This window comes from Enterobacter huaxiensis, from assembly GCF_003594935.2.
In the GTDB taxonomy this organism is placed as follows: Bacteria; Pseudomonadota; Gammaproteobacteria; order Enterobacterales; family Enterobacteriaceae; genus Enterobacter; species Enterobacter huaxiensis.
In genome coordinates, this window is the sequence record NZ_CP043342.1 from 4,528,440 (window position 1) to 4,586,110 (window position 57,671).

45 protein-coding genes, 3 rRNA genes and 1 pseudogene (1 of these 49 only partly in view) are annotated in these 57,671 nt (G+C 56.1%); 14 read left to right on the forward strand and 35 right to left on the reverse strand.

Annotated elements, in window-relative coordinates; all coding sequences use genetic code 11:
- Window positions 1–45 precede the first annotated feature (45 nt).
- The 4 genes from aphA to dnaB form a co-directional block, all read right to left on the reverse strand.
- Entirely contained in the window at window positions 46–759 is a 714-nt protein-coding gene (aphA, locus tag D5067_RS21615) for an acid phosphatase AphA (RefSeq protein WP_119937916.1), read from the reverse strand.
- Between the two features lie 319 nt (window positions 760–1,078).
- Window positions 1,079–2,272 carry an aromatic amino acid transaminase gene (tyrB, locus tag D5067_RS21620; protein ID WP_119937917.1) on the reverse strand — a complete coding sequence of 398 codons (1,194 nt, stop codon included), beginning with the start codon at window positions 2,270–2,272 and terminating at the stop codon, window positions 1,079–1,081.
- Window positions 2,273–2,391: 119 nt separating this feature from the next.
- On the reverse strand, window positions 2,392–3,471 hold the full coding sequence (gene alr, locus D5067_RS21625) for an alanine racemase (protein WP_119937918.1): 1,080 nt from the start codon (window positions 3,469–3,471) through the stop codon (window positions 2,392–2,394).
- 16 nt (window positions 3,472–3,487) lie between these two features.
- Window positions 3,488–4,900: a replicative DNA helicase gene (gene dnaB, locus D5067_RS21630; RefSeq protein ID WP_119937919.1), complete on the reverse strand. Its 1,413-nt coding sequence runs from the start codon at window positions 4,898–4,900 to the stop codon at window positions 3,488–3,490.
- A gap of 66 nt (window positions 4,901–4,966) precedes the next feature.
- On the opposite strand from dnaB, the gene D5067_RS21635 reads away from it, so the two are divergent.
- Window positions 4,967–5,950, forward strand: a complete 984-nt coding sequence (locus tag D5067_RS21635) for a quinone oxidoreductase (RefSeq protein WP_119937920.1) — start codon at window positions 4,967–4,969, stop codon at window positions 5,948–5,950.
- 184 nt (window positions 5,951–6,134) lie between these two features.
- Here D5067_RS21635 and pspG read toward each other — a convergent pair whose 3' ends face one another.
- The 4 genes from pspG to D5067_RS21655 all read right to left on the reverse strand — a co-directional run bounded on the left by pspG (window position 6,135) and on the right by D5067_RS21655 (window position 9,562).
- Window positions 6,135–6,377 carry an envelope stress response protein PspG gene (gene pspG / locus D5067_RS21640; RefSeq protein ID WP_119937956.1) on the reverse strand — a complete coding sequence of 81 codons (243 nt, stop codon included), beginning with the start codon at window positions 6,375–6,377 and terminating at the stop codon, window positions 6,135–6,137.
- 136 nt (window positions 6,378–6,513) lie between these two features.
- Window positions 6,514–7,509: a tRNA dihydrouridine(20/20a) synthase DusA gene (dusA, locus tag D5067_RS21645; RefSeq protein ID WP_119937921.1), complete on the reverse strand. Its 996-nt coding sequence runs from the start codon at window positions 7,507–7,509 to the stop codon at window positions 6,514–6,516.
- Between the two features lie 82 nt (window positions 7,510–7,591).
- The gene (locus D5067_RS21650; protein WP_119937957.1) at window positions 7,592–8,851 is read right to left on the reverse strand and encodes a conjugal transfer protein TraF; all 1,260 of its coding nucleotides are present in this window, start codon (window positions 8,849–8,851) and stop codon (window positions 7,592–7,594) included.
- Between the two features lie 222 nt (window positions 8,852–9,073).
- Entirely contained in the window at window positions 9,074–9,562 is a 489-nt protein-coding gene (locus D5067_RS21655) for a cupin domain-containing protein (RefSeq protein WP_119937922.1), read from the reverse strand.
- Between the two features lie 118 nt (window positions 9,563–9,680).
- Here D5067_RS21655 and zur point away from each other — a divergent pair, with 118 nt between their 5' ends.
- On the forward strand, window positions 9,681–10,193 hold the full coding sequence (gene zur, locus D5067_RS21660; protein WP_119937923.1) for a zinc uptake transcriptional repressor Zur: 513 nt from the start codon (window positions 9,681–9,683) through the stop codon (window positions 10,191–10,193).
- Between the two features lie 57 nt (window positions 10,194–10,250).
- Here zur and D5067_RS21665 read toward each other — a convergent pair whose 3' ends face one another.
- From D5067_RS21665 to D5067_RS21680, 5 genes and pseudogenes are all read right to left on the reverse strand, one after another.
- Window positions 10,251–10,460 carry a CsbD family protein gene (locus tag D5067_RS21665; protein ID WP_112012120.1) on the reverse strand — a complete coding sequence of 70 codons (210 nt, stop codon included), beginning with the start codon at window positions 10,458–10,460 and terminating at the stop codon, window positions 10,251–10,253.
- A 49-nt stretch (window positions 10,461–10,509) separates the two neighbouring features.
- A pseudogene (locus D5067_RS24110) lies at window positions 10,510–10,584 on the reverse strand (hypothetical protein); the annotation flags it as partial.
- On the reverse strand, window positions 10,581–11,918 hold the full coding sequence (dinF, locus tag D5067_RS21670; protein WP_119937924.1) for an MATE family efflux transporter DinF: 1,338 nt from the start codon (window positions 11,916–11,918) through the stop codon (window positions 10,581–10,583). The gene dinF and the pseudogene D5067_RS24110, both read right to left, overlap by 4 nt.
- 62 nt (window positions 11,919–11,980) lie before the next feature.
- Window positions 11,981–12,589, reverse strand: a complete 609-nt coding sequence (gene lexA, locus D5067_RS21675) for a transcriptional repressor LexA (protein WP_119937925.1) — start codon at window positions 12,587–12,589, stop codon at window positions 11,981–11,983.
- Window positions 12,590–12,697: 108 nt separating this feature from the next.
- Complete coding sequence (locus D5067_RS21680) at window positions 12,698–13,066, reverse strand: diacylglycerol kinase (RefSeq protein ID WP_119937926.1); 369 nt, start codon at window positions 13,064–13,066, stop codon at window positions 12,698–12,700.
- 153 nt (window positions 13,067–13,219) lie between these two features.
- On the opposite strand from D5067_RS21680, the gene plsB reads away from it, so the two are divergent.
- Complete coding sequence (gene plsB, locus D5067_RS21685; RefSeq protein WP_119937927.1) at window positions 13,220–15,640, forward strand: glycerol-3-phosphate 1-O-acyltransferase PlsB; 2,421 nt, start codon at window positions 13,220–13,222, stop codon at window positions 15,638–15,640.
- A 76-nt stretch (window positions 15,641–15,716) separates the two neighbouring features.
- Here plsB and ubiA read toward each other — a convergent pair whose 3' ends face one another.
- From ubiA to malK, 5 genes are all read right to left on the reverse strand, one after another.
- On the reverse strand, window positions 15,717–16,586 hold the full coding sequence (ubiA, locus tag D5067_RS21690; RefSeq protein ID WP_119937928.1) for a 4-hydroxybenzoate octaprenyltransferase: 870 nt from the start codon (window positions 16,584–16,586) through the stop codon (window positions 15,717–15,719).
- Between the two features lie 12 nt (window positions 16,587–16,598).
- Window positions 16,599–17,096 (reverse strand): chorismate lyase, encoded by a 498-nt coding sequence (ubiC, locus tag D5067_RS21695; RefSeq protein ID WP_119937929.1) that lies wholly within the window; start codon window positions 17,094–17,096, stop codon window positions 16,599–16,601.
- A gap of 177 nt (window positions 17,097–17,273) precedes the next feature.
- Window positions 17,274–18,227 (reverse strand): maltose operon protein MalM, encoded by a 954-nt coding sequence (gene malM, locus D5067_RS21700; protein ID WP_119937930.1) that lies wholly within the window; start codon window positions 18,225–18,227, stop codon window positions 17,274–17,276.
- Between the two features lie 114 nt (window positions 18,228–18,341).
- Window positions 18,342–19,652, reverse strand: coding sequence for a maltoporin (locus D5067_RS21705; protein WP_119937958.1), 1,311 nt, complete (start codon window positions 19,650–19,652; stop codon window positions 18,342–18,344).
- A gap of 71 nt (window positions 19,653–19,723) precedes the next feature.
- Complete coding sequence (malK, locus tag D5067_RS21710; protein ID WP_119937931.1) at window positions 19,724–20,833, reverse strand: maltose/maltodextrin ABC transporter ATP-binding protein MalK; 1,110 nt, start codon at window positions 20,831–20,833, stop codon at window positions 19,724–19,726.
- Window positions 20,834–21,203: 370 nt separating this feature from the next.
- Between malK and malE the strand changes: the two genes are divergently transcribed.
- From malE to malG, 3 genes are all read left to right on the forward strand, one after another.
- Window positions 21,204–22,394, forward strand: a complete 1,191-nt coding sequence (malE, locus tag D5067_RS21715; RefSeq protein ID WP_089598604.1) for a maltose/maltodextrin ABC transporter substrate-binding protein MalE — start codon at window positions 21,204–21,206, stop codon at window positions 22,392–22,394.
- 125 nt (window positions 22,395–22,519) lie between these two features.
- Window positions 22,520–24,064: a maltose ABC transporter permease MalF gene (gene malF / locus D5067_RS21720; protein WP_119937932.1), complete on the forward strand. Its 1,545-nt coding sequence runs from the start codon at window positions 22,520–22,522 to the stop codon at window positions 24,062–24,064.
- Between the two features lie 14 nt (window positions 24,065–24,078).
- Entirely contained in the window at window positions 24,079–24,969 is an 891-nt protein-coding gene (malG, locus tag D5067_RS21725; RefSeq protein WP_119937933.1) for a maltose ABC transporter permease MalG, read from the forward strand.
- Between the two features lie 96 nt (window positions 24,970–25,065).
- On the opposite strand, the gene psiE is transcribed toward malG, so the two are convergent.
- From psiE to pgi, 6 genes are all read right to left on the reverse strand, one after another.
- On the reverse strand, window positions 25,066–25,476 hold the full coding sequence (psiE, locus tag D5067_RS21730) for a phosphate-starvation-inducible protein PsiE (RefSeq protein ID WP_000202963.1): 411 nt from the start codon (window positions 25,474–25,476) through the stop codon (window positions 25,066–25,068).
- A gap of 193 nt (window positions 25,477–25,669) precedes the next feature.
- The gene (locus D5067_RS21735; RefSeq protein ID WP_119937934.1) at window positions 25,670–27,766 is read right to left on the reverse strand and encodes a YjbH domain-containing protein; all 2,097 of its coding nucleotides are present in this window, start codon (window positions 27,764–27,766) and stop codon (window positions 25,670–25,672) included.
- Window positions 27,766–28,503 (reverse strand): capsule biosynthesis GfcC family protein, encoded by a 738-nt coding sequence (locus tag D5067_RS21740; RefSeq protein WP_119937935.1) that lies wholly within the window; start codon window positions 28,501–28,503, stop codon window positions 27,766–27,768. Before D5067_RS21740 ends, D5067_RS21735 begins: the two co-directional genes overlap by 1 nt.
- Window positions 28,500–29,138 carry a YjbF family lipoprotein gene (locus D5067_RS21745; protein WP_119937936.1) on the reverse strand — a complete coding sequence of 213 codons (639 nt, stop codon included), beginning with the start codon at window positions 29,136–29,138 and terminating at the stop codon, window positions 28,500–28,502. The genes D5067_RS21740 and D5067_RS21745 overlap by 4 nt, the downstream gene beginning before the upstream one ends.
- Before the next feature lie 63 nt (window positions 29,139–29,201).
- The gene (yjbE, locus tag D5067_RS21750; protein WP_119937937.1) at window positions 29,202–29,444 is read right to left on the reverse strand and encodes an exopolysaccharide production protein YjbE; all 243 of its coding nucleotides are present in this window, start codon (window positions 29,442–29,444) and stop codon (window positions 29,202–29,204) included.
- Between the two features lie 366 nt (window positions 29,445–29,810).
- On the reverse strand, window positions 29,811–31,460 hold the full coding sequence (gene pgi, locus D5067_RS21755) for a glucose-6-phosphate isomerase (protein ID WP_119937938.1): 1,650 nt from the start codon (window positions 31,458–31,460) through the stop codon (window positions 29,811–29,813).
- Window positions 31,461–31,834: 374 nt separating this feature from the next.
- Here pgi and lysC point away from each other — a divergent pair, with 374 nt between their 5' ends.
- The 3 genes from lysC to D5067_RS21770 all read left to right on the forward strand — a co-directional run bounded on the left by lysC (window position 31,835) and on the right by D5067_RS21770 (window position 34,544).
- Window positions 31,835–33,184 (forward strand): lysine-sensitive aspartokinase 3, encoded by a 1,350-nt coding sequence (gene lysC / locus D5067_RS21760; protein WP_119937939.1) that lies wholly within the window; start codon window positions 31,835–31,837, stop codon window positions 33,182–33,184.
- A gap of 92 nt (window positions 33,185–33,276) precedes the next feature.
- Entirely contained in the window at window positions 33,277–34,221 is a 945-nt protein-coding gene (panS, locus tag D5067_RS21765) for a ketopantoate/pantoate/pantothenate transporter PanS (protein ID WP_119937940.1), read from the forward strand.
- 50 nt (window positions 34,222–34,271) lie between these two features.
- Window positions 34,272–34,544, forward strand: coding sequence for a YjbD family protein (locus tag D5067_RS21770; protein WP_119937941.1), 273 nt, complete (start codon window positions 34,272–34,274; stop codon window positions 34,542–34,544).
- Here D5067_RS21770 and rluF read toward each other — a convergent pair whose 3' ends face one another.
- On the reverse strand, window positions 34,545–35,417 hold the full coding sequence (gene rluF / locus D5067_RS21775) for a 23S rRNA pseudouridine(2604) synthase RluF (protein ID WP_119937942.1): 873 nt from the start codon (window positions 35,415–35,417) through the stop codon (window positions 34,545–34,547). It lies immediately after the preceding gene.
- 197 nt (window positions 35,418–35,614) lie between these two features.
- Here rluF and D5067_RS21780 point away from each other — a divergent pair, with 197 nt between their 5' ends.
- Together D5067_RS21780 and D5067_RS21785 are read left to right on the forward strand one after the other, a co-directional pair.
- Window positions 35,615–35,917, forward strand: a complete 303-nt coding sequence (locus tag D5067_RS21780) for a type II toxin-antitoxin system RelE/ParE family toxin (RefSeq protein WP_119937943.1) — start codon at window positions 35,615–35,617, stop codon at window positions 35,915–35,917.
- Window positions 35,918–35,923: 6 nt separating this feature from the next.
- A complete protein-coding gene (locus D5067_RS21785) occupies window positions 35,924–36,211 on the forward strand; it encodes an addiction module antidote protein (RefSeq protein ID WP_119937959.1) in 288 nt (95 codons plus the stop codon).
- On the opposite strand, the gene D5067_RS21790 is transcribed toward D5067_RS21785, so the two are convergent.
- Together D5067_RS21790 and metH are read right to left on the reverse strand one after the other, a co-directional pair.
- On the reverse strand, window positions 36,208–37,839 hold the full coding sequence (locus tag D5067_RS21790) for a Na/Pi cotransporter family protein (RefSeq protein ID WP_119937944.1): 1,632 nt from the start codon (window positions 37,837–37,839) through the stop codon (window positions 36,208–36,210). The two genes, D5067_RS21785 and D5067_RS21790, sit on opposite strands and share 4 nt — an antisense overlap.
- A 217-nt stretch (window positions 37,840–38,056) precedes the next feature.
- Window positions 38,057–41,740, reverse strand: a complete 3,684-nt coding sequence (gene metH / locus D5067_RS21795; RefSeq protein ID WP_119937945.1) for a methionine synthase — start codon at window positions 41,738–41,740, stop codon at window positions 38,057–38,059.
- A gap of 193 nt (window positions 41,741–41,933) precedes the next feature.
- Between metH and iclR the strand changes: the two genes are divergently transcribed.
- Window positions 41,934–42,761 carry a glyoxylate bypass operon transcriptional repressor IclR gene (gene iclR / locus D5067_RS21800; protein WP_125915538.1) on the forward strand — a complete coding sequence of 276 codons (828 nt, stop codon included), beginning with the start codon at window positions 41,934–41,936 and terminating at the stop codon, window positions 42,759–42,761.
- 22 nt (window positions 42,762–42,783) lie between these two features.
- Here iclR and aceK read toward each other — a convergent pair whose 3' ends face one another.
- The 7 genes from aceK to D5067_RS21835 all read right to left on the reverse strand — a co-directional run bounded on the left by aceK (window position 42,784) and on the right by D5067_RS21835 (window position 53,740).
- Entirely contained in the window at window positions 42,784–44,535 is a 1,752-nt protein-coding gene (gene aceK / locus D5067_RS21805) for a bifunctional isocitrate dehydrogenase kinase/phosphatase (RefSeq protein WP_119937947.1), read from the reverse strand.
- 49 nt (window positions 44,536–44,584) lie between these two features.
- On the reverse strand, window positions 44,585–45,889 hold the full coding sequence (gene aceA / locus D5067_RS21810; protein ID WP_119937948.1) for an isocitrate lyase: 1,305 nt from the start codon (window positions 45,887–45,889) through the stop codon (window positions 44,585–44,587).
- Window positions 45,890–45,920: 31 nt separating this feature from the next.
- Entirely contained in the window at window positions 45,921–47,522 is a 1,602-nt protein-coding gene (aceB, locus tag D5067_RS21815; protein ID WP_119937949.1) for a malate synthase A, read from the reverse strand.
- A 270-nt stretch (window positions 47,523–47,792) separates the two neighbouring features.
- Window positions 47,793–48,722: a homoserine O-acetyltransferase MetA gene (gene metA, locus D5067_RS21820; protein WP_119937950.1), complete on the reverse strand. Its 930-nt coding sequence runs from the start codon at window positions 48,720–48,722 to the stop codon at window positions 47,793–47,795.
- Between the two features lie 175 nt (window positions 48,723–48,897).
- A 5S ribosomal RNA gene (gene rrf, locus D5067_RS21825) occupies window positions 48,898–49,013 on the reverse strand.
- Window positions 49,014–49,085: 72 nt separating this feature from the next.
- Window positions 49,086–51,991, reverse strand: a 23S ribosomal RNA gene (locus D5067_RS21830).
- A 209-nt stretch (window positions 51,992–52,200) separates the two neighbouring features.
- Window positions 52,201–53,740 (reverse strand): 16S ribosomal RNA (locus D5067_RS21835).
- The 16S, 23S and 5S rRNA genes sit together here, the layout of an rRNA operon.
- Window positions 53,741–54,300: 560 nt before the next feature.
- Here D5067_RS21835 and purH point away from each other — a divergent pair.
- Window positions 54,301–55,890, forward strand: a complete 1,590-nt coding sequence (gene purH, locus D5067_RS21840) for a bifunctional phosphoribosylaminoimidazolecarboxamide formyltransferase/IMP cyclohydrolase (RefSeq protein ID WP_119938496.1) — start codon at window positions 54,301–54,303, stop codon at window positions 55,888–55,890.
- Between the two features lie 15 nt (window positions 55,891–55,905).
- Complete coding sequence (purD, locus tag D5067_RS21845) at window positions 55,906–57,198, forward strand: phosphoribosylamine--glycine ligase (RefSeq protein WP_119938497.1); 1,293 nt, start codon at window positions 55,906–55,908, stop codon at window positions 57,196–57,198.
- A gap of 93 nt (window positions 57,199–57,291) precedes the next feature.
- Here purD and D5067_RS21850 read toward each other — a convergent pair whose 3' ends face one another.
- A protein-coding gene (locus tag D5067_RS21850; protein ID WP_119938498.1) for a DUF1481 domain-containing protein crosses the window boundary here: on the reverse strand, window positions 57,292–57,671 show its 3' portion. It continues 313 nt past the right edge of the window; only the last 380 of its 693 coding nucleotides appear in the window; the start codon falls outside the window, past its right edge — the gene reads right to left on this strand; the stop codon is at window positions 57,292–57,294.

A 57,671-nucleotide genomic window follows, 5' to 3' on the forward strand; every position in this document is an offset into this window, starting at 1 on the left:
AGCGGCGGTTTTGATTAAAAAATAATCACAGCCGCCGCTGAAGAATTAATATTCAGAGTTTACGATAACCTCTTCACCAAATTTACCGGCCATCGGCAGCGGACGATAGGTCGAGTTAGAGGCGCGTAATACCCTGATACCCCGTGCGCCCACGTCATGCGCGGCGGTGATATCGTTATCTGAATCGCCATAGAACACTTTGATATTTTTTTGTTCCAGCCACTGGGTTTTGGTGTTTTGTCCTTCATGGTCACCGGCAAAAATAACCGGATTCATGCTGGCGGCCGGGATCAGGAAATCATCCTGCAGCGTCTTTGATACGGTTTCGGTTTGGGTCTGGCTGCGGCCGGTGACGAAATAAATGCTGTCACCGCGCTTCACGTGCATAGCGATCAGCGCGCGAGCAACCTCTTTCGGGATGCTGAACTCGTCCCAGCCGTTGTTCATCTTTTCCCAGAATGCCGGGTTCTTCAGATAGTCTTCGCTGTCCGGTGAGTACGTTTTTTTGCCACGCCAGAAGCCCGGGCTTGAGAAGAGCACGGTATCGTCAATGTCGAAACCGACGGCCATTGGCGGTCGACCCACCAGGCTGTTTTCGATTTGTGCCACAGAGACCCAGTGAATAGGCGCCTGCTCGGCAAGAATGGCGGCGGTGGTACCGGTGTAAATCGGCGTCGGTGCGGAAGCTCGCGCGACGACTGCACTATTAAGCGAGAACAATAAGCAGGCGGCGCTGAGCGCCAGTGTGATCTTGCGCATATTTTCCCCTGAATATTCAGTTTGTTATCGTTTTATTTTGAGCGGATGGTCAAAAAACTATCCGACCATAACCCCAGCGGGAGGTGAAGGGAAGGAGTTTTTGCTTATGAATCTGAATAAAAAGAAGACGATCACAAAGCGAGACATCGACCTGAGCAGCCTGATGCCCTCACCCCAACCCTCTCCCACAGGGAGAGGGAGAACACCCAGCCCGTAGGCCCGGTCAGGCACAGCCGCCACCGGGCAAGATTTTCTGCGGCCTGATGCCATCACCCCAACCCTCTCCCGCAGGGAGAGGGAGAAAATGGATAGTGAGTACTTACATTACAGCAGCAAACGCCTGCGCGACGCGCTGGACGTTGTGGGCGTTCAGGCCTGCCACGCACATACGGCCGCTGGCAATCAGGTAGACGCCGAACTCTTCGCGCAGACGGTCGACCTGTGCAGCGCTCAAACCGGTATAGCTGAACATTCCGCGCTGCTTGAGCAGGTAATCGAAGTTATGCCCCGGCACGGCCTCTTTCAGCACGTTTACCAGTTCCTGGCGCATCGACAGGATACGCTTACGCATCGCTTCCACTTCCGCAAGCCAGTTGGCTTTCAGCTGTTCATCGCCGAGCACGGTTGCGACAACCTGCGCGCCAAAGGCTGGCGGGCTGGAGTAGATACGGCGTACCGTCGCTTTCAGCTGGCCCAGCACGCGTGCCGCTGCGTCGGCGTCTTCACACACCACGGACAGGCCGCCCACGCGCTCGCCGTACAGGGAGAAGATTTTTGAGAAGGAGTTGCTGACCAGCGCAGGCAGCCCGGCGCTGGCAATCGCGCGAATGGCGTAGGCATCTTCTTCCATACCCGCGCCAAAGCCCTGATAGGCGATGTCGAGGAACGGGATCAGATTGCGGGCCTTCAGAACCTCAATCACCGCATCCCACTGGGAATTGGTAAGGTCAGCGCCGGTCGGGTTATGGCAGCACGGGTGCAGCAGAACGATGCTGCGCTCAGGCAGGGTGTTCAGTTTTTCCAGCAGCGCGTCCACGCGCACACCGTTGGTTTCGCTGTCGAACCACGGATAGGTCGCGACCTTAAAGCCCGCGCCTTCGAAGATCGCAACGTGGTTTTCCCACGTCGGGTCGCTGACCCACACGCCGGAATCCGGGAAATATTTTTTCAGGAAGTCTGCACCCACTTTCAGCGCACCTGAACCGCCCAGCGTCTGGATGGTCGCCACGCGTTTTTGCGCGAGCACCGCGTGATCGGCACCGAACAGAAGCGGCGCGATGGTGTTGCGATAGGTGTTGAGTCCTTCCATCGGCAGATAGAGAGAAGCACCGTGCGGAGCAGCATTAAGTCGCGCTTCAGCATCGGCAATGGCCTTTAATTGAGGAATGATGCCATCCTCGTTGTAATACAGGCCAATGCTGAGGTTCACTTTATCGCTGCGAGGATCTTCTTTGAAACGCTCCATTAAGGAGAGAATGGGGTCGCCGGCGTAGGCGTCAACTTTCTGAAACACGCGATGGTTCTCCGGAATACGATGAGGCAGGGATTTCAACAATAAACCGGAAGTGGGAGAAGGTCGAGAGGATGTTAACAAAGTTGGAGTGAGGACAACGCCCTCACTCCATTGGTGAGTCAATCAATGTACTTCATCGCTACCCGCGAGGTCAGGCGCGTAATAAGTTCGTAAGCACTTACTTTCGTGATTTCAGCGATGCGCTCAACGGGCAGGCCGTCGCCCCACATCACCACATCGTCGCCCGCTTTGTCCTGTGCGTCTGGCCCGAGGTCAACACAAATCATGTCCATCGCTACGCGGCCTACAATTTTCACTTCGCGGCCATTCACCAGCACCGGCGTACCGGAAGGCGCAGCGCGCGGGTAGCCGTCGCCATAGCCCATCGCCACCACGCCCAGACGCGTATCGCGATCGCTGGTCCAGGTCCCGCCGTAGCCTACCGGCTCGCCCGCTTTGTGCTCTCGCACGGCGATCAGGTTAGAGACCAGCGACATCACCGGCTGGAAGCCAAAGTCAGGTCCCCAGGGCTTGCTCTCCAGCGGCGAGACGCCGTAAAGAATTATGCCGGGGCGCGCCCAGTCCAGGTGCGACTGCGGCCACAGCAGAATGCCGCCGGATGCCGCAAGCGAGCGCATCCCCGGTTTGCCTTCGCAGAAGGTGTTGAAGATATCGAGCTGCCGCTCGGTCGCGCCACACTCCGGCTCATCCGCACGGGCGAAGTGGCTGACGATATTCACCGGCTGGCGAACATTTTTGCACCGGCACAGCCGCTGATAAAACGCGTCGGCGTTTTCCGGGCGCACGCCCAGACGGTGCATGCCCGTGTCGAGCTTCATCCACACGGTCACCGGCCCGCTCAGCTCGGCGGTCTCTAGCGCAGCCAGCTGCTCTTCGTTGTGCACCGCCGTATGCAGCTGCTGGTCGGCAATGGTCGTTAAATCCGCTGCTTCAAAAAAGCCTTCGAGGAGCAAAATCGGTTGAGTGATGCCACCCGCGCGCAGGCGGAGAGCTTCTTCAAGACGGGCGACGCCAAAGGCGTCGGCATCGGGGAGCGTTCGCGCGGTCTCGAGAAGACCGTGTCCGTAAGCGTTCGCTTTCACGACTGCAACGAGCCTGCTGGCAGGTGCCAGTTCACGCAGACGTTGCAGGTTGTGTCGCAGAGCGCGGCGGTTAATAACAACAGTTGCCGCTTGCATTTGTATTCCTTAGAAATTACTCATCATCATATTGAGGACCGGCATAGTTGTCGAAACGCGACCACTGTCCGTTAAAGGTCAGACGCACAGTACCGATGGGGCCGTTACGTTGCTTACCAATAATAATTTCGGCGATCCCTTTCAGGTCGCTGTTCTCGTGATAAACCTCATCACGGTAGATGAACATGATTAAGTCGGCATCCTGCTCGATGGATCCGGACTCACGCAGGTCTGAGTTGACCGGGCGCTTGTCGGCACGTTGTTCCAGAGAGCGGTTAAGCTGCGACAGCGCGACCACCGGTACCTGCAGCTCTTTGGCTAACGCCTTGAGCGAGCGGGAAATTTCTGCAATTTCCAGCGTACGGTTGTCGGAGAGCGACGGCACGCGCATCAGCTGAAGGTAGTCGATCATGATAAGGCCGATGCCGCCGTGTTCGCGGGCGATACGGCGCGCGCGGGAGCGCACTTCCGTTGGCGTCAGGCCGGAGGAGTCATCAATATAGATGTTACGTTTTTCCAGCAGAATGCCCATGGTGCCGGAGATACGCGCCCAGTCCTCATCATCAAGCTGGCCGGTACGAATACGGGTCTGATCCACGCGTGAAAGCGAGGCCAGAGAACGCATCATGATCTGCTCTGAGGGCATCTCAAGACTGAAGATAAGGACCGGTTTATCCTGCAACATCGCCGCGTTTTCGACGAGGTTCATTGCAAAGGTGGTCTTACCCATCGATGGACGCGCGGCGACGATAATCAAATCCGAAGGCTGCAGGCCGGCGGTTTTTTTGTTCAGATCGTCATAGCCGGTGTTCACACCGGTAACGCCGTCATGCGGCTGCTGGAAGAGTTGTTCGATACGCGCGACGGTGGTATCGAGCACATCGGCGATGTTTTTCGGACCTTCGTCTTTGTTCGCGCGGCTTTCGGCGATTTTAAACACGCGGGATTCGGCCAGATCGAGCAGATCTTCGCTGGTGCGGCCCTGCGGGTCAAAACCGGCCTCGGCAATTTCGTTTGCCACCGAAATCATATCGCGCACAACGGCACGTTCGCGCACGATGTCGGCATAAGCACCGATGTTTGCCGCGCTTGGCGTATTTTTAGAGAGTTCTGCCAGGTAGGCGAACCCACCACAGCTGTCGAGCTGCCCAAGCCGCTCCAGCGATTCCGCGAGCGTGATCAGGTCAATCGGGCTGCCAGCCTCCTGCAGACGCGCCATTTCGGTAAAAATATGGCGGTGCGGGCGGGTGTAGAAATCTTCCGCCACGACGCGCTCGGCGACGTCGTCCCAGCGTTCGTTATCCAGCATTAAACCGCCCAACACCGACTGTTCCGCTTCAATCGAGTGCGGCGGGACTTTTAACCCGGCGACCTGGTAATCACGTTCGCGGGGTTCAGTCTGTTTGTTGAAGGGTTTGTTTCCTGCCATAGTGAATGGAGTTACCGAGATAAAGAGTGGGTCGAAAGATTACCATATTTTTCTTACGGAGGGAGCATGGCAACGCGCATTGAATTCCAGAAACACGGTGGGCCAGAGGTGCTGAAAGCGGTGGAGTTTACTCCCGCAGCACCGGGTGAAAATGAAATCCAGGTTGAAAACAAAGCGATTGGCATTAACTACATCGATACCTACATCCGCGGCGGACTCTATCCACCGCCGTCACTGCCGAGCGGGCTAGGCACCGAGGCGGCCGGCGTGGTCATCAAAGTGGGCAGCGCCGTTAAGCATATAAAGGAGGGCGACCGCGTGGTGTATGCGCAGTCTGCCCTGGGCGCCTACAGCTCCGTTCATAAAGTCCCGGCGGACAAAGCCGCCCTTCTGCCTAATGCCATCTCTTTTGAACAGGCGGCGGCCTCATTCCTGAAAGGACTGACGGTGTTTTACCTGCTGCGTAAAACCTATGAGATCAAACCTGACGAGCAGTTCCTCTTTCATGCCGCCGCGGGTGGCGTAGGGCTGATCGCCTGCCAGTGGGCGAAAGCGCTGGGCGCGAAGCTTATCGGCACCGTGGGCAGCGCGCAGAAAGCGCAGCGCGCGCTGGATGCGGGCGCATGGCAGGTTATTAACTACCGGGAAGAGAGCATCGTTGAACGTCTGAAAGAGATCACGCACGGTCAAAAGGTGCGCGTGGTGTATGACTCGGTGGGGAAAGATACCTGGGAAGCGTCGCTGGACTGCCTGCAGCGCCGTGGGCTGATGGTGAGCTTCGGCAACGCGTCGGGGGCGGTAACCGGCGTTAATCTGGGCATCCTGAATCAAAAAGGCTCGCTGTATGCTACGCGCCCTTCCCTTCAGGGCTACATCACAAACCGCGAAGAGCTGGTGGAGGCCAGCAACGAGCTGTTCTCGCTGATCGCCAGCGGCGTGATTAAAGTCGATGTGGCAGATGCGCAGAAATACGCCCTGTCGGATGCGCAGCGCGCGCATGAGGTGCTGGAAAGCCGGGCGACGCAGGGGTCGAGTCTGCTTATTCCCTGATCCCTAAAAAGAAATTGGGCTTCCCGTGGGAAGCCCTTTCTTTTTTTAGTTCGGCTGTATGTAGGGTACAGCTCGATGAATTCTTTTACGGCAGCCATAGTGACAGATTCGATAAGTAAATCCTATTCCGTTCTAAGCCACGCTGCCGGAAAAGTTGCAGGTATGTGACGAACCCCTCAATACCTTAGTAACGAAAGCGGTTATTGCGCTGATAACTGGGCACTTTTGGCGATTTAATCGCCCGAATAACCCACACAACCGCAATGGCCAACAGGAGCCACGGCAGCAGTTTGATCGTGAGGGCAAAGAGCCCGCCGATAAACATCACCGCCGTCGCCACGACAATCGCGGCAAGAATGCCCAGCAGCGAAACGCCCGTCACCATCAGCATGACAAAAAAGCCAATCACAAAAAGAAGTTCCAGCATGGTGCTCTCCCACGAGTTCCCGAATGATGCAGCAATCATTACAAGAATCATGCCAAAAATAACTCATTGTTATAAAAGCAAAACGCCCCGCAATGTTTTGCGAGGCGTGGCGAATTTGACGATCTTTTAGCGAAATTTATCGCTTATCTGCAACCAGGCGCAGCGCATGCTCGAGCACTTCAATATCGGCTCCGGCTTTGTGCGCGTTCTCGCTCAGGTAACGACGCCACTGACGCGCGCCCGGAATCCCCTGGAACAGACCCAGCATGTGGCGGGTGATATGGCCGAGATAGGTGCCGTTGCTCAGCTCGCGCTCAATGTAAGGATACATGGCACGCACGACGGCAACAGGATCGGTGTCTGCGCCTTCGATACCGAAAATTTCGCGGTCGACCGTCGCCAGAATGCCCGGGTTCTGATACGCCTCGCGCCCGACCATCACGCCATCCATATGTTCCAGATGCGCTTTGGCCTCTTCCAGAGACTTAATGCCGCCGTTTATCGACATCGTCAGGTGCGGGAAATCGCGTTTCAGCTGATAAACGCGCGGATAGTCCAGCGGCGGGATTTCGCGGTTCTCTTTCGGGCTCAGGCCGGAAAGCCAGGCTTTACGCGCGTGGATGATAAACATCTCGCATTCGCCCTTTCCGGACACCGTATTAATGAAGTCACACAGGAATTCATAGCTGTCCTGGTCATCAATGCCGATACGGGTTTTGACCGTAACCGGGATGGATACGACGTCGCGCATGGCTTTGATGCAGTCCGCTACCAGCTGCGCGTTCCCCATCAGGCAGGCGCCAAACATGCCGTTCTGCACGCGATCGGACGGGCAGCCGACGTTCAGGTTAATCTCGTCATAGCCGCGTTCTTCTGCCAGCTTGGCGCAATGCGCCAGCGCGGCCGGATCGCTGCCGCCCAGCTGCAGGGCGACCGGATGCTCTTCTTCGCTATAGGCCAGATAGTCGCCCTTGCCGTGAATAATCGCCCCGGTGGTCACCATTTCGGTGTACAGCAGCGTATGGCGGGAGAGCTGGCGCAGGAAATAGCGGCAGTGTCTGTCCGTCCAGTCGAGCATCGGCGCAATGGAGAAACGGTGTGCAGGGAAAGCAGGCTGTAATTCTGACGACATGGCGAAGTTTTAAGCATCTGGTGGAAAAGGGGCGCTACTATAGCACAAAGAAAAGCCGGAGGCGCAGCGCCTCCGGTGCACTTTAGAACGTCATGCTCAGCTGCGCCCCTGCGCCCCAGGTTTCGTCTTCACCGTACAGGCCCATCAGGTCAACATGTACGGTGTTAAACGGCGCAAAGCCGACACCGCCGGTAAAGACATTGCTGTCATTGCCCTTCACGTCCGCACGATAGCCGGCGCGCACCGCCAGCCAGCTCAGCGGCGTCACTTCGGCACCGACGCCAACATACTGTGACGTGTCTTCGCTCTTGAAGCCCTTGGTCTCAGTCAGATCGCCATCGGCCGTCAGGGTCACCAGATCGTTATGCCAGGCAGCACCCGCGGTCACCAGCGGACGGATCTGGTAGGTGTCTTTATAGCTCACCACTTCTCCCGTGCGCCCGTTGCGGATACGGACATCTTTGGTATCAATATCACGCGACATGAGGTTTTGCCCGCTCAGGCCGAGCGTCCAGTGTTCACCAAAGTCGGCAGCGATACCGGCATCGACGTTAAAACCGGTGTCGTCAGTACGGTAGCGGCTGTCGTTCCACTTATTGCTGTCGTAATCGTAGATAGAGGTGGTGTAGTTATAAACCCAGGTTTTTTGCAGCTTTGGCGTGACGCCAACGGAAACCGGAACGCCGCCAAGATCGAACTGACGGGCAACCGCGATGCCATAGTCGGAGACAATCGCCGCGCGGCCAGACGCCGTAGAATTAAGGTTTTTGGTGATCTGATCGGTGCCGTTCAGGGCCGCGTCCAGCGCCACGCCCGCGGCGACCGCATCGCTTCTCTGGATGCCGCGCAGATAATCAATATCCTGCTGATCGATAGAAGAACTGACGCGTCCGTGAGCATAGCCCTTCGCCATGAAGGCCACGGAAAGCGTATCGTTAGGAATACTGACGGCAATCCCCGCCCCTGCCGTAGCGCGCGCGGTTTTACCTTTGAGGTAGTCCAGTTCATCTGCCAGATCTTTGGCTGCGCCCTGGAACTGGTTGATGGAGCCTAACGGATTGGTGATGATCTCGGCAGGCGTCAGATTATCAATCACATCCTGATAGCGATTGATTTTGTCATTAATATTGTCGATTTCGTCCTGAAGATTGTCTTTGTCCGTAATCTGCGCGCCGACGGAGGGCAAAATTACCGTGACGTCATCGTCAGGTTTTGCCTTTGCCAGCAGCGCGGGGTTGATTAACGCCCCGCTGCCATAGCTGCCGGATGCTACGCCGGTGCCACCCATTGCGTCGCTACGTGCTTCTGTCCAGGTATTGGCTGCTCCCGCCTGATTTGCCATAAAAAGGGAGACAGCGATGCTAACCACCGAAAATTTAAATTGTTTTTTCACAGTATGCTCGTCATATAGTTTGTTATGAAATAACCCCCGTCTGTTATCCCCCAGACAGGAACGAACTATTGCTGTGAATAAGAACAAAAAGACCCGCTATTTCCTTAAGTTAAATTATGACCGGGCCTGTTGTTATTTGTGACGGCCCTCAATATTTATAGAAGAGGAACATTATTTTCGCCCAGGTTTTCCATCATGTGGTCCAAAAAACTGAGGGGGATGATCCACCCAGCGATCCTCACGCGTTGCGGCATAGACCGGATTAAACGGATAGTAGATGCGGTTCTGCTTTTTGTTAGCCTCGCCAACCACCAGTAACCGTACCTCTTCGTCGGTGTTATTAATAAAGGTATGACAGACGCCTGTTCCGGCCGGGAACCCCACGCTATCACCTGGCTCCAGCTTCCACAGATAACCGTTAATCCAGGCTTCCGGGTAACCTTCAAGGACGTAGATAAACTCCTCTTCATCGCTTTCTGCATGAGGATAAGATGTGCGCCGACCGGGCGGTAACCGTTCATGGTGAATACCGATACGTCCTAAACCCAGCCTGCGGGCCAGCGGCGCGCCGATCGAAAAAAGCTCGTTGCTGTCGGGATAGGTGGAGTCATCCGCGCCTTCCACGTCGCGCCAGTGCCGAATACAGTCAGGTCTTTTCATGAATAATTCCTCCGAAATACGTTGCGTCAGGTATAGCACAGCCTGGCGGATCTCGGTGTTTTTAGCAGAACATGATAAAGTGACGGTTTCCCCACTCTTTAAACATCCGAGGTGCTGAATGGATAAGTCCACAAAAGAGCTGTTAGCGCAGGCTGAAAAGCTGTGCGTGCAACGCAATGTGCGCCTGACCCCGCAGCGCCTTGAGGTATTGCGTCTGATGAGCCTGCAGCAGGGTGCGATCAGTGCGTATGATTTACTGGACCTGCTGCGCGAGAGCGAACCGCAGGCCAAACCGCCGACCGTCTATCGCGCGCTGGATTTCCTGCTGGAACAAGGCTTTGTGCACAAGGTGGAGTCGACAAACAGCTACGTGCTGTGCCATCTGTTCGATCAGCCAACCCACACGTCGGCCATGTTTATCTGCGATCGCTGTGGCGTGGTTAAAGAAGAGGGGGCGGAAGGCGTTGAAGACATTATGCATTCGCTGGCGGCCAGAATGGGCTTTGCCCTGCGTCATAATGTGATTGAGGCACACGGTTTGTGCTCTGCTTGTGTAGAAGTGGAATCCTGTAGCCATCAGGACGTTTGCCAGCACGATCACTCTATCCTCGTAAAGAAAAAGCCCCGCTAGCGGCAAAAGAAAAGGCGGCCCATGGCCGCCCTCAGAGGGATAACAGCTTATCTACGATTACCAGCGATAATCGTTACGGGTTTCCCAGTCTTTTACTTCCGTTTCGGCTTTGTCTTTCTCGTAGCCATAACGTTCCTGGATTTTACCGACAAGCTGATCGCGCTTACCTTCAATGACGGTCATATCGTCATCGGTCAGTTTACCCCACTGTTCTTTCGCTTTACCTTTGAATTGCTTCCAGTTGCCGCCGATTTCGTCTTTATTCATCATCGTGTCCTCATAGTTAAGCGTTGGGTCGTAACGTCCGTTACGTTCTTTTCTGCTGGACGTGATAATAATTGTAGTGAAGGATTCGGCAGCCGTTTTCATATTCGGAATCTTTAACCGTCACGATATATCGGAGCGGGAAGGAAACCAGGTATTGTTGCGCCAGTGGCGGCGCCAGATGAATGCCAGCGACAGCCCGCGCAGGGAGAGAAAGACGGCCAGCGCCAGCCACAAACCGTGATTGCCCAGATACGGCAGCGTCAGCAGCGTCAGGCCAAAGCCCGCCGCCGCGACGGCCATGCTGTTGCGCATCTCGGCGCCCCGCGTCGCACCGATAAACATGCCGTCCAGCAGATAACACCAGACGCCCACCACCGGTAAAATCATCTGCCAGACGATGTAGCGGTCTGCCAGTTCGCGTATTGCCGGTAACGAGGTCAGCAGTGCAATGATGTGGCTACCGAAGCAGGCATAAATCAGTGCAAAAGCCAGCGCAACAAGACCCGCCTGACGGCAGGCAGCCTGCCATACCTCCTGCAGCTGACCGCGTTGTCGCGCCCCGTAGGCCTGCCCGGAGTGCGCCTCAACGGCATAGGCGAAGCCATCAAGCGCGTAAGCCGTGAAGGTAAGCAGCGTCATCAGTACCGCATTGACCGCAACGATCTCAGGCCCAAGACGGGCGCCAAAGACCGTCAACGCGCCGAAACAGAGCTGAAGCAGGAGCGAGCGCAGCATGATGTCACGGTTAAGCGCCAGCAGCTTGCGGATGTTGCCGCGCCATGCGGTTTTCAGCATCGCGAGGGAGATGCCGCGCATGGCCAGCACGCGCCAGACCATCCACAGGCCGATGACAAACGTGCCGTATTCCGCAATGGCCGTCGCCAGCGCCGCGCCCCGCACGTTCATGTGCAGGCCCATCACCAGCCAGAGGTCGAGCACGATGTTCAGAAGGTTTCCCACTACCAGCAGGATAACCGGCGCGCGGGCATACTGAACGCCCAGCAGCCAGCCCAGCAGGACCAGGTTTGCCAGTGAGGCGGGTGCGCTGAGCCAGCGAATTTCGAGGAAGCGCCGCGCCTGCTCAAGTACCGCCTCGCTGCCGCCCACAATATGGAGTGCCAGATCGATCAGCGGCGTACGCAGCAATACGATTAAGGCGCCTGCGCCGAGCGCGAGAATGAGCGGCTGAACCAGCGCCCGCGCCAGGCGCAGCGGGTCTTTGGCGCCATACGCCTGTGCCGTCAGGCCTGTGGTGCTCATACGCAAAAAGAGCAGCAGCATAAAGAGGAAGCTGGTTGCCGTTGCGCCAATCGCTACGCCGCCCAGATAAACGGGTGAATCCAGATGACCAATGACCGCCGTATCCACCAGCCCCAATAGGGGAACGGTGATATTGGAGAAAATCATCGGCAGCGCAAGACGCCACAGTGCCTTATCAGAAGCCGTCAGCAGTGACATGAAAAATACCGGGAGTGGAAAGTCAATCAGGCTGCGGAGACCCGCAGCCTGTCAGGAAGAGATTACAGCCATTCACCGTTGCGGATAACACCCACTGCCAGACCTTCAATGGAGAAACTCTGTTCACGGAGATCCACCACGATAGGTGAGAATTCATTATTTTCTGGCAGAAGCTGTACCGTATTGCCCTGCTTTTTCAGGCGCTTAACGGTCACTTCGTCATCAATGCGCGCCACTACCACCTGGCCATTACGCACATCCTGCGTTTTATGTACCGCCAGCAGATCGCCATCGAGAATACCGATGTCTTTCATGGACATTCCGCTGACGCGCAGCAAGAAATCCGCACTCGGTTTGAACATGCCAGGATCGACCTGATAGTGTCCTTCGATATGCTGCTGTGCCAGCAGGGGTTCACCTGCGGCAACACGGCCAATTAGCGGGATACCCGTTTCTTCTTCCACCAGCAGGCGGATGCCGCGTGAAGCACCAGAAACAATCTCAATCACGCCTTTACGCGCCAGCGCTTTAAGGTGTTCTTCAGCAGCATTTGGAGAACGGAAGCCCAGACGCTGTGCGATTTCCGCACGCGTGGGTGGCATACCCGTCTGGCTGATGTGATCCCGGATGAGATCAAACACCTCTTGCTGCCTGGTCGTTAACGCTTTCATTCCGCCCCCTGGGTGTATATACAGTTATGCTGTGAGTATATACAGTCAAAGGCGAATTTGGAACCAAAAACTGCACAAAAAACCAGGGACTTAATTATTCTACGAGGCTCATCGGAAATGCGACCAAAGCAGCGTGACCCAGGTGATAGCCGCAGTGATAATCGCCAGTAACACAGCGGCAGACCCCATGTCTTTCGCGCGGCCTGAGAGCTCATGGAAATCCGAGCCAATCCGATCCACAACGGCCTCAATAGCGCTATTAAGAATTTCCACTATCATCACCAGAAGTACGGAACCGATGAGCAGTACGCGGGTAATAGCATCAACGTCAAGGAAACAGGCGATGATAACCGCGACGATAGCGGCAACGCCCTCCTGGCGAAATGCGGCTTCATTGACCCATGCGGCACGGAAACCTTTCCATGAATAGCCGGCAGCTTTGATGATTCGAGTAAACCCAGTGGTATTATTGGCCATTAATAGAACCTTTTATTGGAAATAGCGTCAGTAACTCTAGCAGCAGCGCGTTTCGCTGTAGCCGAAGTATGACGGGTAACAACAGAAATTTTGCGCGCTTTCTGTTATCCTTGCGCAGCAATTGCATTATTAACCAGAGGCTTTACATCGTTTATGTCCGGCTGGCCACGAATTTACTACAAATTACTTAATTTACCATTAAGCGTCCTGGTAAAAAGTAAGTCTATCCCAGCAGAACCCGCGCTGGAATTAGGGCTCGATACGTCGCGCCCTATTATGTACGTTTTGCCTTATAACTCTAAGGCAGACCTGTTGACGCTTCGCGCCCAGTGTCTGGCGCATGATTTACCCGACCCGCTTGAACCGCTGGAAGTCGATGGCACGCTGTTGCCACGCTACGTGTTTATCCACGGCGGGCCGCGCGTGTTCACCTATTACACGCCGAAAGAAGAGTCCATCAAGCTGTTCCATGACTACCTCGACCTGCACCGTAGCAATCCTGACCTGGATGTGCAGATGGTGCCGGTTTCCGTCATGTTTGGCCGCCGTCCGGGCCGCGAAAAGGGTGAAGAGAATCCACCGCTGCGCATGCTTAACGGCATCCAGAAATTCTTCGCGGTCTCCTGGCTTGGGCGCGACAGCTTTGTGCGCTTCTCCCCTTCCGTCTCCCTTCGCCGCATGGCGGACGAGCACGGGACCGATAAGATCATTGCGCAAAAACTGGCTCGCGTAGCGCGTATGCACTTCGCACGCCAGCGCCTGGCGGCCGTTGGGCCACGCCTTCCGGCGCGTCAGGATCTGTTCAACAAGCTGCTGGCCTCCAAAGCGATTGCTCGCGCGGTTGAAGACGAAGCGCGCAGTAAAAAGATTTCCCACGAGAAAGCACAGCAGAACGCCATTGCGCTGATGGAAGAGATCGCCGCGAACTTCTCCTACGAGATGATTCGTCTGTCCGATCGTATCCTGAGTTTTACCTGGAACCGTCTCTATCAGGGGATTAACGTCCATAACGCCGAGCGCGTGCGCCAGCTGGCGCATGACGGCCACGAGATTGTGTATGTGCCCTGCCACCGCAGTCACATGGACTATCTGCTGCTCTCCTACGTGCTTTACCACCAGGGCCTGGTACCTCCGCACATTGCGGCGGGTATCAACCTGAACTTCTGGCCAGCGGGCCCGATTTTCCGCCGCCTGGGTGCGTTCTTTATTCGTCGTACCTTCAAGGGCAACAAGCTCTATTCCACCGTATTCCGTGAATATCTGGGCGAGCTGTTCAGCCGTGGATATTCCGTTGAGTACTTCGTGGAGGGGGGCCGTTCTCGTACCGGCCGTCTGCTCGATCCGAAGACCGGCACGCTGTCGATGACCATCCAGGCCATGCTGCGCGGCGGTACGCGTCCGATTACGCTTGTCCCTATCTACATTGGCTATGAGCACGTGATGGAAGTGGGCACCTACGCGAAAGAGCTGCGCGGTGCGACTAAAGAGAAAGAGAGCCTGCCGCAGATGCTGCGCGGGCTGAGCAAGCTGCGCAACCTTGGTCAGGGCTACGTAAACTTTGGCGAACCCATGCCGCTGATGACGTACCTGAACAATCATGTCCCGGAGTGGCGTGAGTCTATCGATCCTATCGAAGCGGTGCGTCCGGCCTGGCTGACGCCAACGGTCAACGGCATTGCCGCTGAGCTGATGGTGCGAATTAACAACGCCGGTGCGGCCAACGCCATGAACCTGTGCTGTACCGCGCTGTTGGCCTCCCGCCAGCGTTCGCTGACCCGCGAGCAGCTGACCGAGCAGATCGACTGCTACCTGGACATTATGCGCAACGTACCGTATTCGGTTGATTCAACTGCGCCTTCTGCGACCGCCAGCGAGCTTATCGATCACGCGCTGCAGATGAACAAGTTCGAAGTCGAGAAAGACACTATCGGCGACATCATCATTCTGCCTCGCGAGCAGGCCGTGCTGATGACGTACTATCGTAACAACATCACGCACATGCTGATGCTGCCGTCGCTGATGGCGGCCATTATTACCCAGCATCGCCGTATTTCACGTCAGGAACTGCTGCGCCATCTCGAGGCCATCTACCCGATGCTGAAAGCAGAGCTGTTCCTGCGCTGGAGTAAGGATGAGCTGGCGGTTGAGCTGGATAAAATGACGGAAGAGATGCGTCGTCAGGGGCTGATTACGCTGAACAATGACGAGCTACTCATCAATCCGTCACGCTCACGTACTTTGCAGCTGCTGGCAGCCGGTGCGCGTGAAACGCTGCAGCGCTACGCCATTACCTTCTGGCTGCTGAGTGCGAATCCGTCCATCAACCGCGGTACGCTGGAAAAAGAGAGCCGGACGCTGGCACAGCGCCTGTCTGTTCTGCACGGCATTAACGCACCGGAGTTCTTCGACAAAGCGGTGTTCAGCTCGCTGGTTCTGACGCTGCGTGACGAAGGGTTTATCAGTGATACGGGTGATGCCGAGCCGGAAGAGACGCTGAAGATTTATCAGATGCTGGCCGAGCTGATTACCTCGGACGTGCGTTTGACGATTGAGAGCGCGACGCAGGACGAGTGATGTCGTCAGCGGCCTGATGCCCTCCCCCACGGGGAGAGGGAGAAAACAAAACGGCAGCCATTCGGCTGCCGTACTTTTATGAAAAGTAACTCATCGCCAGCCCTAAAAACAGCACCAGGCCAACGTAGTTATTATTCAAAAACGCTTTAAAGCAGGCTTCACGCTCGCGCTTCGCAATCAGCTTCTGCTGATAGGCAAACAGCAACCCCGCCACCAGCACTGACCAGTAGAACTCCCAGTTCAGCCCGTTCAGGCGGCCAATCGCCACCATCAGCGCCAGCACTGCGACCTGCAAAATGCCGATAATCAGCTTGTCCTGACGACCAAACAGGATCGCCGTCGACTTGATGCCAATCTTCAGGTCGTCGTCACGGTCAACCATGGCGTACTGCGTATCGTAGGCCACGGCCCAGAGAATATTGGCCAGGAACATCAGCCAGCAGCTGAGCGGGACAGACTCGCTAACCGCTGCAAACGCCATCGGAATCGACCAGCCGAATGCAGCCCCCAGCACCACCTGCGGCAGATGCGTATACCGCTTCATGAAGGGGTAGACCCAGGCCAGCGCCAGCGCGGCGACGGACAGCAGGATAGTCATGGTGTTGAGCGTTAACACCAGCAGGAATGAGAGCAATACCAGCACGATGAACAGGTTGCGTGCTTCTTTCTCCGTGACTTGCCCGCTGGGCAGAGGGCGGTTGGCGGTACGTTTTACGTGCCCGTCAAATTTCCGGTCGGCGTAATCATTGACCACGCAGCCCGCCGCGCGCATCAGCCAGACGCCCGCCACAAATACCGCGAGGATCCACAGGGGCGGTAGACCCGGGGTCGCCACCCACAGCGCCCATAAGGTTGGCCACAGCAGCAGCAATGCCCCAATGGGTTTATCAGTACGCATTAAGCGGTGATAGGCCAGCAGCTTGTTCTGCGTAAGACTCCACTCCATTTTCTCTTCCTCTTAGTACAACGGCGATGCCGGCAAAAAAAGCTCCGTCAGAATTAACGGCTTGCCGCTCAGGCGCAGGCGGGAACGGCGCCCCCACAGGTCGGCATCGCGACCAATTTCAATAAAATCACGGGTAAGTTCAGACGACGTGAACAGATACCGCCCCAGCGGCGTTTTTCCGAGGCGCTGCAGCGCCAGTTCCGGCCCGGACAGGGTGGATTCGGGCACGACCGTACGCCCGGCAAGCCACGGCTCACCGTCAGCACACAGTAAAATTTCACGCAGCCAGTAGCGTTCTTCTTGCGGTAACAGCGGCAGTTCACTGGCGATGTCAGCGGCAGAGACAAACCCTTCCTGAATCATCGTCACCGTGACCGTTTTGCCCTGTTGCTCAAAACGTTTCGTCATGGAATCTTCCAGCAGCAACCAGTCCAGTTGCTCCGGGTCAAGCGCGGGTATTTGGTCAAAATAGCGCAGCGCACGCAGTTGCGTTAGCGCAGGGTGTGACATGCCAGACTCTCCGATACATAACGTAATGGCATTGTATCGCAGAAAAGAGGATTCAGGGCGGCCAAACGCTATTTAGCGATCACTATCGCAACAATGGCGCAACAGCGCGGCGGCACAAAAAAAAGTGCGCCCACTCGGGCGCACTAAAACGAACAAATCAGCACTGCGGGGAGACGGTCACCCCTTGCCTTTTACACTGCTGATAAAGGTGGAACGGGCAGTGGTTGAACCTAAACGCTCGGCTTCATCAAGCAGTTTCAGCGCTTTGTCGACGTCGCCGCGCTTCACGGCCTGCTTAATGGCGTTGTTGAAATAGGTTTCGGTATCGTTCAATACAGGTTCGGACGGCTTCGCCGGGGCTGGAGCTGCAGTGGCTGCAGGTGCAGCTGCCGTAGCAACTGGGGCGGCGTAGGCCGGTGCCGCTGTGTTACCCACGGTAACAGGGCCCGGGCCAGAAGAGCCAAACAGTGGGCCAACCAGTACGCTGGAGGCACTGTTGGTTGAAACTTTCAGCTTAACCAGACCATTGGTGGTATGACGGGCAAGCGGATCTGGAATATCCGGAACGGAGTTTCCCGTGCCTTTGGCGTAGGCTTTAGCGGGATCAACCAGCTTTGTCGTCTGCTGCAAATCTTTCTCAGTGGTGAAGACCAGAACATAAATCTTCTGCTGCCCTAACGCTGGCGTCAGGCGCATGACGCCCTGCAGGCGGTCAGCGCTCATTACGCCCGGTTCCTGATAGCTAAAGTAGCTGCTCGGGAAGAAAGCCGATGGCGTCAGGTTTTGGTCCAGAATCAGCACGTTCGGCGCAAAGACGCTGGTTTGCTTGTCCACTTCGCTGGTGAGCGTCAAGGTCAGTTCGCCGATATTCGCCGGGACGCTGTAGGCGGCAACCGGGCCGGTTATTCCCGGAACGTTCAGCTGTTGGCCGCCCGTGGAAAGCTGGGTTGATTGAGTTTTAGATTGATCTACCGGCGTCCAGGTCAGCTGCTGAAGCGCCGCGGCCGGAATAGACGGCGCAGCGCTGGTATTTTGTGGCACGAAATTGACGTCTGCAAAGGTGATGGCCGGAGCACTAGCCAGCAGCCCCGCAGAGAGGCACAGCGCGACGAGACTTTTCTTCATTTTCATTGTTATTACCTCTGATAGCGTGAGCACTGCGGTGGCCAGGCAATAGCGCGCAGCACCCTAAGGAGAGAGGGGCTCACGCCCCTCTTTTTAGGTCATTACGTCAGGTCTATCGTATTACCACCAGATTTCCATCTGGGCACCGAAGGTCCACTCATCGGAGTCGCCGCGGCTGAAGGTTTTCGCGGACGTGTCGCTATACGCTACGCCAGAGGTGTAGCCGGTATCGCCGTTGTTTGCATAGCCCCATTTCTCATCCCACTTCGCGTAGGTTGCGAAGACACGGATAGCAGGACGAGACCAGATGCTGTCGCCAGCCTGCCATTGCTGTGCCAGAGTGATCTTGTACTGGCTGTTTTTCTCGTCAGTTTTCTGTGATTTGACGTTGTCGTAGCCCACTTCCAGCAAGGTGCTCATGATTGGCGTCCATTTGTACATAGGACGAACGCCTACCGTCCACCACTCGGTACCGTTGTTGTTGTCACGATCGATGTTCTGGTACATACCGACATACATCAGGTCCCAGCTGTCTGCCAGGGTAATTGCACCGTGGTCCAGTACGCGCCACATGGAACCGTCGTTATCAACGCTACCACCTTGTGGGATACCTTTGCCGTTAGAGGTCATAGAGTCCGTACCATACTGCAGAACGAACTTGTTGAAGCCTTTTAACATGCTCTGGGTGTGCTCAGCGGTGAACAACCATCCATCTTTTGAAGCGCCTGGCTGCAGGTAGTAGTCGTCAGGAATGTTGGTGTGACCATAGTCAACGCCCAGCTCCAGCGTACCGCCTGGGTTAGTTTCCAGACCGGCTAAACGGACGTCGAAGACATCGTTTGGCACGACGTTGTCGTAAATACGGTCGCCGTTCGCATCACGATCGGCAAACGTGGCAGAACCACCGGCTTCAGAGGAACGGGTTGCTGCCAGAGACAGTTTACCGAAGCCCAGATCGATGTTTTCGATACCCGCACCAGGACCAGAAATATCCCAGTAGTAGAAGTCGATCATGTGGACGTCATGACGCTGATAGAAGCGCTTACCGGCCCAGATAGTGGAGCCTGGCAGCCATTCAATCAGATTTTTACCCTGCACGTTAGCTTCACGGAAGGCCGGGCTGGTGGATTCCCAGTCATTCTGCTGAGAAACGGAATACGCTACGTTGGTGTCGAAATAGAAGCTTTTGTCGCCTTCTTTCCACACTTCCTGTCCCAGCTTCAGCTCGGCGTAGGTTTCACATTCGTTACCGAGACGGTATTTACTTTGTGCACCTGTTGCCTGGAAACATTGTTGCTCACCGCCACTCCCGGTCCAGCCAATGCCGGAACGAGCATAACCTTTAAAGTCCACGGCACCCGCCTGGGCAGACAGGATGCCTGCCGCAATGGCGATTGCCAGTGGGACTTGTTTGCGCAGAGTAATCATTATTCTATCTCCTGAGATCATTGCTTTTCTTTGAACACTTCACCTGTCGGCTTCGTGTCTTCTTTTGGGATTGCTTAAACGCCTGGCTCTTTGTGCAGCCGACGACATGCAGTGCCATCCTCACGGAACAGATGACAGCGCTCTGGCGGCAAACCGATAGCGAATGTGGCACCCTCTTCTACCAACACCACGTCATTCTGGCGGTAGACCAGGTTCTGACGGATGGCGGGGATCTGGATATGAATCTGTGTTTCGTGACCAAGCTGTTCGACGACCTGAACGATACCTTCCAGCGTCACATCCGCGATGTGGCTAGGCAGTAGATGTTCAGGGCGAATACCCAGGGACATGTTTGCCCCGACCTGTACGTTGGCGCTGTCGACCGGCAGCCAAATCTGCTGACGGTTTGGCAGCTCCACCTGTACCTGTTCAATGGCTGTCGCGGTCACTTTGACGGGCAGGAAGTTCATCTTTGGCGAGCCAATAAAGCCCGCAACAAAGCGGTCTGCCGGGTAGTGATACAGCTCCAGCGGTTTACCCACCTGCGCCACGCGGCCGGCATCCAGCACCACAATCTTGTCGGCTAGCGTCATGGCTTCAACCTGATCGTGGGTGACGTAAATCATCGTGCGGCCAAGACGCTTGTGCAGACGGGAGATTTCAATACGCATCTGAACGCGCAGGGCGGCGTCCAGGTTAGAAAGGGGTTCATCGAGCAGGAACACGCGCGGTTCCGCCACCAGCGTACGGCCAATTGCCACGCGCTGACGCTGACCACCGGAAAGCGCTTTGGGCTTACGCTCCAGCAGGTGAGCCAGCTGTAACACTTCCGCCACCTGAGTGACGCGTTGGTTAATCACCTCTTTCTTCGCACCGGCCAGCTTCAGGCCAAAGGACATATTCTCAGCAACGGACAGGTGGGGATAAAGCGCATAAGACTGGAACACCATGCCGACGCCACGTTCGGCAGGCGGAATGTCGTTCATGCGGGTATCACCAATGAATAAATCACCGCTGGTGATAGTTTCAAGACCGGCAATCATACGCAGCAGAGTAGATTTACCACAGCCAGATGGGCCAACAAACACCACGAATTCGCCTTCAGTGATGTCCAGATTGATGTCTTTTGACACCACTACGTCGCCCCAGGCTTTCGTTACATTACGCAGCTGTACGCTCGCCATGCCCTTCTCCCTTCGTTACAACCTGTCACCGACAGAAACATTCAAGATAAGTTCACTATGGGGTATCCATTACTTTCGTGAATCCTCCACCCCCCGGCTTTTTAATGGGGGAGGAGGTGGGAGGATGAGAGAACGGGCTCTGCGACCGCGGCTGGGGGGCGAAGGTGAAAATCGTGAAGCCACCTGCAAAATTCGGTGGGGTTTTATGTGCGCCAGCACTCATAACTTAAATTTATGCAACCGGGATCACATAAACGGGGGGTGGGGCGTAGGGGCTGGGAGGATGGAAAGAGGATGTCAAATAAGGAGACTGAGTCACGTTGAACCACCTCATGTATCCACGAGCACATCACCAAAAAGGATGGCAGATATGAAGATCAAGACTGGCGCACGCGTTTTCGCATTGTCCGCCCTGGCAGCAATGATGATTTCCGCACCGGCTCTCGCCAAAATTGAAGAAGGTAAGCTGGTTATCTGGATTAACGGCGACAAGGGCTATAACGGCCTGGCCGAAGTGGGTAAAAAATTCGAGAAAGATACAGGCATCAAAGTCACCATCGAACACCCGGACAAGCTGGAAGAGAAATTCCCGCAGGTCGCGGCAACCGGTGATGGCCCGGATATCATCTTCTGGGCGCACGACCGTTTCGGCGGCTACGCGCAGTCTGGCCTGCTGGCTGAAGTGACGCCAGACAAAGCCTTCCAGGACAAACTCTTCCCGTTCACCTGGGACGCCGTTCGCTATAACGGCAAGCTGATCGCTTACCCAATCGCCGTTGAAGCGCTGTCACTGATTTACAACAAAGACCTGGTACCAAACCCGCCGAAGACCTGGGAAGAGATCCCAGCCCTGGATAAAGAGCTGAAGGCGAAAGGTAAATCAGCCCTGATGTTCAACCTGCAGGAACCGTACTTCACCTGGCCGCTGATTGCTGCCGACGGCGGCTACGCGTTCAAGTTTGAAAACGGCAAGTATGACGTGAAAGACGTGGGCGTGGACAACGCTGGCGCGAAAGCGGGCCTGACCTTCCTGGTTGACCTGATTAAGAACAAACACATGAACGCGGATACCGACTACTCCATCGCGGAAGCGGCGTTCAACAAAGGCGAAACCGCGATGACCATCAACGGTCCGTGGGCCTGGACCAACATCGACAAGAGCAAAATCAACTATGGCGTGACGCTGCTGCCTACCTTTAACGGCAAGCCGTCTAAACCGTTCGTTGGCGTGCTGAGCGCGGGCATCAACGCCGCCAGCCCGAACAAAGAGCTGGCAAAAGAGTTCCTGGAAAACTACCTGCTGACCGATCAGGGTCTGGATGAAGTGAACAAGGACAAGCCGCTGGGTGCCGTTGCGCTGAAATCCTTCCAGGATCAGCTGGCGAAAGACCCACGCATCGCGGCCACCATGGATAACGCCCAGAAAGGCGAAATCATGCCGAACATCCCACAGATGGCCGCGTTCTGGTACGCCACCCGTACTGCGGTTATCAACGCTGCAAGCGGTCGTCAGACCGTCGATGCCGCGCTGAAAGATGCTCAGGGCCGTATTACTAAGTAATGCCGTAGTCCCCTCTCCCTCTGGGAGAGGGTTAGGGTGAGGGTTGTCGCTATCCGCACGCCCTCACCCCGGCCCTCTCCCCCAGGAGAGGTAGAAAAGATCAAACGTTGTAGAGGAAGAACCCCATGGATGTCATTAAAAAGAAGCACTGGTGGCAAAGCGACGCGCTGAAGTGGTCAGCGATAGGTCTGCTGTGTCTGCTGGTGGGTTACCTTGTTGTTTTAATGTACGTACAAGGGGAGTACCTGTTCGCCATCATGACGCTGATTTTAAGCTCTGCTGGCCTGTATATTTTCGCTAACCGTAAAGCCTACGCCTGGCGCTATGTCTACCCGGGCGTTGCCGGGATGGGTCTGTTTGTCCTGTTCCCGCTGATTTGTACCATCGCGATTGCCTTCACCAACTACAGCAGCACCAACCAGCTTGCTCAGGAGCGCGCCCAACAGGTGCTTCTGGACCGCTCTTATCAGGCGGGTAAAACCTTTAATTTCGGCCTGTATCCTGCGGGCGACGAGTGGAAGTTAGCACTCACTGACGAAGAAAGCAGCAAGGTCTTCATTTCCGACGCGTTCAAGTTTGGCGGCGAGCAGAAGCTTGCCTTAAAAGAGGCTGCGGCCCTGCCGGAAGGAGAACGTGCTAACCTGCGTATCATTACCCAAAACCGTCAGGCATTGACTCAGCTTACCGCCGTGCTGCCAGACGAAAGCAAAGTGACCATGAGCTCGCTGCGCCAGTTCTCCGGTACCCAGCCGCTGTACGCTCTTGCCGATGACGGCACGCTGACCAACAACCAGAGCGGCGTGAAGTACCGTCCGAACAACGATATTGGTTTCTATCAGTCCATTACTGCCGACGGCAGCTGGGGTGATGACAAACTCAGCCCGGGCTATACCGTCACCATCGGCTGGGATAACTTCACCCGCGTATTTACCGATGAAGGGATCCAGAAACCGTTCTTTGCCATCTTCGTCTGGACGGTGGTCTTCTCCGTTGTGACCGTGATCCTCACAGTAGCCGTGGGCATGGTGCTCGCCTGTCTCGTCCAGTGGGAGTCCCTCAAAGGCAAAGCCATTTATCGCGTGCTGCTGATCCTGCCGTACGCCGTACCGTCGTTTATCTCGATTCTGATTTTCAAAGGGCTGTTCAACCAGAGCTTCGGTGAAATCAACATGATGCTGAGCGCGCTGTTCGGTATCAAACCGGCCTGGTTCAGCGACCCGACCACCGCCCGCTCGATGATTATCATCGTCAACACCTGGCTCGGTTATCCGTACATGATGATCCTGTGCATGGGCCTGCTGAAAGCTATTCCGGACGATCTGTACGAAGCCTCGGCAATGGACGGTGCAGGCCCGTTCCAGAACTTCTTCAAGATTACGCTGCCGCTGCTTATTAAGCCGCTGACGCCGCTGATGATTGCCAGCTTCGCCTTTAACTTTAACAACTTCGTGCTGATTCAGCTGTTGACCAACGGCGGCCCGGACCGTCTCGGCACGACCACGCCGGCGGGCTATACCGACCTGCTCGTGAGCTATACCTACCGCATCGCCTTCGAGGGCGGCGGCGGTCAGGACTTCGGCCTGGCGGCGGCGATTGCCACCCTGATCTTCCTGCTGGTAGGCGCCCTGGCGATTGTGAACCTGAAAGCCACACGTATGAAATTTGACTAAGGAGGGCACTGATTATGTCTATGGTCCAACCCAAATCACAGAAGCTGCGCCTCCTGGCGACGCACTTAGGCCTGCTGATTTTTATTGCGGCGATTATGTTCCCGCTGCTGATGGTTATCGCCATCTCCCTGCGCTCGGGCAACTTCGCGACCGGGAGCCTGATCCCGGACGAAATCTCCTGGGAGCACTGGAAGCTCGCGCTGGGCTTCAGCGTTGAACATGCCGATGGCCGCGTCACGCCGCCGCCGTTCCCGGTGCTGCTGTGGCTGTGGAACTCGGTGAAAGTCGCGACCATCACCGCGATCGGCATCGTAGCGCTTTCCACCACCTGCGCTTATGCCTTCGCCCGTATGCGCTTCCCGGGCAAAGCGACGCTGCTGAAAGGGATGCTGATTTTCCAGATGTTCCCGGCGGTACTGTCGCTGGTGGCGCTGTATGCCCTGTTTGACCGTCTGGGCCAGTATGTCCCGTTCATCGGTCTGAACACACACGGCGGCGTGATCTTCGCCTATCTTGGCGGTATCGCACTGCATGTATGGACCATTAAAGGCTATTTCGAAACCATCGATAGCTCGCTGGAAGAAGCTGCGTCGCTTGATGGCGCAACCCCGTGGCAGGCATTCCGTCTGGTATTGCTGCCGCTGTCGGTGCCTATCCTCGCGGTGGTCTTTATCCTGTCGTTTATCGCCGCCATTACCGAGGTGCCGGTCGCGTCTCTGTTACTGCGCGACGTGAACAGCTACACGCTGGCCGTAGGCATGCAGCAATACCTCAACCCGCAAAACTACCTGTGGGGCGACTTTGCCGCGGCGGCTGTACTCTCCGCCATCCCGATCACTCTGGTGTTCCTGCTGGCCCAGCGCTGGCTGGTAAACGGCCTGACGGCGGGCGGTGTGAAAGGTTAAGTTTCATTTGTTATGCCACTGCAACCCTCAACTTTAGACGTACCGTATTAACCCAACTTGTGACTGTTGTTAGGCGCTCCTCGGAGCGCCCTTTTTTTATTCGCGCTTCAGCCGCTTCGAGTTGCACAGCCAGAGGGTGATCACCAGCAGCAGGATCGCCGCCGAGTAGATCAGCACGTCGAGGGGCGATTTATGATCGACGATGATCAGCCGCACGATGGCGGTGATCCCAATGTAGACAAAATAGCGCAGCGGGAAGTGAAAGCCGGACTGAAAGTACTTCACAATCAGGGCAATAAATTCAAAGTAGAGAAAATAGACCACCAGGCCTTCCACCAGCGCGTATTTGCTGGTTTGCTCAGGGGCGAACAGCACATCTGCAAGATGCACCGTCTCTTTACCGAGAAAGACGACCAGTATCAGGCCAAGGCTCAGCAGACCGAGGTTGAGCACGGTCTGGAGGATTGTTGAGATAAACTCAACGCGCGGGCGAGTCAGGGATGTCATACAGCACCTCATTCTCCAGGGCGAGGTTCCTGTATAACGCAAAAATGTGACGGGGATCTATATTTTTTGTTTATGTTTTGCGCAATGGAGAGGATTCCCCTCACCCCGGCCCTCTCCCCAAAGGGGCGAGGGCGAAAAGATAGCGCCGAGCGATCCCCTCTCCCCTTTGGGGAGAGGGTTAGGGTGAGGGGCATTAGCGGAAGTTAATATTCTTATCGCTGGTCATGTCATACAGCTGGAACTTACGCCCAAGCTGCTGGCCGCCGTCGCGCGTCAGCGGCGTCCAACCAATCGCCGCACGGCTGCGGGTTGGGCCAGACGAGAACAGATCCAGCGGAATCGATACGTATACGCCTTTGGTGAAGTCACCTTCCCCATATTCGTCCGGTGAGACGTTGGTGATGGTGGCATAGCCGCCCACCACCACGCCGCTGTCGAAGTGTTTGGAGATATCCAGCGTGCCGCCCTTATCGCCCGCCAGATATTGGCCGACGCTGGCTTTTACCAGCACGTCCTGCGCGAATGACGGCGTCCAGTAGGCGGTCAGATGGCCGGTTTTGACGCTGTAGTCGGTGAACTTCATCATGTCCTGCGCGCTGCGCCAGTCACGCTGTTTCACGTAGTTGGCGTCAATCCCAAACGCCCAGTTGCTGTCGACGGGGCGGTACAGCACCTCAGCCCCCGCCCCACCGTACATGGTTTCCAGATAGCCGCCGTACACCTGGCCGTAGAATCCATTGCCGAAGTACTGGAAGTAGTTGGCCTGCAGGTTATTCACGTAGGCGTTATTCTGCACGTATTCACGCACGCGGGTACGCACGCGCGGCAGCTTTGAGTCGTTAGGCGGGTTGGTGTAGTTGAACTTGTCGTAGTTATTGGCGATGTTGCCGAACAGGCTGCCGGTGGTCAGCAGGTGGTCGGTGACCCACAGATCCGCCGTCGCCATCACGCCCAGCTGATACATATAGAAGTTTTCAGGCCCGCCAACGGACTGGTTAAGCACCGGATCGATATGGAAATCAAAGCGCGATTTATCGATATACCAGCCCTGTTCGGTGGTGTCCGGCACGACCGGTTCCATACGCTTTTGCACCAGCTCGGTTTCATGTCCGAGCGGCTCGCCTTCCAGGTGGCGCTTAAGGCTGGCGACGTCCGTTTCCGTGGTCACCTGCGGCAGGTTAAGGCGGTTCTCCGTCACGCGGATCGTGCGGATCCCCTCCGGCAGATCGTTCATGACGATCCGGTTGGCGCGCTCGATCCCTTCGCGGGAGTCGCGGTATTTCACCTGCTCGCCGGTAACGTACAGCGTATCGCCCCTGGTCTGAATTTTTGGATCGGCCAGGCCGGCGTTGTACTTCAGCAGCGTCAGCTGATTGGCAACAACGGAGTGCTGGATAATCGCATCCTGCGGCTCCGGCTGGTATTTTGGCCGCGCGTTGTCGTTGTAGCGCGGGCGCATATCGTTAAAGTTGGTGCGCAGCGTGAAGCCAAACATCACGGTGTTGCCGCGCTCGTAGCTGAGGTTAACGTCGGCCCAATCGGTGATGCGGTAAATGGCGCCGACGTTAAACTTGCTCTTTTGCTCAATCTTGCCGGCGAAGTCCTGTGAGTAGTCATTCCCTTCATACTCGAGCTTCAGGCGCAGCGGCTGCCACGGCGTTTGGTATTCGACGCCGCCAAACAGCGAGGCCGGGCCGTGGAACATCTGGTCGCCGTTAATGGAGCCCGCTTTCTTGTAGCTGTTATCGCGGTAGCAGTATTTGTCGCTGTAGGAACAGAACGGGTTTTTCACGTTACCGCTGGTGCCGAGATAGCCCCAGCCCAGACCGAGCGAGAAGTCGAACGGTCCCCAGGCTTTGCTGGCCACAACGTATTCCGCGTCAAACAGGCCCGTACCGCCAATATCCTTCGCGCCAACGGATACCTGCGGCATCCAGTAGCTCTCTTCCCACAGACGCAGTTTGACGTCGAAGGCTTTGTCCTTATAGGTCTGATCGCCGGAGAAGGCATCGACGCTGCTGTACTGTTTGGTACGCACGTCGGTATAGCGCAGCGTGGTTTCAAGCCACGGGAAAAGCTGTACGGAGGCGGAGTAGTAGCGGTACTGATCGTTATCACGATAGTTGAGGCTGATCTCCCCCTCGCGCGCCATTCGTGCGGTAGGGGTTTGCAGCAAACCGACGCCGCCAAAGTCTGATTGCGATGGGCCAATCGGCGCCGGATAGGTTTCTGCATGGCAGGCGGCACTGACGCACAGCGCCAGCATGCTGTAGAGATAGGTTTTTTTCATTAATCCGGGATCCGCTGCGTCAGGGAATGAAGGATATCGGCGTTCAGCCCGTCATAAGCCTTCGTCCAGAAATGGTCGGCAAAGCCGACAAAAATGATGCTGCCGGGCATGGGTTCGATATGGCGCTTATTCCAGTACGCAACGGGCGCCTTTTGCGTGTGCCCGTCTGGATAAACAATCCAGGCGTAGCTGTTATCCGCGCCGCTGAGCAAGCTCTGTTCGTCGAGATAGCTCGCCACATCCCGACCGGGGGTAAAGGGCTTTTCGCCCGGGCGGCTGATGAGCCCCATCACGGTGATGGTTGTCGGCTTCACCGGAAGCCAGAGCGTATAGTCCCCTTCCAGCGCCGGGTTGCCGTTTTCCACGACGCGTACTTCATCTGGATCAAGGTTCACCTTCTGGCGGCCTGTTACCTTCAGCGCCTGGAGCTGCTGGCGAACGCTGTTGATAGCTGCGGCATCGTCGCCGTCTTCCCGATCCGCCAGACCCGTCAGGCGTGCCAGCAGGGCAAGGTGTTGTTGTTCCGCCACGACCGTTGCCTGGCGCTCGCTGATAACCGCCCCCGGCCACCAGCTGTTAGCCAGCCTTGGCTGTCCAACGAGATCGAGAAGATGCCCGGCATCGGTTAAGGTTTTCGGTTTTTCACTGTCCGGCGTGTAGACCTTCACCGTTCCTGCCGACCATGCCAGCGGAGTGGCCAGGCTGGCGAGCAGCGCAACGTGGATGAGCCTGTTCATGATTTCGCCGCCTTGATCAGAGTGGTTTTCACCGGGAAGAAACCCGCGCCGAGATACTGTAAGGACTGGCGGATCTGCCCTTCTTCATCCACCCAGTAGCGGTTGTGCCAGGTGGCCTGGTCGGTCACGATCTCTTCATCCAGCACGCGAACCTGCGTTTCGTCACTGCCGACGCGGACGCTGTCTGTGCCATCCCAGCGGAAGGTGGAACGCGCCGTGGCGTAGCGAACCTGCTTGTGCTCGGTCCAGCCCAGCGTGCGCGTCCAGCTTGCGCCGTCGGCGATCTGATTCGGTTTAATGAGCGGGTCTTCGGCGAGATTGTTCACCTCAAGCAGGTTGTCCCCGCCGAGCAGCGTTTTCACAATACGGCTATGCTGCGTCACGATGGTGGCCTGATCCTGCGTCACCCATTTCTGCTGCCCGTTTTCATCGAAAGCGAGCACCACAAACAGCTGCGGCCCATCGTTTAGCTGCATGTACTGGCTGGCATACGGCATGTTTTGCAGTTCGTCATCGGTCAGATGTACGCCCGGCGTGCCGAACATACTGTCCCACAGGGAATTTCCCAGCCCTTTGGTGGTGGCTGAGCACGCCTGCAACAGCAGGCAAATCAGGATGATTGCAGGTCGCTTCACGACTCTTCTCCGAAGGGGCGAAATAACCACACCGAAGTGTGGTTATGATTAAAACACCCGGTATTACTGGGTGCTGGTCGTCGTGGTGGTCGTGGTTCCGGTATTGGAACCATCACCGCCACCGGTTGCCGCCAGCGCGACACCCACGGCTGAACTTACGGTGCTGGTGCTGGCCGCGGTAGAACTCCCCGCAGACGCAGACGTAGCTGCCGAACCTGCCGCTTCCCCGACCTGAACCGGAGCTGCATAAACAGACGACGCCGCAAGCGCAGATATGGCAAAAATGCCATACAGTACTTTCTTCATAACAATTTCCCTTCAATGAATGAATGGAGATTTGCCCAAAAAGAATTTCAGGCGGAATCGAGTATACACAACTAAAGCAGAGGGATTGCCGTACGGGTAAATAGGGGGGAGGTTTTCAGACTAATGGATAAAATTGAAATGTAAGAATAAAAAATTAAATATATAATCATTAAAAATCATACATATATAATTAACTCTTAATAAGTGCCTTATCCGTATATTCCTAAAATAAACCGCAGTGATTAGCGGGTTAACCGTGTTTTTCAGATTAAACTCATGACGAGAATTTGAGTTAACTAACAGACATCAGGAATTATCCGATAAAAAAATGCCGGCATATCGCCGGCATTGTTCATGACATATTAATTACGCACGCCATGCTTTATAACGATTAATCAAACCGTTTGTAGAGCTGTCGTGGCTGTCGATCGCTTTATCGTCACCCAGCTCTGGCAGAATGCGGTTTGCCAGCTGTTTACCCAGCTCAACGCCCCACTGGTCAAAGGTGAAGATGTTCAGGATGGCACCCTGAGTGAAGATCTTGTGCTCGTACAGGGCGATCAGCGCACCCAGGCTGAACGGCGTGATTTCGCGCAGCAGGATGGAGTTGGTTGGACGGTTGCCTTCGAACACTTTGAACGGCACAACGTGGTCCAGCGTGGCCGGATCTTTACCCTGGTCACGGTATTCCTGCTCAACCACTTCGCGGGATTTACCGAACGCCAGCGCTTCGGTCTGCGCGAAGAAGTTAGACAGCAGCTTCGGATGGTGATCGGACAATGCGTTGTGCGTGATAGCCGGCGCGATGAAATCGCACGGTACCATTTTGGTGCCCTGGTGAATCAGCTGGTAGAACGCGTGCTGGCCGTTGGTGCCTGGCTCACCCCAGATAATTGGGCCAGTCTGGTAGTCCACCGCGTTGCCGTTACGGTCAACGTACTTACCGTTGGATTCCATGTTGCCCTGCTGGAAATAGGCAGCAAAGCGGTGCATGTACTGGTCGTACGGCAGGATAGCTTCGGTTTCAGCGCCGAAGAAGTTGTTGTACCAGATACCGATCAGCGCCAGCAGCACCGGCAGGTTTTTCTCAGGTGCGGTGGTGGAGAAGTGTTTATCCATCGCGTGCGCGCCGGAGAGCAGCTCAACGAAGTTGTCAAAGCCCACGGAGAGGATGATGGACAGGCCAATCGCAGACCACAGCGAGTAGCGGCCGCCAACCCAGTCCCAGAACTCAAACATGTTCGCGGTGTCGATACCGAACTCGCCCACCGCCTTACCGTTGGTGGACAGCGCCGCGAAGTGCTTCGCCACGTGCTTGTTGTCGCCAGCGGTTTTCAGGAACCAGTCGCGCGCGCTGTGGGCGTTGGTCATGGTTTCCTGGGTAGTGAAGGTTTTAGACGCCACGAGGAACAGCGTGGTTTCCGGGTTCACGTTCTTCAGCACTTCGGCGATGTGGGTCCCATCGACGTTAGACACAAAGTGCATGTTCAGGTGGTTTTTGTACGGGCGCAGCGCTTCGGTCACCATGAACGGGCCGAGGTCAGAGCCGCCGATACCGATGTTCACCACGTCGGTGATCGCTTTGCCGGTGTAGCCTTTCCAGCTGCCGGAGATGATCGCTTCAGAGAAGGTTTTCATCTTTTCCAGCACCGCGTTCACTTCCGGCATCACGTCTTTGCCGTCAACGATGATTGGCGTATTGCTACGGTTACGCAGCGCCACATGCAGCACGGCGCGGTCTTCGGTGCGGTTGATCTTCTCACCGGAGAACATGGATTTGATGGCGTCGGCAAGCTCGGTCTCTTTCGCCAGATCCTGCAGTTTTGCCAGCGTCTCTTCGGTAATGCGGTTTTTGGAGAAATCCACCAGCATCAGGTCATCGAAGGTCGCGGAGAATTTAGTGAAACGATCGGCATCTTTCGCGAACAGATCCGCGATGGTGACGTCTTTCATTTCATCAAAATGTTTCTGTAGTGCCTGCCATGCAGCGGTCTGCGTTGGGTTGATGTTTTTCATTAGCAATACTCTTCTGATTTGAGAATTGTGACTGCGGTCGATTGTAGCGCCTGCAAATAAAAATTGTGATGGTTTTTATGCCATTGCCCTGGTCTGCATCAAACGCAGGTGAAAAGACCCGAAAAGTATAGCTGCTGGCGAGGCCTCCTGCGGCGGCGAAATGTCGCCCAAAACAGGCTAAAAAGGAGCATAAAATATGGGCCTGTTATAAGTCCTGTTTCTCAGGGGTACCCCCCCATGAAAAATCCGCATAATCCCAGCATTGACAGGACCTCCCCCGCATTTTATTTATAGGGCCGTATTTCGCGCCTGCACCTGTTTTCATATCATTCTTGTGCCATGGTCGCTTATTCATTTCCTGACACGAGGTTGTTATGACGAGTTTTGTGGTCGCCAAGTTTGGCGGCACCAGTGTGGCAGATTACGCTGCCATGAACCGCAGCGCCGATGTGGTGCTGGCCGATCCGAATACCCGCCTGGTGGTGCTTTCTGCATCCGCTGGCGTGACGAACCTGCTGGTTTCTCTGTCTGAAGGACTTGAAGCGACAGAACGTTTCGTGAAGCTGGACGCGCTGCGCAAAATTCAGTTCGACATCCTTGAGTGTTTACAGAATCCAAATGTGATCCGCGAGGAAATAGAACGTCTGCTGGAAAATATCACCACCCTGGCAGAAGCCGCCTCTCTGGCAAACTCCACCGCCCTGACGGATGAACTGGTCAGCCACGGTGAGCTGATGTCGACCCTGCTGTTCGTTGAGATTATGCGCGAGCGTAACATTCCGGCGCAGTGGTTTGACGTGCGCAAAGTGATGCGCACCAGCGATCGTTTTGGCCGTGCCGAACCGGACGTTGAGGCTCTGGCAGAGCTGACCGGCCAGCAGCTGGCACCGCGCCTGGAAGAGAGTATTGTGATCACCCAGGGCTTTATCGGTAGCGAAGCCAAAGGCCGTACCACAACGCTTGGCCGCGGCGGCAGTGACTACACCGCTGCCCTGCTGGGCGAAGCGCTGCACGCCACGCGCGTCGATATCTGGACGGACGTGCCGGGCATTTACACCACCGACCCTCGCGTGGTCTCCACGGCGAAACGTATTGATGTGATCGCCTTTGAAGAAGCGGCGGAGATGGCCACCTTTGGCGCGAAAGTGCTGCATCCGGCAACCCTGCTTCCCGCCGTGCGCAGCGATATTCCAGTCTTCGTTGGCTCCAGCAAAGAGCCGAAAGCAGGCGGCACGATGGTGTGTAAGCGAACCGAAAGCCCGCCGCTGTTCCGCGCCCTGGCGCTGCGTCGCAAGCAGACGCTGGTCACGCTGCACAGCCATAATATGCTGCACTCCCGCGGGTTCCTGGCAGAAGTGTTCGGGATCCTTGCGCGCCACAATATCTCCGTAGACCTGATCACCACCTCAGAAGTGAGCATTGCGCTGACGCTGGATACGACAGGCTCAACCTCCAAGGGCGATACCCTGCTGACCCAGTCGCTGCTGATTGAGCTGTCTGAGCTGTGCCGCGTTGAGGTGGAAGAAGATCTGGCGCTGGTTGCCATCATTGGCAACAAACTGTCCCGCGCCTGCGGCGTAGGCAAAGAGGTCTTCGGCGTTCTCGACCCGTTCAGCATCCGCATGATTTGCTACGGCGCGTCCAGCTACAACCTCTGCTTCCTGGTCCCGGCCGATCAGGCGGAGCAGGTGGTGCAGAAACTTCATCAGAATTTGTTTGAATAAAATTCGTTAGCACTATAAACAATAACTATAAGCCGGGCACAGACCCGGCTTTTTCATAACTAAACAACACAACACAATCGCAAGGAATACCTATGTTATCGGCCATCACCCGGCTGTTCCCGCTATGGGCGCTGCTGCTCTCTGTACTCGCGTATTACACCCCCACCACCTTCACCGGCATCGGGCCGTGGGTTACCACGCTGCTGATGCTGATCATGCTCGGCATGGGCGTACACCTGAAGATTGACGACTTTAAACGCGTGCTGTCTCGCCCGGCGCCCGTTGCGGCAGGGATTTTCCTGCACTATCTGGTGATGCCGCTCGCGGCGTGGCTGCTGGCAATGGCCTTTAAGATGCCGCCGGATCTCTCCGCCGGGATGGTGCTGGTGGGCAGCGTCGCCAGCGGCACGGCGTCCAACGTGATGATCTATCTGGCAAAAGGCGACGTGGCGCTCTCCGTCACCATCTCGTCCGTTTCCACGCTGGTGGGCGTGGTTGCCACGCCGCTGTTAACTCGCCTGTACGTCGACGCGCATATCCAGGTTGACGTGATGGGCATGCTGCTGAGCATTCTGCAAATCGTGGTGATCCCGATTGCGCTGGGTCTGGTCATTCATCATCTCTTTCCGCGCGTGGTGAAGGCCGTTGAGCCTTACCTGCCGGCGTTTTCGATGGTCTGTATTCTGGCAATCATCAGCGCCGTGGTGGCGGGTTCAGCATCGCACATTGCCTCCGTGGGCTTTGTCGTCATCATCGCGGTGGTACTGCATAACACCATTGGCCTGCTGGGCGGCTACTGGGGCGGGAAGCTGTTTGGCTTTGACGAATCTACCTGCCGCACGCTGGCAATCGAGGTGGGTATGCAGAACTCCGGCCTGGCGGCGGCGCTCGGTAAAATCTACTTCTCGCCGCTGGCGGCACTGCCGGGCGCGCTGTTCTCCGTCTGGCATAACCTGTCCGGCTCGCTGCTGGCGGGCTACTGGTCCGGAAAACCGATTGATGAAGAACCGAAAAAAGATGCGGTGAAACAGGGTTAATTTGCCGCGCTTGCTTTACACTGGAGCCTCCCCATCAGGAGGCTTCAGCAATGGCTACACCACGATTGACCCAGAAAGACATGACGGAAGCCGAGCAGCGCGAACTTAAAACGCTTCTCGACCGCGCCCGCATTGCACACGGCCGCACGCTGACGAACGCCGAAACCAACCAGGTGAAAAAAGAGTACATCGACAAACTGATGGCTCAGCGCGACGCCGAGGCGAAGAAAGCCCGCAAGCTTAAGAAGCAGCAGGCCTATAAACCGGATGCAGAGGCGACCTTTTCCTGGTCAGCCACAACCTCTACCCGTGGAAGGCGCTAATCAGCGCCCTTTCTTTTTGCGGCCTGGCTGGGCAAAGCGTTTTCCGTTAGCCGGCTTGCCTCGCCCCTTTTCCTCCGCCTGCGGCGCCTTCACCACCGGGCGCTTGATCGCCTGAGCTTTGGGTTTCGCTTTGGCCTTCGGCTTCGCTTCTGAGGACGAGTCTTCGATAAGCTTGAACAGCTCAATCAGCTCGTCGCCGGTTAAATCACGCCACTCGCCCAGCGGGATGCCCGACAGGCTGACGTTCATGATGCGGGTACGTTCCAGCTTCGTCACGTCATAGCCGAAGTGCTCGCACATACGGCGGATCTGGCGGTTTAAGCCCTGCACCAGCGTTATGCGGAACGCGAACGGCGCCTCTTTCTTGACCTTACACTTCTTCGTGACGGTTCCCAGGATCGGCACGCCTGCGCCCATGCCCCGGATAAATTCGTCCGTCACCGGCTTGTTCACCGTAACGATGTACTCTTTCTCGTGGTCGTTACCGGCACGCAGGATTTTGTTGACCAGGTCGCCGTGGTTGGTGAGGAAAATCAGCCCCTGAGAGTCTTTATCCAGACGGCCAATCGGGAAAATGCGGCTGCTGTGGTTCACGAAATCAACGATGTTGTCCCGCTCGCCGTCTTCCGTGGTGCTGACAATGCCAACCGGTTTGTTCAACGCGATAAACACCAGGTCTTCAGCATCACGCGGTTCGATGACCTGACCATTCACTTTTACCACATCGCCAGGAACTACCTGATCGCCGATGGTGGCGCGTTTGCCGTTAAGAAACACGTTACCTTGTTCAATGTAACGGTCAGCCTCGCGACGTGAGCAGATCCCGCTCTCGCTAATGTATTTGTTTAATCGGGTTGATTGAGTTGGCAGCATAATTTCTCCTGTGAAGGGCGAAATATACCTTAGGTTTGGGCCGAAAAAAAAGATCGGCCGACGGTAACTGAGACGGGTTTTTTAGTTTGCGAGACGCTTTCAGGATTCAGCGTCAGGCCATTTACCCTTGCGGTAACTCCTTTTAGTTTTACTCTCCAGACACAATTATTTGTAGTTTATAAATTACAGGGAGTAATATGAAGGAGATTGTTCAGACAGAATCCTTTCGACGCTGGGAGCAAAACGTAAAAGATCGGCGAGCGAAGACCGTTATCGCTTCTCGCCTCTTTCGATTGGCAAATGGCCTGGCGGGCGACGTTAAACCCGTGGGCGAAGGTATAAGTGAGCTGAGGATCCACTTTGGCCCAGGCTACAGAATCTATTTTAAAGACCAGGGCAATTGCATCATCGTGCTGTTATGTGGTGGTGACAAAAGCAGCCAGGCCAGAGACATACTTATGGCAAAAATGCTGAGCAATGTATCCCAATGGCAGGAGTGAATGAGCATGCATAAATTAACACCCTACGATCCAGCCAACGCGCTGGTGGATGACGAGGAAATCGCCGTGTTTATGGCTGATGCATTAGAAACGGGCGACTCTGCATATATTGCTAAAGCTCTGGGCGTCATCGCGCGCGCGAAAGGAATGTCGGCCATTTCACAGCAAACTGGCCTATCACGAGAACAGCTGTATCGATCGTTCAGTGATAAGGGGAACCCAACGCTCAAAACCACGCTGGCGGTCATGAAAGCATTGGGTCTTGGGCTAACAATCAAACACGCCGGTGATTAATACTCGTCCCGCTCGTCGTCTTCATCCGGCTGCTCCATCACGCTATAGGCCACCGCGCAGAACAAGGAGTTAAGGCGCTTCATGTCCCCCAGCAGCCCCAGGTGCAGGGAGCTGGTTTCGATACTCTGCACGTTCTGCTGGTGCAAACGCTCTACGTGCGCATGCGAGTAGCGGCGGTTGAGGATGCGGAAACGATGTTTGTTACGACGCAGGCGGCGCGCGCTGGGCACGTCGCTTGAGAAGAAGACCGACATCGCCAGCTTCAGGTTGCTGACCAGCTGTTCGTGCAGTGCTTCAAGCTCCTTCAGGCCTTCACCTGAAAACGCGCGACGCGCGGCCAGAGATTTATCAGCGATCTCGCTCCCCATACGCTCAACGATATCCGAGGCCTGTTCCAGGTTGAGCGACATCTCGATAATTTCGGCCCAGCGTCGGGACTCCTCTTCCGCCAGCTCGTCCTGAGGGATACGCGCCAGATAAAGCTTGATGGCGGTGTATAGCACATTGATGTCGTCCGCCAGCCTGCGCAGCTCTTTCTCTTCGCGCGGCTCGCCGTGCATCACCTTCTGCAGCCCTTCGAGCATGGTTTCCATCGCATCGCCCATGCGCAGCGTTTCACGCGCGGCATTGGCGATGGCCAGCGCGGGGGTATCCAGCACCGAGGTGTCCAGATGCTTAGGCTTGAGGCGCGCATCCAGCTCCGGTTCATCGCGGATGAGGCGTTCGCAGAAGCGGGCCATCGGCGCGGCAAACGGCACCATCGCCAGACAGCGCACCAGGTTGTAGAAGACGTGGAAATAGATCACCAGCTCCGCCTTCGGCAGCGGGAGATTGTCCATCAGGTTCGCCAGCGGGTAAACGAACGGCAGAATAATCAGGCTGCCCACCAGCTTAAACAGCAGGCTGCCCAGCGCCACGCGGCGGGCGGCGGCATTGGCGGCGCTGTTGTTGAGCATCGCCAGCAGGCCAGAGCCGAGGTTGGCACCGATCACCAGGCACAGCGCCACCGGGAAGGAGATCGCCCCCGCGGCGGTTAAGGTCGCCGTCAGCAGGACCGCTGCCAGGCTGGAGTAGCTGACGATAGCAAACACCGCCCCGATCAGCGCATCCAGCATGATGTCGCCGGTCAGCGAGGCAAAAATGACCTGCACGCCGTTGGCCTGGGTGATAGGCGTGACCGCCTGCACAATGAGCTCAAGCGCCAGCAGGATGAGGCCGAGGCCAATGCCCACGCGGCCAAGCTGCCCGGCGCGAGTCTGCTTGCGGCCGAGGAAGAAGATGACGCCGATAAAAATCAGCAGCGGCGACAGCCAGGAGAGGTCGAAGGTCAGGATACGCGCCATCAGCGCGGTCCCCACGTCAGCGCCGAGAACGATCACCAGCGCCGGGGCGAGCGCGACCAGATCCTGCGCCACGAAAGAGGTGACGAGCATAGTGGTAGCGTTGCTGCTTTGCACCAGCGCCGTAACGCCGATGCCCGCGCAGAACGCGAGCGGCTTCTTCTCTACGCTGCTGCTGAGAACGGTACGTAAACGTGCGCCAAACACGCGCATAACGCCGGTACGGACAATATGGGTGCCCCATACCAGCAGTGCCACTGCAGAGAGCAGGTGTAACAGGGTCAGCACGGAAGGTTTTCCTCCTTATCGTTATGTGTATTCCTGAGGCTTGTTGCGCGTTGTCCTGCCGGATGGCGGCGGTGCCTTATCCGGCCTACGCGCAGGCCCGGCAAGCGCAGCGCCGCCGGGCAAAATGGCAATAACCTTCTTCCAGTATAAGGGTTTAAACGTAAGAAAGAGACAGGGCGCCCAGTGAGCGCCCTGTTTGTTGTAAGGAAAAGTGTTTTTAATCCGCGTCGTAGCCCAGATTGGGTGCTAACCATCGTTCGACTTCTGACACGCTCATGCCCTTGCGCAGAGCATAATCTTCGATCTGATCGCGCTGGAGCTGCGCCACGGCAAAGTACTTGCTGTCCGGATGGCTGAAGTACCAGCCGGAAACGGACGCCCCGGGCCACATGGCGAACGACTCGGTGAGCTTCATCCCGGTATGCGCTTCCACATCCAGCAGCTGCCAGATAGTGCCTTTCTCGGTGTGCTCCGGGCAGGCCGGGTAGCCCGGCGCCGGGCGAATGCCCTGGTAGTTTTCGCGGATCAGATCCTCATTGCTGAGGTTTTCATTCGCCGCGTAGCCCCAGTGTACTTTGCGCACGCGCTCGTGCAGATACTCAGCAAAGGCTTCCGCCAGGCGGTCGGCAAGCGCTTTGATCATGATTTTGTTGTAGTCGTCGTGCTGTGCTTCGTACGCTTCCGCCAGCGCGTCTTCTTCCAGACCGCCGGTGACGGCAAAAGCGCCGATATAGTCGGCTTTACCCGAGAGTTTCGGCGCAACAAAATCAGCCAGGCAGTAGTTCGCAAAACCCACCTTCTCGGTTTGCTGGCGCAGATGGCGGCTTACGGCCAGCACGTGGGTACGGGTTTCATCACGATAAATTTCAACGTCGTCGCCCACGCGGTTTGCCGGGAAGAGCCCCACCACGCCGCGCGGGTTAAGGGCCTTCTCTGCGCTCAGCGTGTCGAGCATGTCGTTGGCATCCTTGAACAGGCGCTTAGCCTCTTCACCCACCACCTCATCTTCGAGGATGCGGGGATATTTGCCCGCCAGCGACCAGGTCATAAAGAACGGCGTCCAGTCGATGTAGTTACGCAGCGTCTCGATGCTGGCGGTTACGTCCTGTACGCCCAGGCGGTGCGCGACCGGCGGCGTATAGCTCGACCAGTCAAACGCCAGATCGTTGTCACGCGCCGCCTGAAGGGTGACCGGCGGCGTGCGCGGTTTTTTACGCGCATGCTGGATACGTACGGTCTCGTACTCTTTACGGGTACGCGCCACAAAATCGTCGTGCTGGGTGTCGGACAGCAGCGCGGACACTACGCCCACGGTGCGTGACGCGTTCTGCACGTAAACCGTCGGGCCGCTGTAGTTCTGCTCGATTTTCACCGCCGTGTGCGCTTTCGAGGTGGTCGCTCCGCCAATCAGCAGCGGGATGGTAAAGCCCTGTCGCTCCATCTCTTTCGCCACGTTGACCATCTCGTCCAGGGACGGGGTAATCAGCCCGGAAAGGCCAATCAGGTCAGCGTTCACCTCGCGCGCGGTCTTGAGGATTTTGTCCGCAGGAACCATCACGCCAAGGTCGATAATCTCATAGTTATTGCACTGCAGCACCACGCCGACGATGTTCTTGCCGATGTCGTGAACGTCACCTTTTACGGTGGCGATCACCATTTTACCGTTAGTGGAGCCTTTCTCTTTGCTGGCTTCGATATAGGGTTCAAGATAGGCCACGGCCTGCTTCATCACGCGTGCGGATTTTACCACCTGCGGCAGGAACATCTTGCCTTCGCCGAACAGATCGCCCACCACGTTCATGCCGTCCATCAGCGGGCCTTCGATCACTTCAATAGGACGCGCGGCCTGCTGACGGGCCTCTTCCGTGTCGAGTTCAATAAATTCGGTAATGCCTTTAACCAGCGAGTACTCCAGACGCTTTTTCACGTCCCAGGCGCGCCACTCGGCCTGCTGAACGTTTACCGCCTCATCCGACTTGCTGCCGCGGTACTTCTCCGCCAGATCCAGCATGCGCTCGGTGGCGTCGTCGCGGCGGTTAAGAATGACGTCTTCAACGCCGTCGCGCAGCTCGGCCGGGAGGTCGTCGTAAATCGCCAGCTGCCCGGCGTTAACGATCCCCATGTCCATGCCGTTACGGATGGCGTAATAGAGGAACACGGCGTGAATGGCTTCACGCACCGGGTCGTTGCCGCGGAACGAGAACGACACGTTCGACACGCCGCCGGAGATCAGCGCGTGCGGCAGCTCGCGCTTGATGTCTTCACAGGCCCCGATAAAGTCCTGGGCATAGTTGTTGTGCTCTTCGATACCGGTCGCGACAGCGAAAATGTTCGGGTCAAAGATGATGTCTTCCGGCGGGAAGCCCACCTCTTCGGTCAGAATGTTGTACGCGCGGCGGCAAATCTCAATTTTACGCTCGCGGGTATCTGCCTGGCCGACCTCATCAAAGGCCATCACCACCACAGCGGCACCATAGCGGCGCACCATCTTCGCGTGGTGGATAAAGATCTCCACGCCCTCTTTCATCGAGATGGAGTTGACGATGCCTTTACCCTGGATGCACTTCAGCCCTTTTTCGATGACCTCCCATTTGGAGGAGTCGATCATGATCGGCACGCGAGCGATGTCCGGCTCGCCGGCAATGAGGTTGAGGAAACGTACCATCGCCGCTTCGGCGTCGAGCATCCCCTCATCCATGTTGATATCGATTATCTGCGCGCCGCTTTCCACCTGCTGGCGAGCGACGTCCAGCGCTTCGTTGTATTTCTCTTCTTTAATCAGCCGTTTGAACTTTGCCGAACCGGTGACGTTAGTACGCTCACCGACGTTCACAAACAGGCTGTCATCGCCGATGGTCAACGGTTCAAGACCGGCAAGACGGCAGGCGACGGGAAGCTCGGGCAGCCTGCGCGGCGGCAGCCCGGCCACCGCACGGCTCATGGCGGCGATATGCTCCGGCGTGGTGCCGCAGCAGCCGCCGACGATGTTCAGGAAGCCGGACTCGGCCCACTCGCGGATTTGCGCCGCCATGGTGTCGGCATCGAGATCGTATTCGCCGAACGCGTTCGGCAGGCCGGCGTTCGGGTGGGCGGTGACGTAGCATTCCGCGATGCGGGAAAGCTCCTGCACGTACTGGCGCAGCTCGTCCGGCCCCAGCGCGCAGTTCAGGCCAAAGGAGAGCGCTTCGGCGTGGCGCAGGGAGTTATAAAACGCTTCGGTTGTCTGGCCGGACAGGGTGCGGCCTGAAGCATCCGTGATGGTGCCGGAAATCATGATTGGCAGGTCGACGCCCAGCGCCTCGAACTCTTCTTTCACCGCGTAAATCGCGGCTTTGGCGTTGAGAGTGTCGAATACGGTTTCAATCAGGATCAGGTCGGAACCGCCTTCCACCAGCGCTTTGGTGGACTCGCGGTACGCGGCCACCAGCTGGTCAAAGGTGATATTACGAAACGCCGGGTCGTTGACGTCCGGTGAAATCGACGCGGTGCGGTTGGTCGGGCCCAGCACCCCGGCAACGTAGCGCGGCTTGTCCGGCGTGCGGGCCGTCCATTCATCGGCGCAGGCGCGGGCCAGTCTGGCCGCCTCAAAGTTAATCTCCGCCGACAGGGATTCCATCTGGTAATCCGCCATGGCGATGGTTGTCGAGTTGAAGGTGTTAGTTTCAACAATATCCGCCCCCGCCTCGAAGTAGGCGTTATGGATATCTTTAATGACGGACGGCTTGCTGAGCACCAGCAGGTCATTGTTTCCCTTCAGGTCACATGGCCAGTCGGCGAAGCGTTCGCCGCGGAAATCGTCTTCACTCAGACGATAGCCCTGGATCATGGTGCCCATGCCGCCGTCCAGCACCAGAATTCGTTCATTTAACTGCGCACGCAGTTGCTCTACTTTGCTGCTCACACTTGCTCCCGACAACGCTCAACAAGGCCAAAAGGCTGCGTTCCATACTGGCATAATCTCGCAGGGTGGAAAAGTCACTCGGCGGTAACATGAGACATGTTCACCATCACTCCTCCGATCAGTCAGTAAAGCGGTTGCAAATTCACCAAATAAAACGAAAATGATTTCCACGATACAGAAAAAGGAGATCGTCATGGTCGCGACCGTTCCCGCCAAACGCGGCAGAAAACCTGCTGCCACCACCGCCGCACAACCCGGCGGACAGGTTCAGTCCCTGACGCGCGGTTTGAAGCTGCTGGAATGGATAGCCGAATCGCACGGCAGCGTGGCCCTGACCGAGCTGGCCCAGCAGGCTGGCCTGCCGAACTCCACCACGCACCGCCTGCTCACCACCATGCAGCAGCTGGGCTTTGTGCGTCAGGTGGGCGAGTTGGGGCACTGGGCGGTGGGCGCGCATGCGTTTATCGTCGGCAGCAGCTTCCTGCAGAGCCGTAATCTGCTGGCGATTGTCCACCCTATTCTGCGCAAGCTGATGGAAGAGTCCGGCGAGACGGTGAACCTGGCGGTGCTCGACCAGAGCGACCATCAGGCGATTATCATCGACCAGGTGCAGTGCACGCAGCTGATGCGCATGTCGGCACCGATTGGCGGCAAGCTGCCGATGCACGCCTCCGGCGCGGGTAAAGCGTTTCTGTCGCAGCTGAGCGAAGAGCAGGTGACGGGGCTGCTGCACCGAAAAGGGCTGCACGCCTACACCCATGCCACGCTGGTGTCGCCCGTGCATCTGAAAGAAGATCTGGCCCTGACCCGCAAGCGCGGCTATTCGTTTGATGACGAGGAACATGCCCTGGGCCTGCGCTGCCTCGCGTCCTGTATTTTTGACGAGCACCGCGAGCCGTTTGCGGCTATCTCCATCTCAGGGCCGATATCGCGCATGACCGACGACCGCGTAACCGAGCTGGGTGCGCTGGTGATTAAGGCGGCGAAAGAGGTGACGCTGGCGTATGGTGGGATTCGTTGAGATTAAGTGCGGCCTGATGCCCTCACCCCTGCCCTCTCCCACAGGGAGAGGGAGAAAAACGGATGCAAAACCGCTGCTTACGCCGATATGCATACACATCTTCCACGTGCCCGTTTTTGATCCGCGTTTGTAGCCCGCGCCAGTAGCTGGCGCGGAACAGATCTTCATGCATCTCTTCAAATAGCGGCCCGATACGCGGGTCGGCGCACAGCCAGTGGCGAAACTCTTCAGGAAACACGTCGCCCGGCGAGACGCTGTACCACGGCTCGCTGGACAGCTCATCCTCCGGATAGCGCGGCGGCGGGATATCGCGGAAATTCACCTCGGTCATGTAGCAAATTTCGTCGTAATCGTAGAACACCACCCGCCCGTGACGGGTGACGCCAAAGTTTTTAAACAGCATGTCGCCGGGGAAAATATTGGCGGCGGCAAGCTGACGAATCGCGTTGCCGTATTCCTCAATAGCATCTCTTAAGGCCTGACCGTCGGACTGCTCCAGCCAGATATTGAGCGGCACCATGCGGCGCTCGATGTAAAGATGGCTAATGGCAATTTTGTCGCCAAGATCGGTGATTTTCGCCGGCGCTTCCTGCATTAAAAGCGCCATAAGCGCTGGATCGATCTGCTGTTTATCCAGCACAAAGTTTTCGAATTCCTGGGTATCCGCCATCCGCCCGACGCGATCGTGTTCTTTCACCAGCTGATAGCAGGCGCGGACGTGCGCTGCGCTCATCTCCTTCTGCGGGGCAAATTTATCCTTTATCACCTTAAACACCCGGTCAAAGCCGGGCAGCGTAAATACCAGCATCACCATGCCGCGTATGCCGGGGGCTTCGATAAACTGCTCGTCGGCCGTAGTGACATAGCGCAGGTATTCCCGATAGCTTTCCGTTTTGGCGTGCTTCTGACAGCCAATCGCCATATACAGTTCGGCGGTGGTTTTGCCTGGGAGGATGTCGCGCAGCCACTCCACCAGGGCGGCAGGCAGCGGGGCGTACACCATGAAGTAGGATCGGGCGAAGCCAAACACGATGCTGGCCTCCGCGCTGGTGGTCAGGCAGGAATCGACAAACAGTTCCCCGTCGTCGGTACGGTGAATCGGTAACAGAAACGGCACAATGGCCGATGGCGTCACCAGTTTTCCAACCAGCCAGGCGGCTTTATTGCGGTAGAAGAGCTCGTTCGCAACCTGCAGATGGCTTTGGCTGAGCACCGCCTCGCCGAAGGCTTCATTGAGATGCGCGAGGATATAGCCGATATCCCGGGCTTTGTTCTCCCAGGGTAAACGCAGCGGTAAGTCGGTTAAAACGCGATGGAGTAGCTTTTCCCATCCGCGATCGGGAAAGAAATCCTTCGCCAGCGGTCGTGGGATAGTGCGAAAACGACGCTCCGGCTGGGAGCTGAAGATAAATAACCGCTCAGGAGATAACGAGCGGTGGTCAAATAACCGGCAATAGACGGAGTTGAAAAAGCTCTCCGCAATTTCAAAGCGAGGGTAGTCGGGTAACAGATGGGTGTAATGCTCCTTCACGCGCAGCAAAAATTCCGCGTCTGGACTTTTACCGTCGGTAATACAGCGCAGCTGCTCCACCACCAGGCCCACGTGGTGGTCGTAGAGATGGATACGCTGCTTCATAGCCTGCTGAACCGCATGCCAGTCTGCCTGCTCGAAGCGCTGCTGCGCCCCGGAGGTCACTTCGAGAAAACGACCATACTGGGCGTCGAAGCCTTGCAGAATGGTTTGGGCAATCAATAATTCCAGGCCACGCGACATATATTCCCCCTCACCCAACCCTCTCCCCTGGAGGGAGAGGGGGAAAAGATTAGAACTGTGCTTCTTCGGTTGAGCCCGTTAATGCCGTGACGGAGGAGGAGCCACCCTGAATAATGGTCGTCACGTTATCAAAGTAGCCGGTTCCCACTTCCTGCTGGTGCGACACGAAGGTGTAACCGTCTTTGCCCGCCGCAAATTCCGGCTGCTGTACTTTCTCAACGTAGTGCTTCATGCCTTCGCCCTGTGCATACGCATGAGCCAGGTCGAACATGTTGAACCACATGCTGTGTATCCCCGCCAGGGTAATGAACTGGTATTTGTAGCCCATGTCGGACAGCTGCTGCTGGAAGCTGGCAATCGTTTTGTCATCCAGCTTTTTCTGCCAGTTGAAGGACGGCGAGCAGTTATAGGCCAGCAGTTTGCCCGGGTACTTCGCGTGAATAGCATCCGCAAAGCGTTTTGCCAGCGCCAGATCCGGCGTTGAGGTTTCACACCACACCAGGTCCGCGTACGGCGCGTACGCCAGGCCACGGCTGATCGCCTGTTCAATGCCGGCATGGGTGCGGTAGAAGCCTTCACTGGTACGCTCGCCGGTGATGAACTCGCTGTCGTACGGGTCGCAGTCAGAGGTGATCAGGTCAGCCGCATCGGCATCGGTACGGGCAATCACCAGCGTTGGAACGCCGAGCACGTCAGCAGCCAGACGGGCGGCAACCAGCTTCTGAATCGCTTCCTGAGTCGGCACCAGCACCTTGCCGCCCATGTGTCCGCACTTCTTCACCGATGCCAGCTGATCTTCGAAGTGAACGGCCGCTGCACCGGCCTCAATCATCGATTTCATCAGCTCAAATGCGTTCAGCACGCCGCCGAAGCCCGCTTCCGCATCCGCGACGATCGGCAGGAAGTAGTCCGTAAAGCGCGGATCGTTAGGTTCGATACCGGCCGCCCACTGGATCTGATCCGCACGACGGAAGGTGTTGTTGATCCGATCCACCACCGACGGTACGGAATTAGCCGGATAAAGCGACTGGTCCGGATACATGCTGGAGGCCAGGTTGGCATCCGCCGCGACCTGCCAGCCGGAGAGGTAGACAGCCTCAATCCCGGCCTTCGCCTGCTGCAGCGCCTGCCCGCCCGTCAATGCGCCGAGGCTGTTGATATAGCCCTTTTTGGAACCGCCGTGCAGCAGCTTCCACATTTTCGCCGCGCCGTTCTGCGCCAGCGTGCATTCCGGGTTGACCGAGCCGCGTAATTTCACCACTTCCTCTGCGCTGTAAGGACGACGAATGCCTTCCCAGCGCGGCTGTGTCCACTCTTTCTGTAATTCTTCAATCTGTTGGGTACGGGTTTTCATGTGCAGATGCTCCATATTGTTATGTGGTGAATTACGCCAGGAAGCGGTAGCCCGGCAGGGTGAGGAAGTCGATTAAGTCATCTGAGGTGGTGATTTGCTCCATCAGGCGCGCGGCATCGGTAAAACGCCCGCTGCTGAAGCGGTGCTCGCCAAGCTCGTCCTGAATGACACGCATCTCTTCGGCCAACATCTGACGGAACAGAGATTTGGTTACCGGCTTGCCGTTGCTGAGCGTTTTTTGGTGATGGATCCACTGCCAGATAGAGGTGCGAGAGATCTCCGCCGTTGCCGCGTCTTCCATCAGGCCGTAAATCGGCACGCAGCCGTTGCCGGAGATCCACGCTTCGATGTACTGGACCGCAACGCGGATATTGGCGCGCATGCCCTCTTCGGTGCGTTCCCCCGTACACGGCGCCAGGAGCTGTTCTTCTGCAATTGGCGCATCGTCTTCACGGGTGACAAACAGCTGGTTTTTGCTGTCGCCGAGTGCGCGGTTAAAGACCTCCATCGCCGTATCGGCCAGACCCGGGTGGGCAATCCACGTGCCGTCGTGACCGTTACGGGCCTCAAGCTCTTTGTCGGCTTTCACCTTGTTGAGCACCTGATTGTTGCGCTCGGCATCCTTGCTTGGAATGAATGCCGCCATGCCGCCCATCGCAAAGGCACCGCGCTTATGGCAGGTTTTAATCAACAGACGCGAGTAGGCGCTCAGGAAAGGCTTATCCATAGTCACGACCTGACGATCCGGCAGAACGCGATCGGCATGATTTTTCAGCGTTTTGATGTAGCTGAAGATATAGTCCCAGCGCCCGCAGTTCAGACCCACGATGTGGTCGCGCAGGGCATGTAGGATTTCATGCATCTGGAAGACCGCGGGCAGCGTCTCAATCAGCAGCGTGGCCTTGATGGTGCCGCGCGGCAGGCCAAAGCGATCTTCGGCATAGCTGAAGACTTCGCTCCACCAGGCCGCTTCCTGCCAGGACTGGGTTTTTGGCAGATAAAAATAGGGACCGCTGCCTTTAGCCAGCAGGCTTTTGTAGTTGTGGAAGAAGTACAGCGCAAAATCAAACAGGCTGCCCGGAATAGCTTCCCCACGCCACGTAACGTGTTTTTCTGGCAGATGGAGACCACGTACGCGACAGATCAGCACGGCCGGGTTCGGTTTGAGCTGATAAATTTTACCGGCCTCGTTGGTGTAGCTGATAGAGCCGTTAACGGCGTCGCGCAGGTTGATCTGCCCGTCGATAACTTTGTTCCAGTCCGGCGCAAGGGAGTCTTCAAAATCCGCCATAAAGACTTTTACGTTGGCATTCATGGCGTTGATCACCATTTTGCGTTCTACGGGGCCGGTGATCTCGACGCGACGATCCTGTAAATCTTCAGGGATACCGCGAATTGTCCACTCACCATGTCTAATGGAAGCGGTTTCCGAAATAAACCCGGGCAACTTACCGTTATCGATTTCCTGCTGCTGATGCATACGTGCGGCCAGCAGCTTATTTCGCTGCGGCGTAAAGCGTGTCACCAGTTCGCTCAGGAATTCGACCGCCTCTGCCGTCAAAACTTGCTGTTCTTGCTCGCCATAAGGCTGAGTAAAGGCCAGTTCATCGGCCGTTGTTGCCTGTTGAGTCATCATGCTGCTCCTCATCAAAGATCCAAATTCACGCCCCGAATGCGAGCGAAAGATCGTTGGGTAGTTTTCGCTCAGCAGAATTAAGACTATCTATATTTTTTCCAAAATCAAAAACAATTTCCATTTTAAATGTTAAATGCATTTATCTATTTGATTACTATGTATTTAAAAATTAATTAAGTGTTGGGCTGAGTTTCGGAAATAAAAAAGGCACCCGAAGGTGCCTTATCTGAATAGCTGAAACGCTTTAGGATCCCTTAGCGCAGAAGATTACTCCAGCGTCGGATTCATGTGGCGCAGATCGTATGGTGTGATCTGGTAGACGTAATAGTTGAGCCAGTTGGTGAACAGCAAATTTCCGTGGCTGCGCCAGGACGCTCTTGGCGTGTTCTGTGGATCGTTTTTTGGAAAATAGTTGCAAGGTACATCCGGATTAAGACCCGCTTCGACATCACGGAAATATTCAGCCGCCAGAGTGTGTGGATCGTACTCAGGATGGCCGGTGACAAAAGCAATACGCTTGTCTTTGCTGGCAAACAGATAGGCATCGCCGTCTTCCGTTTCGGCCAGGATTTCCAGATCGGTGTAATCGCGGATCAGCTGGGCCGGGAAATCGGCATAGCGAGAATGCGGGGCCAGGAAAGAGTCATCAAAACCGCGCGTCAGCAGCGCGTGAGGATGGAGAATATGATGCTCGTAAACGCCAGAAAGCTTATCGTTGCGGGTTTGCTTGGGAATTCCATAGAGGATATTCAGTGCGGCCTGTACCGCCCAACAGACAAACAGCGTGGAGGTGACGTGATCTTTTGCCCACTCCAGTACCTGTTTGATCTGCGGCCAGTAGGCAACATCGTTAAATTCTACCAGGCCCAGCGGTGCGCCGGTGACGATCAGGCCATCGTAATTGTCATCACGGATGTCGTCGAAGTTACAGTAGAAGTTATTAAGATGCTCAGAAGGAGTGTTCCGAGACTCGCGGGCATCAATACGTAGCAGCTGGATATCCACCTGAAGGGGGGAATTCGAAAGCAGGCGCAAAAACTGATTTTCTGTTTCGATCTTTTTAGGCATCAGATTGAGAATAAGCACCTTCAGCGGGCGAATTTCCTGACCTGTAGCGCGTGAAGCCGTCATCACGAAGACGTTTTCTTCACGTAAGAAATTGACGGCTGGTAGCTCGTCCTGCACCCGAATCGGCATAACCTTAAATCCTCACAGCATACGTATAAACGTTTAGACATCCAGACAGCTAACGATACCCAGAAACGGGCTGAATGTCGAGTCTGCAAGCGAAAGGTGAGAAAGTTTCAAGGAGAGGGCGAAAAACAAAAGCAAAAAACCCCGCACCTTACGGTACGGGGTTCTTCTAATTGATGCCTGGCAGTTCCCTACTCTCACATGGGGAGACCCCACACTACCATCGGCGCTACGGCGTTTCACTTCTGAGTTCGGCATGGGGTCAGGTGGGACCACCGCGCTAAAGCCGCCAGGCAAATTCTGTTAAATCTGTATCAAAGCTGAAATTGATTGTCTGTCTCTTCGCCGAAACAGCTTCGGCGTTGTAAGGTTAAGCCTCACGGTTCATTAGTATCGGTTAGCTCAACGCATCGCTGCGCTTACACACCCGACCTATCAACGTCGTAGTCTTCAACGTTCCTTCAGGACCCTTAAAGGGTCAGGGAGAACTCATCTCGGGGCAAGTTTCGTGCTTAGATGCTTTCAGCACTTATCTTTTCCGCATTTAGCTACCGGGCAATGCCATTGGCATGACAACCCGAACACCAGTGATGCGTCCACTCCGGTCCTCTCGTACTAGGAGCAGCCCCCCTCAATTCTCCAGCGCCCACGGCAGATAGGGACCGAACTGTCTCACGACGTTCTAAACCCAGCTCGCGTACCACTTTAAATGGCGAACAGCCATACCCTTGGGACCTACTTCAGCCCCAGGATGTGATGAGCCGACATCGAGGTGCCAAACACCGCCGTCGATATGAACTCTTGGGCGGTATCAGCCTGTTATCCCCGGAGTACCTTTTATCCGTTGAGCGATGGCCCTTCCATTCAGAACCACCGGATCACTATGACCTGCTTTCGCACCTGCTCGAGCCGTCACTCTCGCAGTCAAGCTAGCTTATGCCATTGCACTAACCTCCTGATGTCCGACCAGGATTAGCTAACCTTCGTGCTCCTCCGTTACTCTTTGGGAGGAGACCGCCCCAGTCAAACTACCCACCAGACACTGTCCGCAACCCGGATCACGGGTCTACGTTAGAACACCAGCCATTAAAGGGTGGTATTTCAAGGTTGGCTCCACGCAGACTGGCGTCCACGCTTCAAAGCCTCCCACCTATCCTACACATCAAGGACCAGTGTTCAGTGTCAAGCTATAGTAAAGGTTCACGGGGTCTTTCCGTCTTGCCGCGGGTACACTGCATCTTCACAGCGAGTTCAATTTCACTGAGTCTCGGGTGGAGACAGCCTGGCCATCATTACGCCATTCGTGCAGGTCGGAACTTACCCGACAAGGAATTTCGCTACCTTAGGACCGTTATAGTTACGGCCGCCGTTTACCGGGGCTTCGATCAAGAGCTTCGCGTTGCCGCTAACCCCATCAATTAACCTTCCGGCACCGGGCAGGCGTCACACCGTATACGTCCACTTTCGTGTTTGCACAGTGCTGTGTTTTTAATAAACAGTTGCAGCCAGCTGGTATCTTCGACTGATTTCAGCTCCATCCGCAGGGACTTCACCTACACATCAGCGTGCCTTCTCCCGAAGTTACGGCACCATTTTGCCTAGTTCCTTCACCCGAGTTCTCTCAAGCGCCTTGGTATTCTCTACCTGACCACCTGTGTCGGTTTGGGGTACGATTTTGTGTTACCTGATGCTTAGAGGCTTTTCCTGGAAGCAGGGCATTTGTTACTTCAGCACCGTAGTGCCTCGTCATCACACCTCAGCGTTAAAAGAAGTCCGGATTTACCTAAACTTCCCGCCTACATGCTTAAACCGGGACAACCGTCGCCCGGCTAACATAGCCTTCTCCGTCCCCCCTTCGCAGTAACACCAAGTACAGGAATATTAACCTGTTTCCCATCGACTACGCCTTTCGGCCTCGCCTTAGGGGTCGACTCACCCTGCCCCGATTAACGTTGGACAGGAACCCTTGGTCTTCCGGCGTGCGGGCTTTTCACCCGCATTATCGTTACTTATGTCAGCATTCGCACTTCTGATACCTCCAGCACCCCTCACAGGACACCTTCAACGGCTTACAGAACGCTCCCCTACCCAACAACGCATAAGCGTCGCTGCCGCAGCTTCGGTGCATGGTTTAGCCCCGTTACATCTTCCGCGCAGGCCGACTCGACCAGTGAGCTATTACGCTTTCTTTAAATGATGGCTGCTTCTAAGCCAACATCCTGGCTGTCTGTGCCTTCCCACATCGTTTCCCACTTAACCATGACTTTGGGACCTTAGCTGGCGGTCTGGGTTGTTTCCCTCTTCACGACGGACGTTAGCACCCGCCGTGTGTCTCCCGTGATAACATTCTTCGGTATTCGTAGTTTGCATCGGGTTGGTAAGCCGGGATGGCCCCCTAGCCGAAACAGTGCTCTACCCCCGAAGATGAGTTCACGAGGCGCTACCTAAATAGCTTTCGGGGAGAACCAGCTATCTCCCGGTTTGATTGGCCTTTCACCCCCAGCCACAAGTCATCCGCTAATTTTTCAACATTAGTCGGTTCGGTCCTCCAGTTAGTGTTACCCAACCTTCAACCTGCCCATGGCTAGATCACCGGGTTTCGGGTCTATACCCTGCAACTTAACGCCCAGTTAAGACTCGGTTTCCCTTCGGCTCCCCTATACGGTTAACCTTGCTACAGAATATAAGTCGCTGACCCATTATACAAAAGGTACGCAGTCACCTAACAAGTAGGCTCCCACTGCTTGTACGTACACGGTTTCAGGTTCTTTTTCACTCCCCTCGCCGGGGTTCTTTTCGCCTTTCCCTCACGGTACTGGTTCACTATCGGTCAGTCAGGAGTATTTAGCCTTGGAGGATGGTCCCCCCATATTCAGACAGGATACCACGTGTCCCGCCCTACTCTTCGAGTTCACAGCATGTGTGCTTTCGTGTACGGGACTATCACCCTGTACCGTGCGACTTTCCAGACGCTTCCACTAACACACAAGCTGATTCAGACTCTGGGCTGCTCCCCGTTCGCTCGCCGCTACTGGGGGAATCTCGGTTGATTTCTTTTCCTCGGGGTACTTAGATGTTTCAGTTCCCCCGGTTCGCTTCGTTAAGCTATGTATTCACTTAACGATAGTGTGTCGGAACACACTGGGTTTCCCCATTCGGAAATCGCCGGGTCAAAGGTTCATATCACCTCGCCGGCGCTTATCGCAGATTAGCACGTCCTTCATCGCCTCTGACTGCCAGGGCATCCACCGTGTACGCTTAGTCGCTTAACCTCACAACCCGAAGATGTCTCTTTCGACACATCATCGACTTGCGAAAATTTGAGAGACTCGAACACACCCTTAAAGGTGTGTCGTTTCAATTTTCAGCTTGATCCAGATTTTTAAAGAGCAAAACTTCTTAATGCACTCAAAAGTACATTCAGAAGTTCATCATTCATCAGACAATCTGTGTGGACACTACAAAGGCAGGTTCTTTAAGGTAAGGAGGTGATCCAACCGCAGGTTCCCCTACGGTTACCTTGTTACGACTTCACCCCAGTCATGAATCACAAAGTGGTAAGCGCCCTCCCGAAGGTTAAGCTACCTACTTCTTTTGCAACCCACTCCCATGGTGTGACGGGCGGTGTGTACAAGGCCCGGGAACGTATTCACCGTAGCATTCTGATCTACGATTACTAGCGATTCCGACTTCATGGAGTCGAGTTGCAGACTCCAATCCGGACTACGACGCACTTTATGAGGTCCGCTTGCTCTCGCGAGGTCGCTTCTCTTTGTATGCGCCATTGTAGCACGTGTGTAGCCCTACTCGTAAGGGCCATGATGACTTGACGTCATCCCCACCTTCCTCCAGTTTATCACTGGCAGTCTCCTTTGAGTTCCCGGCCGAACCGCTGGCAACAAAGGATAAGGGTTGCGCTCGTTGCGGGACTTAACCCAACATTTCACAACACGAGCTGACGACAGCCATGCAGCACCTGTCTCAGAGTTCCCGAAGGCACCAATCCATCTCTGGAAAGTTCTCTGGATGTCAAGAGTAGGTAAGGTTCTTCGCGTTGCATCGAATTAAACCACATGCTCCACCGCTTGTGCGGGCCCCCGTCAATTCATTTGAGTTTTAACCTTGCGGCCGTACTCCCCAGGCGGTCGACTTAACGCGTTAGCTCCGGAAGCCACTCCTCAAGGGAACAACCTCCAAGTCGACATCGTTTACGGCGTGGACTACCAGGGTATCTAATCCTGTTTGCTCCCCACGCTTTCGCACCTGAGCGTCAGTCTTTGTCCAGGGGGCCGCCTTCGCCACCGGTATTCCTCCAGATCTCTACGCATTTCACCGCTACACCTGGAATTCTACCCCCCTCTACAAGACTCTAGCCTGCCAGTTTCGAATGCAGTTCCCAGGTTGAGCCCGGGGATTTCACATCCGACTTGACAGACCGCCTGCGTGCGCTTTACGCCCAGTAATTCCGATTAACGCTTGCACCCTCCGTATTACCGCGGCTGCTGGCACGGAGTTAGCCGGTGCTTCTTCTGCGGGTAACGTCAATCGACAAGGTTATTAACCTTATCGCCTTCCTCCCCGCTGAAAGTACTTTACAACCCGAAGGCCTTCTTCATACACGCGGCATGGCTGCATCAGGCTTGCGCCCATTGTGCAATATTCCCCACTGCTGCCTCCCGTAGGAGTCTGGACCGTGTCTCAGTTCCAGTGTGGCTGGTCATCCTCTCAGACCAGCTAGGGATCGTCGCCTAGGTGAGCCGTTACCCCACCTACTAGCTAATCCCATCTGGGCACATCTGATGGCAAGAGGCCCGAAGGTCCCCCTCTTTGGTCTTGCGACGTTATGCGGTATTAGCTACCGTTTCCAGTAGTTATCCCCCTCCATCAGGCAGTTTCCCAGACATTACTCACCCGTCCGCCGCTCGTCACCCAGGAGCAAGCTCCCTGTGCTACCGCTCGACTTGCATGTGTTAGGCCTGCCGCCAGCGTTCAATCTGAGCCATGATCAAACTCTTCAATTTAAGTTTGATGCTCGTGAATTAAACTTCGTAATGAATTACGTATGTTCACTCAGAGACTTGGTATTCATTTATTGTCCGAAGACATTAAGAATCCATGTCACTTTGAGTGCCCACACAGATTGTCTGATAAATTGTTAAAGAGCAGTGCAACGCGGCTTTCGCTCACCGTTGCGAGGTGGCGTATATTACGCTTTCCTCTTTCAGAGTCAACCCGTTATTTCAGGATTTTTTCTCTTCAACCGACCCGGCTGTTTGTGAAGTGATTCACATGTTCCGTGTCGATGGAGGCGCATTATAGGGAGTTCTCGGCAGGCCGCAACCGCTAAATGACAGAAAAATGACTGACTGCTGCATTCCACAGCAAAACCCCGCCTTATACCTTTTTACACACAGACTTATCCACAATGATACGAAAAAGTGAAAATGTGCGAGCGTTGCGCAAACGTTTTCGTTAAAATGCTCGCGCTTAATAAGGATGCCCCGTCAGGTGTGTTAGATGAGTTTTTCGCAGGAAAATTCATCTAACGCTCTCTGTAATCGTGAAATCCAGGGGATTTACCATGCAACAACGTCGTCCAGTCCGCCGCGCTCTGCTCAGTGTTTCTGATAAAGCCGGTATCGTCGAATTCGCTCAGGCACTTTCTGCACGTGGCGTAGAGCTGCTTTCCACAGGCGGTACCGCTCGCCTGTTAGCAGAGAAAGGTCTGCCGGTAACCGAAGTGTCCGATTACACCGGTTTCCCGGAAATGATGGATGGACGCGTCAAAACCCTGCACCCGAAAGTGCACGGCGGCATTCTTGGTCGCCGCGGCCAGGACGACGGTATTATGGAACAGCATGATATCGCCCCAATCGATATGGTTGTCGTTAATCTCTACCCATTCGCACAGACCGTTGCCCGCGAAGGCTGTTCTCTGGAAGATGCAGTTGAGAATATCGACATCGGCGGCCCGACCATGGTGCGCTCCGCAGCCAAGAACCATAAAGATGTGGCTATCGTGGTGAAGAGCAGCGATTACGACACCATTATTAACGAGATGGATGCCAACGAAGGGTCACTGACGCTTGCAACGCGTTTCGACCTCGCCATCAAAGCCTTCGAACACACCGCCGCGTACGACAGCATGATCGCCAACTACTTCGGTAGCCTGGTACCTGCCTACCATGGTGAAAGCAAAGATCCTTCCGGCCGCTTCCCGCGCACCCTAAACCTGAACTTCATTAAGAAGCAGGATATGCGCTACGGCGAGAACAGCCACCAGCAGGCTGCCTTCTATATAGAAGAAGAGGTAAAAGAAGCCTCTGTTGCCACCGCTCAGCAGGTTCAGGGCAAGGCGCTCTCCTATAACAACATTGCCGACACTGACGCCGCGCTGGAATGCGTGAAAGAGTTCAGCGAGCCGGCCTGCGTTATCGTCAAGCACGCCAACCCATGCGGTGTTGCGGTTAGCAGCTCTATCCTTGATGCCTACGATCGCGCCTACAAAACCGACCCAACCTCCGCGTTCGGCGGCATTATCGCCTTCAACCGCGAGCTGGATGCTGAAACGGCTCAGGCCATCATCTCCCGCCAGTTCGTTGAAGTGATCATCGCGCCATCCGCTTCCGAAGAGGCGCTGAAAATCACCGCGGCGAAACAGAACGTGCGCGTGCTGATTTGCGGCCAGTGGGCGGAACGCGTGCCGGGCCTGGACTTCAAGCGCGTGAACGGCGGCGTGCTGGTTCAGGACCGCGACCTGGGCATGGTGACTGAAGCCGACCTGCGCGTGGTAACCAAACGACAGCCGACCGAACAGGAGCTGCGTGACGCGCTGTTCTGCTGGAAGGTCGCGAAGTTCGTTAAATCCAACGCCATTGTCTACGCCAAAGAGAACATGACCATCGGAATAGGTGCTGGCCAGATGAGCCGCGTCTACTCCGCGAAAATCGCGGGTATTAAAGCCGGCGATGAAGGTCTGGAAGTCAAAGGCTCCGCCATGGCTTCTGACGCCTTCTTCCCGTTCCGTGACGGTATCGACGCGGCAGCCGCTGTAGGGATCACCTGCGTGATCCAGCCCGGCGGCTCTATCCGCGATGACGAAGTGATTGCCGCCGCCGACGAGCACGGCATTGCGATGATCTTCACCGACATGCGTCACTTCCGCCATTAATTCCCGGAGCAGAAAATGAAAGTATTAGTGATTGGTAACGGCGGGCGCGAGCACGCTCTGGCGTGGAAAGCGGCGCAGTCTCCGCGGGTGAAAACCGTCTTTGTGGCGCCGGGCAACGCCGGGACCGCCCTGGAACCGACTCTGCAGAACGTCGCCATCGGCGTGACCGATATTCCGGCGCTGCTGAGCTTTGCTCAGAGCGAGAAAATCGATCTGACCATCGTCGGCCCGGAAGCGCCGCTGGTGATTGGCGTCGTCGATGCCTTCCGCGCGGCGGGCCTGACAATCTTCGGGCCAACGGAAGGCGCCGCGCAGCTGGAAGGCTCCAAGGCCTTCACCAAAGATTTCCTCGCGCGCCATAACATCCCGACGGCGGAATATCAGAACTTCACCGACGTGGAGCCAGCCCTGGCCTACCTACGTGAAAAAGGCGCGCCGATTGTTATCAAAGCAGACGGTCTGGCAGCAGGTAAAGGCGTTATCGTCGCGATGACCCTCGAAGAAGCAGAAGCCGCGGTTCAGGATATGCTGGCGGGCAACGCCTTTGGCGATGCAGGCCACCGCATCGTGATCGAAGAGTTCCTCGACGGTGAAGAGGCCAGCTTTATCGTGATGGTCGACGGCGAGCACGTTCTGCCGATGGCCACCAGCCAGGACCACAAGCGCGTGGGTAACGGTGATTCCGGCCCGAACACGGGCGGGATGGGTGCTTACTCCCCTGCTCCGGTGGTGACGGATGAAGTGCACCAGCGCACCATGGACCGCATCATCTGGCCTACCGTGAAAGGGATGGCGGCGGAAGGTAACACCTATACCGGTTTCCTGTACGCAGGCCTGATGATCGACAAACAGGGAAACCCGAAGGTTATCGAATTCAACTGTCGCTTTGGTGACCCTGAAACGCAGCCCATCATGCTGCGCATGAAGTCTGACCTGGTCGAACTGTGTCTGGCGGCCTGCGAAGGCAAGCTGGACGAGAAAACCTCCGAGTGGGACGAGCGCGCGTCTCTGGGCGTGGTGATTGCTGCGGGCGGTTATCCGGGCAACTACAGCACCGGGGATGAGATCCACGGACTGCCGCTGGAAGAGAACGACGGCGCGAAGGTATTCCATGCGGGTACGACGCTCTCAGACGACGATCGCGTACTGACCAACGGCGGCCGCGTGCTGTGTGCCACGGCGCTGGGTCATACCGTGGCAGAAGCGCAGAAGCGCGCCTACGCGCTGATGGCGGATATCCGCTGGAACGGCAGCTTTAGCCGCCAGGATATTGGCTATCGCGCGATTGCGCGTGAGCAGGGGGAGTAATTTCACACCCTCACCCTAACCCTCTCCCAAAGGGAGGGGGGATCGTTCGTAGGCCGGATAAGCGTTAGCGCCATCCGGCTTAATCCACAGAATTCAGAAACTCTTCTCTGTCGGCTGCCAGGTGCAGAAGTCTTCGTTCGCTACCAGCAGCAGCTGAGAGCCTTCCGGCGCGTCAAGCCACGCCACGCTCACTTCCACTGATGAATGCCGCTGACGGCGTTCAATGTGTTCTATGGCCCAGGATTCGAGGTCAGGCTTCACCGTCGCTCCTTCACAGGTTGTCACCGACCTGTCGGCATGCCAGCGCCCCTGGCGCAGCACAACGCGTCCCTGACGCAGCGCATCGCTGGTCTGACGGATTTGTTCGGCGCGGTAGCGGTAGAGGGCGATTTGATCGCTGGAAAGCTGCTGTTTCTGACCGCTGACTTCGCGTTGCATAAAGCTCAGCTCGCCGCGATCGTCAAAACGCACTT

Bases quoted from the DNA above. Each gene is read 5' to 3' on its own strand.
- aphA (WP_119937916.1), bottom strand. From the start codon at position 759: ATGCGCAAGATCACACTGGCGCTCAGCGCCGCCTGCTTATTGTTCTCG.
- alr (WP_119937918.1), bottom strand. From the start codon at position 3,471: ATGCAAGCGGCAACTGTTGTTATTAACCGCCGCGCTCTGCGACACAAC.
- dnaB (WP_119937919.1), bottom strand. From the start codon at position 4,900: ATGGCAGGAAACAAACCCTTCAACAAACAGACTGAACCCCGCGAACGT.
- D5067_RS21635 (WP_119937920.1), top strand. From the start codon at position 4,967: ATGGCAACGCGCATTGAATTCCAGAAACACGGTGGGCCAGAGGTGCTG.
- pspG (WP_119937956.1), bottom strand. From the start codon at position 6,377: ATGCTGGAACTTCTTTTTGTGATTGGCTTTTTTGTCATGCTGATGGTG.
- dusA (WP_119937921.1), bottom strand. From the start codon at position 7,509: ATGTCGTCAGAATTACAGCCTGCTTTCCCTGCACACCGTTTCTCCATT.
- D5067_RS21650 (WP_119937957.1), bottom strand. From the start codon at position 8,851: ATGGCAAATCAGGCGGGAGCAGCCAATACCTGGACAGAAGCACGTAGC.
- D5067_RS21655 (WP_119937922.1), bottom strand. From the start codon at position 9,562: ATGAAAAGACCTGACTGTATTCGGCACTGGCGCGACGTGGAAGGCGCG.
- zur (WP_119937923.1), top strand. From the start codon at position 9,681: ATGGATAAGTCCACAAAAGAGCTGTTAGCGCAGGCTGAAAAGCTGTGC.
- D5067_RS21665 (WP_112012120.1), bottom strand. From the start codon at position 10,460: ATGAATAAAGACGAAATCGGCGGCAACTGGAAGCAATTCAAAGGTAAA.
- dinF (WP_119937924.1), bottom strand. From the start codon at position 11,918: ATGTCACTGCTGACGGCTTCTGATAAGGCACTGTGGCGTCTTGCGCTG.
- lexA (WP_119937925.1), bottom strand. From the start codon at position 12,589: ATGAAAGCGTTAACGACCAGGCAGCAAGAGGTGTTTGATCTCATCCGG.
- D5067_RS21680 (WP_119937926.1), bottom strand. From the start codon at position 13,066: ATGGCCAATAATACCACTGGGTTTACTCGAATCATCAAAGCTGCCGGC.
- plsB (WP_119937927.1), top strand. From the start codon at position 13,220: ATGTCCGGCTGGCCACGAATTTACTACAAATTACTTAATTTACCATTA.
- ubiA (WP_119937928.1), bottom strand. From the start codon at position 16,586: ATGGAGTGGAGTCTTACGCAGAACAAGCTGCTGGCCTATCACCGCTTA.
- ubiC (WP_119937929.1), bottom strand. From the start codon at position 17,096: ATGTCACACCCTGCGCTAACGCAACTGCGTGCGCTGCGCTATTTTGAC.
- malM (WP_119937930.1), bottom strand. From the start codon at position 18,227: ATGAAAATGAAGAAAAGTCTCGTCGCGCTGTGCCTCTCTGCGGGGCTG.
- malK (WP_119937931.1), bottom strand. From the start codon at position 20,833: ATGGCGAGCGTACAGCTGCGTAATGTAACGAAAGCCTGGGGCGACGTA.
- malE (WP_089598604.1), top strand. From the start codon at position 21,204: ATGAAGATCAAGACTGGCGCACGCGTTTTCGCATTGTCCGCCCTGGCA.
- malF (WP_119937932.1), top strand. From the start codon at position 22,520: ATGGATGTCATTAAAAAGAAGCACTGGTGGCAAAGCGACGCGCTGAAG.
- malG (WP_119937933.1), top strand. From the start codon at position 24,079: ATGTCTATGGTCCAACCCAAATCACAGAAGCTGCGCCTCCTGGCGACG.
- psiE (WP_000202963.1), bottom strand. From the start codon at position 25,476: ATGACATCCCTGACTCGCCCGCGCGTTGAGTTTATCTCAACAATCCTC.
- D5067_RS21735 (WP_119937934.1), bottom strand. From the start codon at position 27,766: ATGAAAAAAACCTATCTCTACAGCATGCTGGCGCTGTGCGTCAGTGCC.
- D5067_RS21740 (WP_119937935.1), bottom strand. From the start codon at position 28,503: ATGAACAGGCTCATCCACGTTGCGCTGCTCGCCAGCCTGGCCACTCCG.
- yjbE (WP_119937937.1), bottom strand. From the start codon at position 29,444: ATGAAGAAAGTACTGTATGGCATTTTTGCCATATCTGCGCTTGCGGCG.
- pgi (WP_119937938.1), bottom strand. From the start codon at position 31,460: ATGAAAAACATCAACCCAACGCAGACCGCTGCATGGCAGGCACTACAG.
- lysC (WP_119937939.1), top strand. From the start codon at position 31,835: ATGACGAGTTTTGTGGTCGCCAAGTTTGGCGGCACCAGTGTGGCAGAT.
- panS (WP_119937940.1), top strand. From the start codon at position 33,277: ATGTTATCGGCCATCACCCGGCTGTTCCCGCTATGGGCGCTGCTGCTC.
- D5067_RS21770 (WP_119937941.1), top strand. From the start codon at position 34,272: ATGGCTACACCACGATTGACCCAGAAAGACATGACGGAAGCCGAGCAG.
- rluF (WP_119937942.1), bottom strand. From the start codon at position 35,417: ATGCTGCCAACTCAATCAACCCGATTAAACAAATACATTAGCGAGAGC.
- D5067_RS21780 (WP_119937943.1), top strand. From the start codon at position 35,615: ATGAAGGAGATTGTTCAGACAGAATCCTTTCGACGCTGGGAGCAAAAC.
- D5067_RS21785 (WP_119937959.1), top strand. From the start codon at position 35,924: ATGCATAAATTAACACCCTACGATCCAGCCAACGCGCTGGTGGATGAC.
- iclR (WP_125915538.1), top strand. From the start codon at position 41,934: ATGGTCGCGACCGTTCCCGCCAAACGCGGCAGAAAACCTGCTGCCACC.
- aceK (WP_119937947.1), bottom strand. From the start codon at position 44,535: ATGTCGCGTGGCCTGGAATTATTGATTGCCCAAACCATTCTGCAAGGC.
- aceA (WP_119937948.1), bottom strand. From the start codon at position 45,889: ATGAAAACCCGTACCCAACAGATTGAAGAATTACAGAAAGAGTGGACA.
- aceB (WP_119937949.1), bottom strand. From the start codon at position 47,522: ATGACTCAACAGGCAACAACGGCCGATGAACTGGCCTTTACTCAGCCT.
- metA (WP_119937950.1), bottom strand. From the start codon at position 48,722: ATGCCGATTCGGGTGCAGGACGAGCTACCAGCCGTCAATTTCTTACGT.
- purH (WP_119938496.1), top strand. From the start codon at position 54,301: ATGCAACAACGTCGTCCAGTCCGCCGCGCTCTGCTCAGTGTTTCTGAT.
- purD (WP_119938497.1), top strand. From the start codon at position 55,906: ATGAAAGTATTAGTGATTGGTAACGGCGGGCGCGAGCACGCTCTGGCG.